The sequence below is a fragment of the Shimwellia pseudoproteus genome (assembly GCF_016415625.1).
Taxonomy (GTDB): domain Bacteria; phylum Pseudomonadota; class Gammaproteobacteria; order Enterobacterales; family Enterobacteriaceae; genus Shimwellia; species Shimwellia pseudoproteus.
Genome location: NZ_WBXP01000031.1, coordinates 1 through 45,999 on the forward strand (window position 1 = coordinate 1; position 45,999 = coordinate 45,999).

Here is a 45,999-nt window from a genome sequence, read left to right on the forward strand (position 1 = left end):
GACGAAAGCAGGTATGCCTGAAAGTGTGCGTATTGCCTGAAAACACAACCCGCTACGGGGGAGACTTACCCGAAATCTGATTTATTCAACAAAGCCCCGCAGATCGTCAGCAGCGCCAACGCAGACAGTATTGTGGGCTCTGTCTACGGGGATTCGCTGGTTTACCATCTGCTGGCGGATAACGATGATGGGGGTAATGGTCACGATACCTGGAATAACTTCTCTGCCGCCCAGGGTGATCATATCGATGTCTCGGCGCTGTTGGTTGGCTGGAATGGATCCAGTGATTCCCTGGGGAGCTTTATTTCGCTCTCCTACGTTAACGGTAATACGGTAGTGAGTATTGATCGCGACGGTACCGGTAGTACCCAGCATCAGTCGACACCGCTGATTACCATTAATGGGGTCCACACCCTGGATGAACTGTTAGACAGCCATCTTTCTTCATAAATAAATATGATCTGTGTGGCACATATGGATTTGTGCCACCCAGTTAAATGACGGATGCCATTGTTCAGGCTATAAAAATAAAGGGAGCAAATTAAATGAATAAACCCAAAGGGTAATACCTGGCGCGGTATGCCTGAGTCTTATTATTGTTTTTAACAGGGGTAGGCATTAATGGGGCTTTTAAATAAAATTACGCCTGCATTTTTATGTGGGTATTCTGGCTTGTTATTTTTTTATGGAATAAGTAATAGCGTTTGTGCTGAAGAGCTTTCGGCGATGCCCGGGAATATCAGCGCAAATGATATTTATAACAATCAAGGTCAGGCGGTGACTTATGATGACAAAAACTTATTGAATAAAAATGCCCATATTACGGGTGAGTTAACTATCCAGACTGCGGTGAAAACCGCGGTGGACTGGCATCCGACAGTGGCACAGGCTGTCGGGAAATTAATGGAACAGGCCCAAAAGGTGGATGTTGCCAAAGCAAAATATTACCCACAAGTCAGTGCGGGTATGAATAATGGTTATAGCAACACCTATCAGGGGGCAGGGTATTCACCGTCTCTGGTGGTGTCTGTTTCCCAAATGCTTTATGACTTTGGCAAAGTCTCAAGCGCTGTCCGGCAGGCGGACGCCGGTGTTGCACAATATCAGGCGAACGTGATGCTCACCATCGATCAGGTTGCCCACGATACCGCTTCCGCGGTGGTGCAAGTTCAGGGCTACCAAAAATTAGTGGCGATTGCCCGCCAGCAAATGACATCACTGAAAGGTATTGGTGATTTGATTCGCCAGCGCAATGATGCCGGGGCGACATCGTTATCGGATGTGTTGCAAACCGATACGCGTATCGAAGGCGCGCAGGCAACGCTAACTCAGTATGAAGCCGCGCTACAGCGCTGGCGGGCGACCCTCGCCACCTATATTGGTACCGCGGAGATAGGCACCGTCGCCGATAGCGCCCCGCAGGGGATGACCCAGGCCTGTGGTGTCTCCGATATTAATTACCATGCGGTACCTGCGGTACTGGCGGCCATTGCCCAGGTGAATCAGGCCCAGGCGCAGGTGGATAACGCCACGGCGCAAATGCTGCCGACCATCTCTCTGGAGCCCGAGGTCACCCACTACCTGAATGATAACTATGCCAACAGCGCGGCATTGAACAAAACACAGTATTCGGCCTGGGTAAAAGTTGAAATGCCGATTTATCAGGGCGGGGCATTAACCGCCAGCCGCGAAGCCTCACTGCAAAGCCTGGCCGCGGCCAATGCATCGGTCAGGGCTGAACAACTGAATGCCCGGCAAAAGCTCACCGCATCCCAGGATGAGGCGGTCAATCTTATTCAGTCAATACGCATTCAGCAGCGCCAGCAAGTGCTGGGTGAGCAGACCCGCGCGCTGTATCAGGATCAGTATTTACAGCTGGGATCGCGGCCCTTACTTGATTTACTGAACGTAGACCAGGAGATTTTTCAGGCCCAATTCAGCCAGGTACAGACTGAGGCTCAGTTGCGTTCACTGCAGCTGGACTGCCTGTTCAGTACCGGAAAAACGCGCAATGTATTCGCCCTGGATAATCATAATATTCAGGGCGTGGAGATCCGCCCATGAGTACATCCGCTAACCATAGCGATATCTATAACTTACCGGACTGGGCCACGGCAATTTCTTTTATTGCTAACCACTACCGCCAGAGTTTTTCTCCCGGGACATTACAGGCGGCGGCAGAGTGAGGCAGCAGCCAAAAAACCTTAGCTGAGGCACTGCAATACCTCTCGCGCCATGCCGGGCTGCATTGTCTGGTCTATCAACGCAGCGGCTACACGCTGTCGGCCTGGCGCCTGCCGGTGGTGGTGGAGTTAAAAGACGGGCAAATAGGGATAATTGAAAGCTTCAGTGAGGACAATATCGTGGCCATCCGCCTGGTGGCCGAAATGTCCCTCGTCAGCCACTATCCACTCCAGGCTATTCTGGACAACATTGAACACCTGGTGGCATTCCGGCCATCGGCACCGGCCCGGGATGTCCGGACTGAACGGTTCCTGAGCCGTTATCAGCCTGACTGGCTGCGCAGTATTATTTTTCAGGATTATCGCCCCTATGCCCATATTATGCTGGCCTCTCTGGCCACCAATACCCTGGCACTGACGGGGATTTTATTTTCCATGCAGGTTTATGACCGGGTGATCCCGGCCCAGTCTTATCCCACGCTGTATGTCCTGTTCAGCGGGGTGTTACTGGCATCGGTGTTCGGTTTTATCCTCAAGATAACCCGTGGTCATGTGATGGATCTGCTGGGTAAGCGCGCCGATATTCGCGTGTCGGATCGGGTATTTGGCCATGCGCTGCACCTGAAAAACTCCGCCGTTCCCCGCTCGACGGGAACGTTTATTTCACAAATACGGGAGCTGGAGCAGGTTCGCGATATGGTCACCTCCACCACGGTGACGATTATTGCCGATTTGCCGTTCTTTCTGTTGTTCCAGCTGGTGCTGTTTATTGTCTCCCCGTGGTTGAGCTGGATTGCGCCGCTGGCTATCGTGCTGATGGTGGTCCCGGGGCTGTTATTACAGAAGAAGCTGGCGGCGCTGGCCAACCAGAATATTCATGAAGTCACACTGCGCAACGCCATTATGGTGGAGAGTATCCAGGGACTACAGGATATTAAAATGATGCAGGCGGAGAGCCGCTTTTTGCAGCAGTGGAATAACTATATCAGCATTACGGCGGAGTCCGGGGTGAAGACCCGGCGCTTAACCCACGGGCTGATTAGCTGGGGGATGACGGTCCAGACCATGCTGTATGCGGTGGTGGTATTTGTCGGTGCGCCGCTGGTTATCGATGGTGATATCACCACCGGGGCAATGGTCGCCGCATCACTGCTTTCCACCCGGATGGTGGCGCCGATGACGGCGCTTTGTGGGGTACTGGCCCGCTGGCAGCAGGTGAAGGCTGCGAAAGCCAGCCTCGATAATTTAATGTCATTGCCGGTGGAAAACGGCGGTGACGAACAGCGGGTTCATCGCTCGGTGTTACATGGCCATTATGAGTTTACCCAGGCGATATTTCGTTATGCGCAGGAAGAGGGCACCTACCCACTTAAAATTGAGCGGCTCTCCATTCAGGCCGGGGAAAAGATAGCCATTCTTGGGCGTATTGGTGCCGGTAAATCCACCTTATTGCAGTCCATAATGGGCAATATGGAGCTGGTGTCTGGTGAGTTGCGGCTGGATGATCTGAGTGTCCCGCAGTTGGATATGGCCGATATCAGGCGCAACGCGGTATTGCTCACCCAGGAGGCGCGGTTATTCCACGGTACCCTGCGGGAGAATCTAACCCTCGGGCGGCCCACCGCCAGTGATGATGATATTTTCGCGGTGCTGGATATTTGCGGGGCGGTGGAGTTTGTGCGCCGCCTGCCTCAGGGGCTGGAGTATCCGGTGATGGAGGGCGGGGGCGGGCTGTCCGGTGGCCAGCGCCAGTCATTATTGCTGGCCCGTACCTTGCTGCGTGACCCAAATATCATTTTGCTGGATGAACCTACCGCCTTTTTTGATGAGCCAACGGAAAAAGCGTTTATTGAGAAGCTGGCCCTGTGGGCCGGGAAGCGCACCCTGATTATTGCCACCCACCGGGCGGCGGTACTAAAAATTGTCGAGCGGGTGCTGGTTATCAAAGACGGGCAACTGGTGATGGATAAGCCGCGGGAAGCACTGTTCGAGCAGGAAAAAGCCCGCGGGCAGGTGGTGAATATATGACAAAGTCCACCACCACAATGATGGGGATTGTGCCGCAGGATGATCCGGTGGCGGCTATCCCGGGCAAAGAGGAAGATGAAGCCCATCTGGTGGGATCCCAGCGGCTGGTACAGATCCTCGTGGCGTTATTAATTGCCGCTTTTGTCTGGGCATGGTTTGCGGTGCTGGACGAAGTCTCGACCGGTACCGGGAAAGTGATTCCCAGTGCCCGTGAGCAAATCCTGCAAACTCTGGACGGCGGTATTCTGACTGAGCTGGACGTGCAGGAGGGAAGTAAAGTGAAGGCGGGCCAGATAGTGGCGCGGCTGGATCCGACCCGCAGCGAGTCAAGCGTGGGGGAGAGCCAGGCGAAATATCGGGCGTCCCTGGCGGCCAGTATCCGGCTGACCGCAGAGGTCAGCAACCAGCCGCTGGTCTTTCCCGATGCCCTGAAAGCCTGGCCCGCGCTAATTGCCGAAGAGACCCGCCTCTACCATAGCCGGCGCGACCAGTACACCCGCTCAATGCAGCAGCTTAACCAGTCCCTGGCGCTGGTGAATAAAGAGTTGGCTATCACTGAGCGGCTGGCGAAAACCGGGGCGGCCAGTAATGTTGAAGTGCTGCGCCTTGGCCAGCAGCAGTCGGATATTGCGCTTAAAATTACCGATGTTAATACCCGCTATTATGTGGACGCCCGGGAGCAGCTTTCGAAAGCTAATGCCGATGTCGCCAGCCTGGAGGAGGTAATTAAAGGCCGGGCGGATTCAGTTGCGCGTCTGACGGTGCGTTCACCGGTGCAGGGGATTGTTAAAAATATCAAAGTTACCACTATTGGTGGGGTTATTCCGCCTAACGGGGAGCTGATGGAAATCGTCCCTGTGGATGGCCATTTATTGATAGAAGCCCGGATTTCCCCCCGGGATATTGCCTTTATCCATCCTGATCAACCGGCACTGGTGAAAATAACCGCTTACGACTATGCCATCTACGGTGCGCTTGATGGCGTGGTGGAGACGATTTCGCCGGATACTATTCAGGATGAGGTTAAACCGGAAGTGTATTACTACCGGGTGTTTATTCGTACCCAGACGGATTATTTGACGAATAAACAAGGCAAACATTTTTCTATTAGCCCCGGGATGATTGCCACGGTAGATATCAAGACGGGTGAAAAAACCGTGATGGATTATTTAATTAAACCATTTAACCGTGCAAAGGAAGCACTCAGAGAACGTTAACCAATAAGCAAATGTTATTTAATCCGCATATTTCATTACCTGATGGGACCACGGAGACATAAAAATGGCACTGAGCGATTTACTACAGCCGGCTTGTTTCAGGGCAAAGCATCTTAAAACAACGCCGCTGCCTGGCGGCTATCCGGGGTGGGTTATTTTTTTTAGTGTCAGCAGTGGGAAAACCCGGGCCCATGTACATATCGCGACCGGTGCTTCTTTTGAACAGGCATGGCTGGCGGGGGCCAGAGCATTACAGCAGTGGCGCAAAACCCAGCAGCGGGAAACGCAGTGGCTGCGGGTGGACATTGTCGACACCCTGGAAGCCATTGAGTGGGGTAAGCTCAAGGCGAAATTTGCTATGACCAAGCGTAATTATTTCCGCTTTGGGCTGGCGTTTGATCCGCAATTCTCGGTGGCAATGCTGGAGCAGGAGATAGCCGGGAATGCGCTGCTCTATGACGGTAAAAATGGGGTGGTGTCACCCAATGATACCAACCTCCATAATTACGGGGTGCGCCGTTTTGGCGAGCCGCTGGCCTGGCCAGAAAACGATGAGCATATTATCTGGCGCTTTAAAACCCGGGCGGTCTATTGTGACCGTTTTGGTACTTACCCCATTGAAAGCGACGGTAAAGACGCCGGGTTCAGAACCTTGCCGGATAACTGGCAGGAGGCCTGGCTGGGGGACGTTATCAATAAAGGAACGGCGTATTTATCAGGCCAGGTTAAAGCGGATGGGCTGTACAACTACGGCTGGTTTCCCTGTTTTGACCGGCTGGTGGGTTCTTATAATGCCCTGCGTCACGCCAGTTCAACCTACGCGCTGATCGAGGGCTGGGAGGCGACCCGCCAGGAGCCCGCCCGCCGGGCTATTGAACGGGCGCTGGAGCGCCTGACCGGGGAGCTTATCCACACGGCGCGGTTACCGGATAATCGCGAGGCGGCGTTCCTGCATGATACCGGTGATGAAATCAAGCTCGGCGGTAATGCGGTTTCTATTCTGGCGCTGGCAAAATACACGGAAGTCACCGGGGATAAGCAATATATTCCGCTGATGGAAAAACTCGCCGCCGGGATTGGTTATATGCAGGATCCGGCCAGTGGCAAGTTTGTTCATGTGCTGAACAGCCACGATCTGTCGGTAAAAGAGGCGTTTCGGATCATCTATTACGACGGGGAGGCGGCCTTTGCGCTGATGCGTTTGTATCGTATCAACCGCGACCCGGCATTGATTGCCATGGTGGAGAACGCCTTTAGCTATTTTATTGCCAATAAGCACTGGCAACATCATGACCACTGGCTGAGTTACTGTGTTAATGAGCTGACCTATTTCCGCCCGGAGGAGAAATATTTCCAGTTTGGCCTTGATAACGTCAGTGGCCATCTGGATTTTGTGCTCCAGCGGGTGACGACCTACCCGACCTTGCTGGAATTAATGATGGCGGCCGCGGATATGGTGGCCCGGCTGGTGCGCTCCCCGGACCATGTTCATTTGCTGGCCGCCTTTGATACCGACAAGTTTTACCAGGCCCTGGAGTACCGGGCGCGTTATTTACTGAATGGCTTCTTCTGGCCGGAACTGGCGATGTTCTTTAAAAACCCGGCCCGTATTGCTAACAGTTTCTTTATTCGCCACCACAGTTACCGGGTCAGAATCGATGATGTTGAGCATTATCTTTCCGGCTATATCGCGTATCAAAAATATTATCAACGTCAGAAAAATAACGCGCTGGCGCAGGGGATTGTGACCGGTGACGCTGACAGTACCACGGTTTTTTTGCTGGAGAATTTGCGTGACGTGGGCAATGGCATCGAAACCGCCGCCACCCGGCGCGCCGCGCTATTTTGCCAGCACCTCGCCACCCCGCCGGTGATAATTACCTCCGCCTGGAGCCCGGAGCTGGCCGATAATATCGCCGGCCTGAAAAAGCGCGGCGCCCTGCCGGAGCAGGTACAGGTGCATAACCTGTATTACGGTTTAGTGCAGTGCCGCCAGCAACAAAAAATTGTTCCGCTGGCGTCCCTGGCGGGAGATCTGGCCGCCCGTAAAGTGGTGGCGGCTTCGGCCCGGGTGCCGGTGGGGATGCATAACTATCAGTCCGCCGGGGGGGCGATTTTTGAAGAATACTGTGATGAGAGCGGCGCCGTATTGCTGCGGCGTACGTTTGATCACACCAAAGCCAATTTGCAGCTTAGCCATATAGAACTGGGGCTGCCGGGCGGGGAGATTAAACGGTTTCAGCGTGAGGATGAGCTGGTCGCCTGGTTGCTCTACAACCAGCTGGATAATCGCCACCAGTGGCATTTTATCGTCGATAAAAACCGGGCTTACCGGGCGTTTGTCTGCTCACATCCGCAGGAAAGGCTCAACTGCACGCTGAGCGCCATTATTCACGCTCACCATCAGTTGCTCAATGGCGGCATCAAGTACAGCTACCAGCATTTACTGCGCCTGCCGGAACTGGTGGATAAATTGATTATACTTACTGAGGAGCAGCGCCAGGACTTGATCGCCGCCGGGTATCCGGCGGAACGCATGCTGGTTATCCCGAATCATGTGGAGGAGCACAAGATCCCGGGTGGGGTGGAGAAGTCGCCATCGCAGACCATTCTTTACCTGGCGCGTTATGCAGAAGAGAAACAGCATGCGCTGTTGATCCGGGCATTCAGCAAGGTTATTCAGCGCTGCCCTCAGGCGCGGTTACATACGCATGGTGTTGGGCCGTTACGTCGCCAGTTGATCAAACAGGTCGAAGAGATGGGCCTCTCCTATGCGGTTATCATTGACGGTTTTACTGCCGATATCGCCGGGGCGCACCGCCAGGCCTGCTGTTCTGTGCTGTGTTCCCGCCAGGAGGGGCAGTCTATCTCGGCGGTGGAGTCGATGATCTACGGTACGCCGCTGGTGAGTTTTGCCATTAAGTATGGCCCCCGGGATATTCTGGGTGACAGCGGCGCCGGGATACTGGTGGCACCGGATGATGAACAGGCCTTTAGTGAGGCGTTAATTGCCGTGGTGAGCGATCCGGCCCGTCAGCAGCAGATGCAGCAGGCGGCAGTTGATAATGCCCGGCGTTATCACGGGGCGACGCTGGCGGTCCGCTGGGCCCAGTGGCTACAGGCCATGAACGACCAGGGGTCACCCGCCGTGGCGGCGGATAACGTCCATTCACTGAGGTCAGCCGTGCGTAAATCTGCCGGGGGCTAGCCCCGGTGATAACAGCGCAAAACAGGTGGGGCGGAGGGGTTATGCGGGCTGGGGTGGTCATCAGTGTGCTGGGGAGTGCGGCTATCTGGAGCCAGGGGGCCAGTGCGGCCAACGTGGTGCTGGCGGAGCCCTGTAAAAATGGGTCGTTACTGCAGCAGCATGTGCTGGATCAGCAATACAGGGCGGGGGATTTTCGGATCTTCTACGCTAACAGCGGGCCCGATGCGCTGCTGAATACTGACGACAGTAACCACAATAAGGTGCCCGATAGTATTGAAAACATCGCGATCCAGCTGGCTGCCGCGCGCTATTTTTATTCGACAATTCTGGGGCTGCGCTTCCCGCTGAAGCAGCCCATATTTCACAATGCCCGTCAGGTCAATGTCTATGTGATGGCCCTGGAGAAGGGCCACGGATCAGCCTTTGACAAGGTGGCCAATGACACCATGGGCGATGGCCAGCGCACGGGGTGCGGTATCAAAATCGTTATCAACCGTACCCTGGATCCACTGCAGAATGTGACACCTGCCCATGAGCTATTCCACCTTTACCAGTATGGTTACGCAGTATTTAAACAAAAATGGTACCTGGAAGGGATGGCGCGCTGGATGGAGAACCCGTTTAAACCGTCGGCGCAGAATACCCGTTACCTGGCAGACCCGGGCCCGTGCCAGAATAATTACCCGCTGAGTTATCAGGCCGCTGATTTTTGGGCCAGTTACAGCCAGAATTACTTCCCTGCGGCCAGGTTCGACAAGAAGGCTGAGCATTGGCAATACCTTAATGGTAATCCGGTATTTCATAATAATATTTTTCCGGGAGGGCGATTCCTGAAGCCGTTTTTTGAGCAACTGGCCATAGCCAGCCAGCAACAGTCGGCGCAAATTAATACGGCAAATATTTACTGGCGCGAGCAACAGCAGCGCGCCGCGCAGTATAACGATGTGATTTGTGCGGTGGTGCAGGCGGTGAAACCCCGCTAGCCGCGGTGTGGATCGGCGAGTAGATGATAATAGTTTATTAGAGCGCTATTTATTTCTCTGGGTTTGATACTGAGAGTTATTATTTTTTATTTCAACGACAGGCAGCGAAAGTAAGTCCGTCCCGTGATTTATTAGTATCAATTGAGCAACGGTTTATATATTGCCCGTATATTCGTCAGGATATTCTTAATTACAAAATAAAAATGACGCTGCGGCCGAATTAATGTCTGGTAGGGGTGTCAAATCAGCTGCCCCCTCACTGGGGCGTGCTTAGTACGTGCAATAAGTACGCAGCGCTAAGTACAAACAGGCACACCGCTTATTTTCACAGGATATCTTTTTTATGCTATCGACATTGCCTATGGCTTTCAGCTGGGCGTCATTGGGTTGGATGCTGGTATTCTTCTGGTATTTTTCCACGTCATTGCAGCTTTTTATTCTGGTTACCGGGCACAGCGGGACCAACGGGTTTCGTGACTCACTGTTGTTCAGCTCGTTGTGGTTGATCCCGTGCTTTTTATTCCCTGGTTATTCTATGGTCATCGCCACGGTTATTGGGGTGATATTATGGGCAACCTCGCTTTGCTCCCTGGCCTATTACGTTATTTACCGTCAGGAGTTCTCCCAGAGCGTATTGTTTACTATGTTTGAAAGTAACGCGACGGAAGCACGGGAATATTTCAGCCAGTATTTTTCCGCCAAATTGGCCATCGTACTGGTGCTGTATACCCTGGTCGGCGTGGCGCTATGGCACCAACTGCAACCAGTCTATATTCCCGTTCCGTGGCGTTATGGTGTGGCGCTGGTGATTTTCTATGTGTTGCTGGGCCATATGTTACTGCGCGATATTGTTATCCGGCGCCGTAAAGCGCCCCGAATTATTGCCCACGTGATGTCGCGTATTGAACCGGCCGCCCCCTGGCAGATGGTGAGTGCCTGGTACCAGTACCGTAGCCAGCTTGGCAGCCTGCAGAACCTGATGCAGGAAAATAACAGCCTGGCGCCGCTGGCAGATCTTAACGACCGTACCGGTGATGAGCCGCGGACTCTGGTGCTGGTGCTGGGGGAGTCCACCCAGAGCGGGCGGATGAGTCTGTATGGTTATGGCCGTGAGACCACGCCGCTGCTGGATGCGATGCGCCAGCAAGATCCGCAATTGACGGTGTTTAACGACGTGGTGTCTGCCCGTCCTTATACCATCGAAATCATGCAACAGATCCTGACTTTTGCCGATGAGCTTAATCCCGAGCTGTATCTGACCCAGCCATCCCTGATGAACATGATGAAGCAGGCTGGCTATAAAACTTTCTGGATCACCAATCAGCAGACCATGACCAAGCGTAATACCATGCTGACGGTGTTTTCCAGGCAGACCGACAAGCAGTATTACATGAACAACCAGCGCACCCAGAGCGCCCGGCAGTATGATGATGTGGTGTTTGCGCCATTCCAGGAGGCCCTGGATGACAGTGCGCCGAAGAAGCTGATTATCGTGCATCTGCTGGGGACGCATATTAACTACAAATACCGCTTCCCTGAGCAGTATGCCAAATTCAGCGGCAGCGATGATGTCGTACCCAAAGGGCTCAATGCTCAGCAACTGGAGTCCTATAACGATTACGGCAATGCCAACTTGTATAACGACTATGTGGTGGCCACACTAATCAACCAGTATAAAGCGACCCAGCCCCATGGGTTTATGGTGTTCTTTTCGGACCACGGGGAAGAGGTCTACGATACGCCGCCCCATGATATCCAGGGCCGTAACGAAGGGGCGCCCACCCGGCCAATGTACACCGTGCCGTACTTTCACTGGGTATCGCCTTCCTGGCAGCAGCATTACCCCCAGGACTATAGCAACATGACCGATCGTCCCTACAGCCTGTCGCAGTTTATCCATACCTGGTCCGATATGGCCGGGTTGCAGTATCAGGGCTGGGACGCACAGAAAAGCCTGGTTAATGCGGCTTTCCAGCCTGAGACGCGCTGGATTGGCGACCCCTATAAGAAAAATGGCTTATGGGATTTTGATAAATTGCCGTCAGATGCTGCCGTAACCGCCAGATAATCAGGCAGCGCGACAGGATGTGACGTAAATCGGTGGCCGAAGGTGATGGGCCGCCGATTTTTTTGCGTATTTATCCGGGATACGCTGGATGGTGTGTTATGTGCGTGACGCACGTTACTGTGGCTGCTTTTCTGCCACACTGTTCAGCTAATGGTATGGAAATCAATGCTGAGGACGTGCGCATGACAAAATATTCCCTTGCTCTGGTTATCTCGCTGGCGGCCGGTTTTTCTGCCCAGTCGCTGGCGGATGACATTCCCGATGGCTACCAGCTCCAGCAGGTGCTGATAATGAGCCGCCATAATTTGCGGGCGCCGCTCGCCAATAACGGCAGTGTGCTTGAGCAATCGACGCGCCACGCCTGGCCCCAGTGGGATGTGCCCGGTGGCCATCTGACCACCAAAGGCGGGGTGCTGGAAGTCTATATGGGGCACTATATGCGCGAGTGGCTGGAGCAGCAAAAGCTGCTGACCCCGGGAGAGTGCCCGGCGGCATCCCGGGTGTATGCCTATGCCAATAGCCTGCAGCGTACCGTGGCGACGGCGCAGTTTTTTGTTACCGGCGCCTTCCCGGGCTGTGATGTGCCGGTACACCATCAGCCGCAGATGGGCACCATGGACCCAACCTTTAACCCGGTTATCACCAATGATGATCCGCAGTTCAGCGCCCGGGCGGTTAGCGCCATGGCGCAACAGCGCCAGCGCGATCAACTGGATGACAGTTACCAGTTGCTGGCGCAGATTGTCGATTATAAAAATTCACCGGCCTGCACTGTGCATCAGCAGTGCGACCTGGCCCACGGCAAAGACACCTTTAGTGCGCGCCTGAATGAGGAGCCCGGGGTCAGCGGCCCGCTGAAAGTGGGTAACTCCCTGGTGGATGCGTTTACCTTGCAGTATTACGAAGGGTTCCCCATTGCGGATGTGGCCTGGGGGAATATTCGCAGTGAGCAGCAGTGGCGCGTGCTGTCGGCGCTGAAGAACAGTTACCAGGATTCGTTATTCACCTCACCGGCGGTGGCGCGTAATGTGGCGGCGCCGCTGATACGCTACCTTAATCAGGCCCTGGTGAAAGAGGCCGGGAAGGGGCCTGCGGTGACATTACTGGTGGGGCATGATTCTAATATCGCCTCGCTGCTGAGTGCGCTGGAGGTTGAAAACTACCAGTTACCCGGGCAGTTTGAGCGCACCCCCATCGGCGGCAAGATCCTGTTTGAGCGCTGGCATAATGCCAAAAACAATCAGGACAACATTAAGCTGGAGTATGTCTACCAGAGTACTCAGCAATTGCGCGATGGCGCGCCGCTTAATCTGGCGCACCCGGCCCAGCGTGTGACCCTGTCACTGAAAGGCTGCCCGGTCGATAGCCACGGATTTTGCCCGGCGGAACAGTTTGCCCGGTTGCTGGGCCGCGACCAGAACTGAGAGGGACAGTTATCCCGGCGATTAAACCATAAAAAAACCCCGCAGCAGCGGGGTTTTTGGGTGGCAATACCGCCTCACACGTCTTTGCGTTCGATGGTTTGTTCATCCCAGAACAGCGTGTCTTTATCCGTTTTGCTGAAGGCAAGGGGCAGGACCTCATCATTACCGTCTTCCCACACTTGCTCAGCTTTTTTCTCGTCGTAATTACAAAGTTCGAAGATGGCCTCAGCAATTTCCAGTGAGGTATTACGTAAGCGCGCCCATTCTGCAACGTGGTGGGCCTTGTTCTGCTGATCTGCCATGGACTTCTCCTCAGATAATTAAGCGGTTAATTTCACTGCTAAACCAGCCACATATTCCCCCTGATAGCGGGCGATGGCAAGTTCTTCCTCACTCGGCTGGCGTGAACCGTCGGCACCGGCAATGGTGGTGGCGCCATAGGGCGTGCCGCCGCGTACCTGGGAAATATCAAACAGCTCCTGGGCCGCATAACCAATCGGCACAATTACCATGCCGTGGTGCGCCAGGGTGGTCCAGGTGGAGGTAATGGTCTGCTCCTGGCCGCCGCCGGTACCGGTGGAGCTGAACACGCTGGCCAGTTTGCCATACAGGCTACCCGCCGCCCACAGCCCGCCGGTCTGATCGAGGAAGGTGCGCATTTGCCCGGACATATTGCCGAAGCGGGTTGGGGTACCAAAAATGATGGCATCATAGTCGACCAGTTCTTGCGGTGTGGCCACCGGCGCGTTCTGGGTTTTCCCCCCGGCTTTGGCGAACGCTTCCGCATTCATGGTTTCCGGTACCCGTTTGATGACGACATCCACACCATCAACTTTGTTGGCGCCTTCCGCCACGGCCCGGGCCATGGTTTCGATATGTCCATACATGGAGTAGTACAGTACCAGTACTTTTGCAGCCATTGTTATTCTCCTTAATTAACCTATTAGCAAGCCTGAAATACACCCTGGTAAGGGTAGTACAGATCAGCGGTGATGTACTAAATGACCACCGGCTGGCGGAATAAAACGTTGCGCTGATTGATATATCGCACGTTTAATCCCCGCAGGGCGGGTTGTAGCATCAATTCACACTTTTCTGGTGCTGTGCTTCGCTAATGATAAGAAGGCGTTAATGGGCCACCCGCGGGCCTGCCGGGCCATTGCCGTAGGGGGATATGTCAAATTGTAACCATCTGCCCGGCGGGGCTGCGCCTTACGCTACCCTTAACCTAAGCGGTATGTATTGGCAGGCGCCGTGCTGCCGCCCGAACAGCCTGGAGACGCAAGGCAGGCTTATTGATTTACCGGCCCGGAGGTACAGACAGTATGGCAAACCATCGTGGAGGTTCAGGAAACTTTGCGGAAGACCGTGAGCGCGCATCAGAAGCCGGTCGCAAAGGCGGGAAAATGAGTGGCGGAAACTTTAAAAACGATCCTCAGCGCGCCTCTGAAGCGGGGCGTAAAGGTGGCAGAAACAGCCACGGATCTGCCCGCAATAAATAATCCTCATTTTCACTCCCCGTAACATCAGGATACGGGTGCACCGCCGGACACTTCCGGCGGTTTTTATTGATAACCATCACTTGAATATCCGGCCCGCCCCCCGCACACTGTGGTGATTATCTTCTTCGTCTGCGGTTGTCATGTCAGTTACTCACGCGCGTTTTTCTTTATCGCCTCAGGAAGCCATCCTGATGCTGATCACCCTGTTTTGGGGGGCCACCTTTCTGGCGGTCCAGTATGCGGTCACCATGAGTGGCCCGTTATTTTTTGTCGGCCTGCGTTTTGCCACTGCGGCGGTAGCGGTGGCGGTTGTCTCCTGGCGCTGCCTGCGGGGGATGACCTGGCTGGAGGTCAAAGCCGGGGTGGTTATCGGTATTGCCATCGCCTGCGGCTATAGCCTGCAAACCTGGGGGCTGACCAGTATCTCCAGCAGTAAATCGGCCTTTATCACCGCCATGTATGTGCCTTTGGTGCCGTTATTGCAGTGGTTATGTTTGCGGCGGATGCCCAGTCTGATGTCGTGGATAGGTATTGCGCTGGCATTTGCGGGGCTGGTGTTACTGGCGGGCCCGGAAGGCAGTAGCCTCCATTTGGGGCACGGTGAAATTATTACCCTCGTCGGGGCGGTCGCGATTGCGGCGGAGATTATTCTTATCAGTACCTGGGCGGGCAAGGTGGATATCCGCCGGGTCACGGTGGTGCAGCTGGCGACCGCGTCGGTGCTGGCATTTGCGGCGACGGTGCCCACCGGGGAGGCTATTCCGGCCACTCTCCCGCCGGGGCTGGTGGGGGTGGCTGTTGGCCTGGGTATTTTTAGCGCGATTATTCAGGTGACCATGAACTGGGCCCAGCGCAGCGTCTCGCCGACCCGGGCGACGGTTATCTACACCGGTGAACCTGTCTGGGCGGGGATTTTTGGGCGTATGGCCGGTGAGCGTTTACCGCTGCTGGCGGTTGCCGGGGCGGCACTGATTGTTTGTGGGGTGATCGTCAGCGAGATTAAGCTAAAAAAACGCCGGTCGCTGGATATTGCCACGGAAGAACACTGATCTGCCTCGAATTTGCCCGGTGCTGTTTGCTATGCTTGAGCCACATTAGTCAAGGAGTGGATTATGCAGCAAGAGTCATCAGCACCGGGTGGCCGCCGTTCGCGGGCAGTAGCCGCCAAAAAAAAGGCGATTTTATCTGCAGGGTTGACGCTATTTTCCCGCTATGGGCTGCATGGCGCGACCCTGGAACAGGTGGCCGAGCATGCACAGGTGTCGAAAACCAATCTGCTCTACTATTTCCCTTCTAAAGAAGCGCTCTATGTCGAGGTATTAAAAAACATCCTCGCCATCTGGCTGGCGCCCCTTAAAGCGTTCCGCACTGATTTGCAGCCGCTGACGGCGATTGCTGAGTATATCCGGCTGAAAATGGAAGTCTCCCGTGATAATCCCCAGGCGTCCCGCCTGTTCTGCCTGGAGATGCTCCAGGGGGCGCCATTACTGATGGCGGAGCTGTCCGGGGATTTGAAAACGCTGGTGGATGAGAAATCGGCGATCATTTCTGGCTGGGTGCGCGAGGGGAAACTGGCGGCAGTCGATCCCCATCACTTGATCTTTATGATCTGGGCCACCACCCAGCACTATGCGGATTTTGCTACCCAGGTTGAGGCGGTCACCGGCACTGATCTGAGCGATGCGGCGTTTTTCCAGCGCACGGTAAGCCATGTTCAGCAGATGATTATTGAGGGTATTCGCCCGCGGCAGACGGCTTAATGCCCCCGGAGCGGGCAGCTTAAGTCCCCTTCATCACACTGGGTCAGCGAGGCGAGAAACGCCTCCCGATCGCGGGTTTTATCGGTCATACACTGGTTACGGATCATCGGCTGGACACTGCCGCCTTCGGTGCCGGAGGCCAGCAGAGCGCAGTCGGCATTCCGCAGTGCTATCCACGCATTCTGTGCTTTTTTGAGTAATGCTTTCTGGTTGTCGTCGGCCAGGGCGCTGACGTTTTGCCAGGTGGCGTTGAGCTGACGATCGGCCTGCTGATACTGTTCTGCGCTACAGGTGTTCATTTCGGTCTGGGTGGCGGCCTGGTCGCAATTTGCCGCCAGGGCGGCGCCGGGCAACAGCAGGCTAAGGGCGAATAACGTAACCGGTTTCATAAGCTATCCCTTGTTGCGGTACATTGCTGCGATACCTTGTCTTAAAAAAAAGGCCCCGGCATCCCGGGGCCTGCCTCAGGGTAGCGAACCCTTAGCCAATTGTCATCAGGCTGGCGTTACCCCCGCGGCGGCGGTGTTGACGCTGAGCGAGCGCTCCACATACAAACGCTCCAGCAGCAGATTGGTTTCCCCCCGGGCGAAACCCTGTACCGAGATAATCGCCCCCTCTCTGGCGGCAACCTGCTGGCAGATTTCCAGTAATTGATCGGAGTCGCCGTGGAAGATGACCGCATCAAATGGCTGAGCAAACAGCCCTGCTGGTTCCCCGTAGCTGATGTGGTTAATGACCGCCGCCGGGAGCTGTTTTGCCAGCGCCCGGTACTCTGGCTGTGCCGGCCACAATACCTGGCTACCTGCCGCCAACGCGGTGGCCAGTTGCACCAGGCGATCGTCGTCGTTATCGGCCATACACAGCACCCGCGCTCTGGGGAGTAGCAGGTAGGTGTTCCGTTCACCGGTGGGGCCGGTAAGCAAACGCTGCCTGCCGCTTTCGCTCAGGGTTAACAAGGTCTGGCACAGGGCCTGTAATGCGGGGCGATCCGCAGACCAGGCCAGTAACGCCTGGATACCCTGTTGCATACCGCTGTGGAGCGAGCTGTCCACCACCTGGTGTTTATCCAGCCGGGCAAAGGTGCGTTGCAGGGCATCCTGGGGACGGCTGGAGAGCAGGCGGTAGAGATAGAGCGGGCCACCGGCTTTCGGGCCAGTCCCCGAGAGGCCTTCCCCGCCAAAGGGCTGAACTCCGACCACCGCCCCGACCATATTGCGGTTGACGTACATATTACCGACATGGGCATGACTGGTGACCTGAGCGATGGTTTCATCAATCCTGGTGTGAATGCCGAGGGTCAGGCCATAACCACTGGCATTGATTTGCGCCACCAGCGCTTCCAGTTGATGGCGCGGGTAGCGCACCACGTGCAGCACCGGGCCAAACACTTCGCGCTTCAGCTCATCCACGCTGTTCAGTTCTATCAGGGTTGGCGGAATAAAGGTGCCGCTTTGCCATTCGCGGGTGTCTTCGCTATTTTCCTGGGCGGCCTGGAAAATACGGTGCCCCTGGCTGCGCATCTCCTGAATATGGCGTTCGATATTGGCTTTGGCGTCGCTATCAATCACCGGCCCGATATCGGTACTCAGGCGTTCCGGGTTGCCCATCCGGCACTCGGCCATGGCGCCGCGCAGCATTTTCAGGGTGTGCTCGGCCACATCGTCCTGAATACACAGAATACGCAGGGCAGAGCAGCGCTGGCCAGCGCTGTCAAAGGCAGAGGCCACCACATCCACCACGACCTGTTCGGTCAGGGCGGAGGAGTCAACGATCATCGCGTTCATACCGCCGGTTTCCGCGATAAGCGGGATCGGGCGCCCGTGCGGATCGAGGCGGCTGGCCAGCTGGCGCTGGAGAATAGCGGCCACCTCGGTGGATCCGGTAAACATCACCCCGCGAATACGGTTATCCGCCATCAACCGGGCACCGACCACGTCGCCACGGCCGGGTAACAGTTGTAGTACCCCCGCCGGGATACCGGCTTCCAGCAGCAGGGCGATGCCCCGGGCGGCAATCAGCGGTGTCTGTTCCGCCGGTTTGGCCAGCACGCTATTGCCTGCGGCGAGGGCGGCGGCTATCTGGCCGGTAAAAATCGCCAGCGGGAAGTTCCACGGGCTGATGCAGACCACCGGGCCTAACGGACGGTGGCTGTCGTTATCCAGATCATTGCGTGCCTGCGCGGCGTAATAGCGCAGAAAATCAACGGCTTCGCGCACTTCAGCAATGGCGTTGCTGAAGGTCTTGCCCGCTTCCCGCACCAGGATACCAATCAACCCCTGGATATCGCTCTCCATTAACTGGGCGGCGCGTTCCAGGATGGTCGCGCGCTCTGCGGGTGGGGTGGCAAACCAGATGGGGGCCTCGCTGACGGCATTGTCCAGCGCGGCGGACACTTCGGCGTCGGTCGCTTCGCGGGTGTACCCGACAATATCGCCAGGATCTGCCGGGTTGATAACCGGGAACATGTCACCGTCCGCCACCGGGCCGCTAAGCACTGGCCGGGCGAGGATCTTGTGGGTGGCGCTGGCCAGCAGGGCAGACGACAGTGACGCCAGCCGGTGTTCGTTAGCCAGGTCCAGCCCCGCGGAGTTAGTGCGGCTGTCGCCGTACAGCTCACGCGGCAGGGGGATCTTCGGGTGCGGTATGCCGACAGCACCTTCTCTGACGGCCAGCTGTTCTACGGCCTCGACCGGATCGGCAACCAGCTCATCCAGGGAGAGGCTGGTATCCGCAATGCGGTTAACAAATGAGGTATTGGCGCCGTTTTCCAGCAGGCGGCGCACCAGGTATGCCAGCAGGGTTTCGTGGGTCCCCACCGGGGCGTAAATCCGGCACGGACGGTTCAGTTTACCGTCTGCGACTTTACCAACCACTTGATCATACAGCGGCTCCCCCATGCCGTGCAGGCACTGGAATTCATACTGGCCCGGGTAGTAGTTTTGCCCGGCAAGCTGATAAATCGCCGCCAGGGTATGGGCGTTATGGGTGGCGAACTGCGGGTAGATCAGGCTGGGGACGGACAGCAGCTTACGGGCACAGGCCAGGTAGGAAACGTCGGTGTAGACCTTGCGGGTGTAGACCGGGTAACCTTCCAGACCATCCACCTGGGCGCGTTTAATTTCGCTGTCCCAGTACGCCCCTTTAACCAGGCGAATCATTAACCGGCGGTGGCTGCGGCTGGCGAGGTCAATCAGGTAATCAATTACGAACGGGCAGCGTTTCTGGTAGGCCTGGATAACAAAGCCGATACCGTTCCAGTCACCCAGCTCGGGTTCGAAACACAGCGTCTCGATAAGATCCAGCGACAGCTCCAGGCGGTCGGCCTCTTCGGCATCAATATTAATCCCGATATCATACTGGCGGGCCAGCAATACCAGGGATTTTAAGCGTGGGTATAGCTCGTCCATTACCCGCTGGTACTGGGCGCGGCTATAGCGCGGGTGCAGGGCGGAAAGCTTAATCGAGATCCCCGGCCCTTCATAAATGCCGCGGCCATTAGAGGCTTTTCCTATGGCGTAAATAGCCTGCTGATAAGAAACCATATAGGCATCCGCATCGGCGGCGGTCAGGGCGGCTTCCCCCAGCATGTCGTAAGAGTAGCGGAACCCTTTCTCTTCCAATTTACGGGCGTTGGCCAGGGCTTCGGCAATGGTCTCGCCGGTGACAAACTGCTCGCCCATCAGGCGCATTGCCATGTCTACCCCTTTGCGCACCAGGGGCTCGCCGCTTTTACTGATTATCCGGTTGAGGGCGTGTGACAGGTTGGCCTCGTTGTGGGTGGCCACCAGTCTGCCGGTAAACAGCAGCCCCCAGGTGGCGGCATTGACAAACAGTGACGGGCTGCGGCCGATATGGGACTGCCAGTTGCCGCCGCTTATCTTATCGCGGATCAGTGCATCCCGGGTGGCTTTGTCCGGGATACGTAATAGCGCCTCCGCCAGGCACATCAGCGCGACACCTTCCTGAGGGGAGAGGGAGAACTCCTGCAACAGGTTTTGCACCATCCCCGCACGGCCACCGGCACTCTTCTGATTACGCAGTTTGTCCGCCAGTTGCCAGGCGAGCTTATGGGCCTGGGCGGCCATGTTTTTGGGGAGCCGGGCGCGTTCAAGAAGCATCGGCACCGCGTCGGTTTCCGGGCGACGCCAGGCGGCGGTGATCGCGGCCCGGGTCACGGATTGAGGGAGGATCTGCTCGGCAAAATTCAGGAACGGGGTGCGGGGCTCTTCCGGGAGCGCCGGGGACTCTTCCGGCTCATTGGCCGCCCCGGACAGCAATGCCGGTAATTCTGGCAGTGAGTCACTGGTTTCCAGGCGCTCGAGATAGGTGAAGATTGCCTGCTTAATTAGCCAGTGAGGTGTCCGGTCAATTTTTGCTGCTGCGTGCTTAATGCGATCGCGGGTGGCTTCATCCAGCTTAACCCCCATGGTGGTGGTCCCCATGTTTCCGCTCCTGATGTGTTATTGGAATTGTTTAAATGCTGATGGCTACTATTATGCATGTTGCAACTTTGTGCAACTTTGTGCAACTTTGTTAAATGTGATGTGGTTAACAAGGTTGATAATAGGCGAGGGAAAATAAGGAAAAAGAATTACCGCAGGATAATAAAATGGTGTACCTCCTTTTATATGCGCCACTTAACGTTTTTTTATGGTACAACCTAAAAAACTGTGAGCGAGTGCAACCTCCGCAAAGTTTGCGTTTGTCCCGGTAATAGCTCATGTAAATATTATGTTAACTTATTTGTAAATAACGTCCGGGCACGGCAGGATAGCCGCTTAGCAATTACGACAGGGTGTCGCGTCGTTTTTTGCGTGTTTTTGGCGCTTAAAAGCAACAGCACAACATTATTCGGAGAATCTGCATGACCGTAAGTACACCGCTACTGGTGACTTTTTTTGTCTATATCTTTGGCATGATCCTGATTGGGTTTATTGCCTGGCGTTCGACAAAAAACTTCGACGATTATATTCTGGGCGGCCGTAGCCTCGGCCCGGTTGTTACCGCATTATCTGCCGGCGCCTCTGATATGAGCGGCTGGTTATTAATGGGGTTGCCCGGGGCGATTTATTTATCCGGTATTTCAGAAAGCTGGATTGCCATCGGTCTGGTGCTGGGGGCGTGGGTTAACTGGAAGCTGGTGGCCGGGCGGTTACGCGTCCATACCGAGGCCAACAATAATGCCCTGACGCTGCCGGATTATTTCACCCATCGCTTTGAAGACCGCACCCGTATTTTGCGGATTATTTCGGCGCTGGTGATTTTACTGTTCTTCACTATCTATTGCTCCTCCGGCATTGTGGCCGGGGCGCGGTTGTTTGAAAGCACCTTTGGGATTGATTACGGAACAGCCCTGTGGTTAGGGGCGGCGGCCACCATTATTTATACCTTTATTGGCGGTTTCCTGGCAGTAAGCTGGACGGATACCGTTCAGGCCAGCCTGATGATTTTCGCCCTGATTTTGACCCCGGTGATTGTTATCTTCGCGGTTGGCGGGGTTAGTGACTCGCTGGTCATTATTCAGCAAAAAAGCATTGAGAATGTCGATATGCTCAAGGGGCTGAATGTGGTGGCGATTATCTCATTGATGGGCTGGGGGCTGGGTTACTTTGGCCAGCCGCACATTCTGGCGCGCTTTATGGCGGCGGATTCTCACCACACCATCGTTCACGCCCGCCGTATCTCTATGACCTGGATGATCCTCTGCCTGGCCGGTGCCGTGGCGGTAGGGTTCTTTGGTATTGCCTATTTCAACAACCACCCGGATCAGGCCGGGGCGGTAAACCAGAACGGCGAGCGGGTGTTTATTGAACTGACCCAGTTGCTGTTTAACCCGTGGGTTGCCGGGGTGTTACTCTCCGCGATCCTCGCGGCGGTGATGTCCACCCTGAGCTGCCAATTGCTGGTTTGCTCCAGCGCCATCACCGAGGATTTGTACAAAGCCTTCCTGCGCAAAAATGCCGGCCAGCGTGAGCTGGTATGGGTCGGGCGCCTGATGGTGCTGGTGGTGGCCCTGGTAGCCATTGCCCTGGCGGCAAACCCGGAAAACCGCGTGCTGGGGCTGGTGAGCTATGCCTGGGCTGGCTTTGGGGCGGCCTTTGGCCCGGTGATTTTGTTCTCGGTACTGTGGCCGCGCATGAACCGCAATGGCGCACTGGCAGGGATGATTATTGGCGCAGTGACGGTGGTGGTCTGGAAACAGTACGCCTAGCTGAACCTGTATGAAATTATCCCCGGCTTCGTGTTTGCCAGCCTCGGAATTGTGCTGGTCAGCCTGTTGACCCGGGCTCCGTCGGCCAGTATCCAGCGCCGTTTTGCCCAGGCAGACGCCCACTATAACGGCACGGCGGCAACGGCCACGGTACAGCCGGAATAACGTTTTACGCTGCGGCGAAATCCTCTACGGGCGCACTGTCAATTGCGCCCGTTTTTTTTACATTTAAAGTTATTTATTTTTACATCCCCCTCTTGAATTCCCGCTGCGCATAATGATAATCGCTATCACTATCATTTACGCTTCTTTGCGTCCATTTAGCTTTCTTTTCATTAAAAGGTGTGCGGGATGTTTGTGCCGTTTCTGATTATGTTGCGCGAAGGGCTCGAAGCTGCGCTGATTGTCAGCCTGATCGCCAGTTATCTGAAGCGTACCCAGCGCGGGCGCTATCTGGGCGTAATGTGGGTTGGGGTATTGCTGGCGGCGGCGTTATGCCTTGGGCTGGGGATCTTTATTAATCAAACCACCGGTGAGTTCCCGCAAAAACAGCAGGAGCTGTTTGAAGGTATTGTCGCCGTGGTGGCGGTGATAATCCTCACCTGGATGGTGTTCTGGATGCGGAAAGTCTCGCGTAATGTGAAGGCGCAACTGGAGCAGGCGGTGGACAGCGCATTACAGCGTCACGGCGGCCATGCCTGGGCGCTGGTGCTGATGGTATTTTTTGCCGTTGCCCGGGAAGGGCTGGAGTCAGTCTTCTTCCTGCTGGCGGCCTTTCAACAAGATGTGGGCATCTGGCCACCGCTTGGGGCCATGCTGGGACTGGGGGCCGCCATTGCGCTGGGCTTTTTGATCTATATCGGCGGTGTGCGGCTGAATTTGGCGGCATTTTTCCGCTGGACCAGCCTGTTTATTCTGCTGGTGGCGGCAGGGCTGGCTGCCGGTGCGATCCGCGCCTTCCACGAAGCCGGGCTATGGAACTATTTTCAGGATGTGGCGTTTGATCTCAGTAATCACCTCTCCACCCACACCCTGTTCGGTACCTTGCTGGAAGGGATTTTTGGTTACCAGGAGTCCCCTTCGGTTAGCGAGGTGGTGGTGTGGCTGGCGTATTTACTGCCGGCGTTATGGTGCTTCTTCACACCGTCACGTCTGGCGGCGCAGGCCGCCGGGGGCGGGCGCTAATTTACTGCTGTACTATTTGATAAAGGGAAAGTCATGATAAAGATCTATCCGCCTAACGTAGTGTCGGTTGCGCTGGCTTCGCTGTTGGGGTACAGCAGTATGGCGCTCAGCGCCGAGGATATTCCTGAGGTAAAAGTCACTGTCACGGACAAACAGTGCCAGCCAATGTCCCTGACGGTAAATGCCGGTAAGACCCGTTTTGTGGTGCAGAACAATAGCCAGAAAGCGCTGGAATGGGAGATCCTGAAAGGCGTGATGGTGGTGGAGGAGCGGGAGAATATTGCCCCGGGATTCTCCCAGAAGCTGACGGCGAACCTCGCCCCCGGCGAATATGATATGACCTGCGGTTTACTGAGTAACCCGAAGGGGAAATTGATTGTTCAGGCCGCAGGCGGGAAGGCGAGCAGTGCCAGCGCCAATCTGCTGGCCCTCGCGGGCCCGATTACCCAGTATAAAGCGTATGTCACTGCCGAGGTGGCGGCACTGGTCAGCGGCACCAAAGCCTTTACCGATGCGGTAAAAGCCGGGGATATCGCCAAAGCCCGGGCACTGTATGCGCCCACCCGCCAGCATTACGAGCGTATCGAGCCGATTGCCGAGCTGTTTTCTGATCTCGACGGCAGCATCGACGCCCGCGAAGATGATTATGAACAAAAAGCGGCGGACCCTAAATTCACCGGTTTCCACCGCCTGGAGAAAGCGCTGTTTGGTGATAACAGCGTGAAAGGGATGGACAGCTATGCGGATCAGCTGAATCACGACGTGCTTGATTTGCAGCAGCGGGTTGCGGAGCTGGCGTTCCCGCCGGGCAAAGTGGTTGGCGGGGCGGCCGGGCTGATAGAAGAAGTGGCGGCCAGTAAGATAAGCGGTGAGGAAGATCGCTACAGCCATACCGATTTGTGGGATTTCCAGGCGAATGTGGACGGCGCGCAGAAAATTGTCGAGTTGCTGCGCCCGCTACTGGCGAAAGACAACGCGCCGCTGCTGGCCAAGGTGGATGGTAATTTTAAAACCGTCGACAGTATTCTGGCGAAATACCGCACCAAAACGGGTTTTGAAACCTATGACAAACTGACCGATGCCGATCGCAAATCCCTGAAAGGGCCGGTGACGGCACTGGCGGAAGATCTCTCATTATTGCGCGGTGTGCTGGGCCTGGATTAAGCCAGATGAAGGATAAAACCAAACCGGGCGTGCCGCAGCCGGCGCGCCGCCAGTTGTTAAAAGGGCTGGGGATTATGGGGACTGCGCTGGCGGCCGGTGGCGGCTGCCCGCTGGCCCATGGCAGTGCGCCTGTGGCGCCACCCACGGCTGAGCGTCGCGATCAGCGCCAGCCGTTTTATGGCCGCCATCAGTCCGGTATTGTGACCCCGCAGCAGGCCTCAATGCTGCTGGTGGCGTTTGACGTGCTGGCCAGTGACCGGGCCGGGGCAATCCGCCTGATGAAGCTATTAACCCAGCGGATTGCCTTCTTAACCCGGGGCGGGGCACCACCACCAACCCCGAACCCGCGGATGCCGCCGATGGATTCGGGTATCCTTGGGGGAGAGATCCACCCGGATAACCTGACCATGACGGTCTCAGCCGGTTATGACTTTTTTGATAGCCGCTTTGGCCTTGAGGCGCTGCGCCCGAAAAAGCTCGTCACCATGACCCGCTTTCCTAATGATGCGCTGGACGCCAGCCAGTGCCACGGGGACATATTACTCCAGATTTGTGCCAATACCCCGGATACGGTGCTGCATGCGCTGCGGGATATTATTAAGCACACCCCGGACTTACTCAGCGTGCGCTGGAAGCGGGATGGTTTTATCTCGAACCATGCGGCCCGGAGCGAAGGCCGGGAAACGCCGATTAATTTGCTGGGCTTTAAAGACGGGAGCGCGAACCCGGATAGCCACGATACGGCGCTGATGGACCGTACGCTGTGGGTAACGGCGGACCAGCAGGAGCCCAAATGGGCCACCGGCGGTAGCTATCAGGCGGTGCGGATTATTCAGTTCCACGTTGAATCATGGGACCGGACCCCATTGAAAGAGCAGCAAACGATTTTTGGCCGCGACAAGCTCAGCGGTGCGCCGCTGGGAATGGTCCATGAGCATGATGTGCCGGACTATAGCCGCGACCCGGACGGGGATATTATTGCCCTCGATGCCCATATGCGCCTGGCGAACCCGCGAACGCCGGAGGCCGCATCAAGCCTGATGTTACGCCGGGGATATAGCTACTCTGCCGGGGTGTCGGCCTCCGGGCAACTGGATATGGGGCTGCTTTTTGTCTGTTATCAGCATGATCTGGAAAAAGGCTTCCTGGCGGTGCAGCGGCGGCTAAATGGCGAGGCGCTGGAGGAGTACGTGCGCCCAGTGGGCGGCGGCTATTTCTTTGTCTTCCCCGGTGTCCCTGATGCCGATCACTACCTCGGCCAGGGGTTACTGGAGTCCTGACCCCTGGGACAGACCGGGTTGTGATATTCACGACGGCGATTAACCGGCTGATATTTTTCTGTAATATAACTGTGCCACAGTTCTGTCATCAGCCGGGCATCATGTTTGGTTAAAATAAAGTATAAATATTGTTGCATTTTAGTGTTATTTGGGTGTATTAAAACAACAGCGGTAGTTCCCGGTTGTGACATCGTTTCACTATGGAGATCGCGAATGCTTGTATGTTGTACCGCATATCGAAATAAAAACTCGTCAACCTGGCGCGCTATTAAACGCCCCGCCAACAACTATCCTGACTTTTCTCTGCGACATTTTACGGCAATCATCACGCTTACCGGTGTTATACCCGCGGTGCAGGCGGCGTATTGCATTATTTCGTCATCAGGCAGTATCTGGCTTACAAGGAAGCCAAACCTCATTCGTTAGTAAGCATAATCGCGCCATATGATGCGGTGCGGGGAATGAAACCAACAAGTAGGGTGCCATCTATGGGAAGACAAAAAGCAGTGATCAAAGCCCGTCGTGAAGCGAAACGTGTATTACGGCGGGATTCACGCAGCCATAAACAACGTGAACACGAATCGGTCACTTCGCTGGTAGAAATGAGTGGTGTTGAATCTATCGGTATGGCGCGGGATAGTCGCGATACCAGCCCGATTCATGCTCGTAATGACACACAACAATCTTACCTTGATGCCATTGAGACCAAACAACTGATATTTGCCACCGGCGAAGCCGGGTGCGGCAAAACATTTATTAGTGCCGCCAAAGCGGCGGAGGCATTAATACACAAAGATGTTGAGCGTATTATTGTTACCCGTCCGGTATTGCAGGCGGATGAGGATCTGGGTTTTTTGCCCGGTGATATCGCCGAGAAATTTGCCCCGTATTTTCGCCCGGTCTATGACATATTGCTGCGCCGCCTTGGCTCCTCGTTTATGCAATATTGTCTGCGGCCGGAAATAGGTAAGGTGGAAATCGCGCCGTTTGCCTATATGCGTGGGCGTACGTTTGAAAATGCGTTTGTGATTTTGGATGAGGCGCAAAATGTCACCGCAGCGCAAATGAAAATGTTTTTGACCCGCCTGGGGGAGAATGTCACGGTTATTGTGAACGGTGATATTTCCCAGTGTGATTTACCGGCGGGGGTGAAATCTGGATTAAGCGATGCGTTAGCGCGCTTTGATGATGACGAGATGATAGGCATTGTGCGGTTCACTAAAGATGACTGTGTACGCTCGGTGCTGTGCCAGAGAACGCTTCATGCCTATGACTGAGTGCGTTTCCCGGTATTGATTAACGCCAAAAGGCCCGTCAGGGCCTTTTGCTTTATGGGGGGAAATAAACCAGCTGGCCAGCCTTTTTCCTGATTCGCCAGCCGGTGAAAAATTCGCTATGATCCGCCGCTACTTCCTGTTCGGGCCGCCTGATGTCGACGATTATTGATACTTTTATTGCTCCACCGTGCCGCGAGGAGATAGTGGTCCTTTATCAGGATGCGCACCTGGTGCTGATCAATAAGCCTGCCGGGCTACTCAGCCTGTCGGGGAAAAATCCGCAAAACCGGGATTCGGTACACCACCGTTTATTAGCGATATTCCCCGGTTGCACGTTGGTACACCGCCTCGATTTTGGCACCTCCGGGCTGATGCTGGTTGCCCGTAATAAGGCTATCAATGTGGCGCTGTGCCAGCAGTTTAGCCAGCGCACCGTCAGTAAAGTATATAGCGCATTGCTGTGTGGCCATCTGGCTGACGATGACGGGGTGATCGACGCTGCTATCGCCAAAGATCCGGCGTTATTTCCGCGTATGTCGCTGTGCGCCATCAACGGTAAGCCCGCGCGTTCCCGCTATCGGGTGGTGGAGCGTGTTTATCGCAAGCAGGAGGATGGCACATTACTGCCGGTGACGCGGGTGCAGCTTACCCCGGAAACGGGCCGTACCCATCAGTTACGTATTCATTGCCAGCATCTGGGCCATCCGATTCTGGGCTGCGATCTGTATGGCGGGCTACTGCCACCCGGCACCGGACAGACACCGCGGCTGATGCTGCACGCCAGTGAATTGCGGTTTGTCCATCCCGTCAGTGGCGCGCCAGTCCATATTTGCAGCCGCAGCCCGTTTTAGCGGCGGCTAGTCGAGATGCAGCGTACTGGACGCCGCACCAGTTCGCCGCCGCAGTTTGGGCAATGGCCGTTAAGCACCTGGGTCACGCAAGCAATACAAAACGTGCATTCGAATGAGCAAATGTAAGCGTCAGGGGCGTCCGGCGGCAGATCTTTATCGCAGCATTCACAGTTCGGGCGAAGTTCGAGCATAGCCATCTCCTATTGTTAACGTTTGCCTCAGATCGGGCTGCGGTTTTTTTTTTGTTAATGTTGGGGATATCACCTTGATAGATTAGCTGAACTGTATGAGTTCGACCTTTTTGTTGCGGAGAACGCACAGCGGGCCAGGGGAAAGGCATTGGCAACATTACTGTGTAGTGTGGACCAATGGCATAAAGATAACCTGAAAGACGTTGATGATTGTCTACTGCTTGATAAGATCGGCGTGTCTTTCGTTCATCTAACCCCCTGTGATTGAGTGCATCGTGATTAGCCAGAATGGGCCGGGTTATCAGCTGATAGGCTACGGAGATTCAGTGGGGTGAATATACCCCTCTCTGAGGGTGAGTTGGTGGAAATAGCGCGGTGAGGAAGGGATGGATTCGCTGCGCTCACCCTGCGGGCGATGCCGGGGGCATAGTCCAGCCGCGGGGCGGCTGTCGAACCCGGTCAAGGGTTCTCACCTTTCCTCGCGGAGAATAGGCAAAAAAAAGCTTATCCGACAGGATAATCTCTTCTTTTCTATACCTTAACCGCGCGGTGAGGAAGGGATGGATTCGCTGCGCTCACCCTGCGGGCGATGCCGGGGGCATCGTCCAGCCGCGGGGCGGCTGTCGAACCCGGTCAAGGGTTCTCACCCTTCCTCGCGGAGAATATGCGAAAAAAAAGCCCGTCCGTCAGGACGAGCTCTTCTTTAAATATGGCGGTGAGGAAGGGATTCGAACCCTTGATACGTTGCCGTATACACACTTTCCAGGCGTGCTCCTTCAGCCTCTCGGACACCTCACCATATTGTCATCCCCGCAGCGCCGCTGCTGGAACGGGCGCTAATTTAGGGAAAACCACCCCCGGCGTCAACGCCTTTTTTCAGCTTAATGCACCGATTAGCCAAACTTCAAACAGATTGCCGGTTTTAACATCTATAATTGTCACTTTTTGGCCGTGGCCGGGATGTGGCACAATAGTCGCGAGACAAAAATACGTAAAAATCAGGAGCCTGTATGGATATTATTTTTTATCACCCAACATTTGATTCATCCTGGTGGGTGGAAAACCTGCAACACGCTATTCCCGGTGCCCGGGTTCGGGTCTGGCAACCCGGCGATGACCAGCACGCCGATTATGCCCTTGTGTGGCATCCCCCCCTCGAGATGCTGCGCGGCCGCAGCACCTTAAAAGCGGTATTTGCCCTTGGCGCCGGGGTCGACAGTATCCTCAGCCAGATGAAAGCCCACCCAGACATGTTGCCCGCCGGTGTCCCGCTATACCGCCTGGAAGATACCGGGATGGGGCTCCAGATGCAGGAGTATGCCGTGAGCCAGGTATTACACTGGTTCCGCCGTTTTGACGATTACCAGCGCCAGCAGGCCGCAGGACAGTGGCAGCCGCTGGCAGAGTATGATCGCGCCGGGTTTACCATCGGGATCCTCGGGGCCGGGGTTCTGGGGGCAAAAGTTGCCGAAAGCATGGTGCAGTGGGGCTTCCCGGTGCGCTGCTGGAGCCGCAGCCACAAAGACTATCCCGGTGTCACCAGTTTTGCCGGCCAGCAACAATTACCGGCTTTTCTTGATGGCACCCGGGTACTGATTAACCTGCTGCCTAACACCCCGCAAACTGTCGGGATCATTAACGCCGCGCTGCTGCGCCAGTTATCCCCCGGCGCGTTCGTGCTGAATCTGGCGCGCGGGGTCCACATGGTGGAGGATGATCTGCTGTCCGCCCTCGATGCCGGACATATCAAGGGCGCAATGCTTGATGTCTTCAGCAAGGAGCCGCTGCCGGTATCCAGCGCGCTGTGGCAGCATCCGCGCGTGGTCATGACACCGCATATTGCCGCAGTCACCCGGCCATTAGAGGCGATTGCGTTTATTGGCAAAACTATCGCCAGCATTGAGTCAGGGCGCTACCCGCAGGGTGAAGTGGATCTGGTCCGTGGATATTGATTGGGCCACAGGCTAAAAAAGGCGAGTAATAACTGTTATTCTGGCGGCGTGACAATAAGGAGAACGCCACATGTACCCTGTAGATTTGCATATGCATACCGTCGCCAGCACTCACGCCTACAGCACACTCCATGACTATATTGCCATTGCCCGTCAAAAGGGCATTGCGCTGTTCGCGATTACCGATCATGGCCCTGAAATGGCGGATGCCCCGCACCCGTGGCATTTCATTAACATGCGTATCTGGCCCCGGATGGTGGATGGTATTGGGATCCTGCGCGGTATCGAAGCCAATATCAGAAACACCGCCGGTGAGATAGACTGCGATGAACGGATGCGCGGCAGCCTTGATCTGATTATTGCCGGTTTTCATGAGCCGGTATTCCCCCCGAGCGATGCAGCAACCCATACCGCGGCGATGATAGCCACCCTTGCCAGTGGGCAGGTACATATTATTAGCCACCCGGGCAACCCGAAGTACCCCATTGATATCCGGGCGGTTGCCCAGGCCGCGGCAAAACACCATGTGGCGCTGGAAATTAACAACTCGTCGTTCACCCACTCCCGCAAGGGCAGCGAGCAGAACTGCCGCGCAGTGGCGGAGGCGGTGCGCGATGCCGGTGGCTGGATAGCACTGGGATCGGATTCCCATACGGCATTTACTCTGGGGGATTTTGGCGAATGCCGTAAAATCCTCGACGCGGTGGGCTTCCCCGAAGAACGTATTCTGAACGTGACGCCCCGGCGCTTACTGGACTTCCTCGAATTCAGAGGAATGGCCCCAATTACTGAATTTGCTTCACTTTGACGTGTTAACTGGAAATCTCCCATGAATGAATTTTCTTTGCTGTGCCGGGTATTGGGTTCTTTGTTCTATCGCCAGCCTCAGGATCCGGTGCTGGCCCCGGTGTATGACTTGATCCGCGGGAATAAGCTGGCGGCAAACTGGCCGCTGGAACAGGACGAATTACTGGCGCGGCTGGCGCAAAACGCCGATGCAGAGGCACTCTCCGCCGACTATAACGCCCTGTTTACTGGCGAGGACGCCAGCGTGTCGCCTTATCGCTCTGCCTGGGTGGCGGCGGATGATGCGCTGGATGTGCGCCAGTATCTTACTGCCCGCGGTATGCCGCTGCCGGAAGGGGCCGTTGATCACTTCGGCATGCTGTTGCTGGCGGCCTCCTGGCTGGAAGATCAGCGCCTGGAGGACGAAACGGAAGCGCTGACGGTGTTCTTCGCCGATTATCTGCTGCCCTGGTGTGGGACCTTCCTCGGCAAAGTTGAAGCCCACGCTACTACCGCGTTCTGGCGTACCATGGCGATGTTAACCCGGGATGCCATCCAGGCCATGTGGGATGACCTGCAGGAAGAAGACGAAGAGTGATTTAGATCACTAAATATCTGCAATCTTGCATTTCTGTTTCTTTAAGTTGCGGTTTAACTCCCAATTTAATGCGGGGGCTTTGTTATGATAAGCCCCATGAACATGAATAAACTTCTCGCACTGGCACTGACCACCGGGGTGCTCTCTGCATTATGGGGCTGGGTGGCGGTTGCCCTCGGCCTGCTGAACTGGGCCGGTTTTCTGGGGTGTACTGCCTATTTCGCCTGCCCGCAGGAGCGGCTAAAAGGGTTGGCCATTTCGGCCTGCACGCTGATGAGCGGGGTGCTCTGGGCCAGAGTGATTATCGCGGGCAGTGCAGTCGCGCCGCACAGTGATATCCTTGGCTATGGGGTGACCGGCGTGGTGGCTTTCCTGATGTGTCTGCAATCGCGGCAGTTGCTGCTCTCCTTTGTGCCGGGGACCTTTATCGGCGCCTGCGCCATCTTTGCGGCAGGCGGCGAATGGCGTGCGGTGGTGCCAGCGCTGCTACTGGGGCTCCTGTTCGGCTTCGCGATGAAAAACAGCGGGCTGTGGCTGGCTGCCCGGGGCAGTAAAACCGTGGTGAGTGAATAATTATGCTTGCCCGGTGCGGCCTGGCCGGGCGGTGACTGGCTTCCCCTCCCGCTTTTTCTAGCGCATATTTTTATCCGCCCAGAATACGGCCTGGGTGCGGTTTTTTACCGCCAGCTTTTTGAATAAATTATACAGATGTGTTTTTACCGTATTTTCACTAATAAACAGTAATTGGGCTATCTCCAGATTGGAGGCCCCCTGGCGCAGTTTATTCAAAATTTCTTTTTCGCGGTATGTCAGCGCGACGGTACTATTCCATTTCGGCTGGGATAAATTAAGTTGCTGGATGATATAATTGCTCATCGCCTTCGGGAAGCATTGTTCACCGCGCTGGACATTATGGATCCCGTCAATTAATTGCTGTTCATTAATGGCGGTATCAAAAGCCGCGCTCAGGTTTGGCCAGCGGCTTATATCCCGGTATTGTGATGTCTGCGTGGTATTAAATATTATGGTTCTAAATTTTTTATCACTCCGGGAAAGAATACGGCACCAGTGCTGGGCCGCATCATCATCGACAGCGGCGATATCAAAAAGCAGAATATCATTATCAGCAAAGGGGGTGGTATCAATAATGTGGCTTTCAATTAGCTGGCTATTATTATAAAACTGTTTCTTCAGCGCGGTTAACAACAGCCCGGATTGCAGGGACGGCTTAGTGATCAGAAACAGAACGCCTTTATCATGATGATTATTATCAATTGTCATAAGGCTCTCCAGAACTGTGTGTAATTTGGAATGAGCAATTAAATAAAAAAAGCGTAGAGGAATAGCGGCGATTGTACAAACTTTCACCAGCATAAAGCGTAGCCAGAGAAATAGACGCTGGCAAAAGGAGTATATGTAACCTATTGTAACAATTGTTTTGCTGGCTAATAATTAAATCCCTCAAAATAGGATTCGTCACCTGTACAGCCTGTCGAAAAGCCCGCATAAAGAGAGCAATGGCCGTCTGGGATCAGACGGTGTATGGCGTATTAATAGTCTCAGTCCCGGTGCTCTGTCCGGCAATCAAGGTGCTTATCAGGTATTATTGCCTGCCGGCCGGGAGCTATCTGGCCGGTATGGTTGATAAGCGGTAATTCTGGAGTTAAAAATGGCGAATAATGAGGCGAATATGCTGCAACGCATGTGCGCGTGTCTCGGCGATATTACTCAGATCCCGGTGGACGTTATCGTGAATGCGGCAAATCCGTCCCTGATGGGGGGCGGCGGTGTTGATGGGGCTATCCATCAGGCCGCGGGGCCGACATTGCTGGCCGAGTGTAAGCTGGTGCGTCAGCAACAGGGGGAGTGCCCGCCAGGCCATGCGGTGATAACCGGGGCAGGGAATTTACCGGCAAAGGCGGTTATCCATACTGTGGGGCCAGTCTGGCACGGCGGGGAGCAGCACGAAGCGGACCTGCTGGCGGAGGCCTATCACCACAGCCTGGAGCTGGCCACGGCCAACGATTATCACAGCATCTCGTTCCCGGCAATCAGCACCGGTGTTTATGGTTACCCCAGCGCGGAAGCCGCCAGAATAGCGGTCGCCACGGTTAACCGTTATGTCACCCGGCGCGGGCACCCTGAGCGGGTGCTATTTGTCTGTTTCGATGCGTCAACCTTGGCACTGTACCAGCAGTGTCTGGCAGATCTGGCGGCCCATAAAAGCTTATAATGGCGTTTCGCGCGATAACGCGTGAGATACACCATGCCACCGGCAGCGCCCTCTGCCGGTAACAACGGCGATCACACGGATACCGCTTTATTTTGTGGTTTACCGGAGAACAGAAAACGCAGTAAGGGAATGCGCAGATGGATTTCATACAGGATCAGCGCAATACCGACCACAAATACCAGCCCCGCCGCGAAGCCCAGCAAGTTGGAGTGGATATAAGGGGTTATCCATGCGCCATACACCAGCGTTAACGGGTGGTGTACCAGATAAATAAACAGCGATGCATTGACCAGATAAGTAACCCGACGGGAATGGCTGTTCAGAAAACGATGCCCGAAGGCAAAAACCACATTCACCATCCACAGCCCCATCACCATGGTAATCACGCTTTCCGCCTCATACAGCCATTTATCACCACTGCCATAGCGCTGATTAACAATGTAGACAACCAACAGCAGCGTTGAGCCAATCAGACATCCGCGTGACGGCGTCGTAAATAGCGCTTTGAGCTTATCATACTTAAACATCAGCGCGCCGAGGAGAAAGAAGGGCAAATAAAACAGGGTTTGCATGACGGCAAAATTAAAAAGGCCGTCACTGAGTATTGATGGGGTGAAGACAAACAAGGCGTGGCGTAGGGCGGCATAGCACAAACCGAACACCAGAAATAGCACTGAAAGTTTTCCCATCGTTAGCGGTTGGCTATATGCTGACAACTGCGCTAACCGGTTATTTTTCTTCAGTCCCTGGAAAATAGCCATCCCGAGGGTGGTCAGGATAACCAGCACCAGGAGAAGCCAAAGATGCGATATCAGATCCCAGACTAATGTATTGTATTGCTGGTAACCGCTCAGATTATGCCAGTTATTCCACTGGCCCTTTACATGTTGCAACATAATAAATTGCGGCAGGGTCAATAAAGGAATTGCGGTTAGCATCGGAATACCGACCCGCTCTACCCGGACTTTCCACCACTTTTGACGCGGGTAGCGCAAAAATAGCATGTATGAAAAATAACCGGAAATAGCGAAGAAAACTTGCATCCTAAAGGCATGAATAAAATCGTTGAATAGCGTTAAATACCAGGAGGCATCGGTACTATTTACATGCCAGCGATGCGATGAATAGATTAAGGATATGTGGAACGGGATACCCAGCAGCATGAGCCAGGCGCGAATAGAATCAAGGAAAAATTCACGTTGTGGGGTGGTCTTACTCATATCACTCCGGAGAATCTCAGACAATTCGCCTTATGCTTACTCTCAGTGGCGTTAGAATCAGTCAACACTACACGAAAGTTGGTGAGCTGTCTTTGAGTAGCGTTCTGAAAGGTCGTCACACTCTCTTTTATTTGCTTAAAGCATGAGCCAGTGAGCGCCGCGAGGGCGGTATCTGGTTGTGGGATTGCAGCACTGCCATTAAAATGGATCGGATTGATTTAAGCACACAAAGGGGGATGTGCTGGTTAATATGAAACACAAACAACCAAAAATGATGAAAATGGGTTGGCTGAGTGCAGCTGTCGTGCTGTCTCTTTATACTACTTCAGTGTGGGCCTTCTCTATTGATGATGTCGCAAAACAAGCGAAATCACTGGCAGGCAAAGCCTATGAAGCGCCTAAGAGCAACTTGCCGTCCCTTTTCCGCGATATGAAATATGCGGATTATCAACAGATCCAGTTCAACCATGATAAAGCCTACTGGAACAACGTTAAGACCCCGTTCAAGCTCGAATTCTACCACCAGGGGATGTACTTCGATACGCCTGTGGTTATCAATGAAGTGACCGCCAATACCGTGCGGAGAATCAAATACAGCCCGGATTACTTTACCTTCGGTGACGTTAAACACGATAAAGACAGCGTCAAAGACCTGGGTTTTGCCGGGTTTAAAGTGCTGTACCCGGTAAACAGCAAAGATAAACAAGATGAAGTGGCCAGCTTCCTTGGCGCCAGCTATTTCCGCATGATCGGCGGCGGGCAAACCTATGGTCTGTCTGCCCGTGGCCTGGCCATTGATACGGCATTGCCTTCTGGCGAAGAATTTCCGCGTTTTCGCGAATTCTGGATTGAGCGCCCGAAAGCCAATGAAAAACGCCTGACCATTTTCGCCTTGCTGGACTCCCCCCGCGCGACGGGTGCGTATCGCTTTGTGGTAATGCCGGGCCGCGATACTGTGGTGAATGTCCAGTCGAAAGTTTACCTGCGTGACAAAGTGGGCAAACTGGGCGTTGCGCCGCTGACCAGTATGTTCTTGTTCGGGCCTAACCAGCCGTCGCCAACCACCAACTTCCGTCCGGAACTGCATGACTCTAATGGTCTGTCGATCCAGGCCGGCAATGGGGAGTGGATCTGGCGTCCGCTGAACAACCCGAAACGTCTGGCTGTCAGCAGCTATGCGACCGAAAACCCGAAAGGCTTTGGCTTGTTGCAGCGCGGCCGCCAATTCTCCCGCTTCGAAGATCTTGACGATCGCTATGACAAACGTCCAAGTGCCTGGGTAACGCCGGTAGGTGATTGGGGTAAAGGCCGGGTTGAACTGGTCGAAATCCCGACTAACGACGAAACCAACGATAATATCGTGGCTTACTGGACCCCGGATCAATTACCGGCCGCCGGTAAGGAAATGAACTTTAAATACAACATCACCTTTAGTCGCGATGAAGACAAACTGCATGCGGCAGATAATGCCTGGGTTGTGCAGACCCGTCGCTCTACGGGGGATGTTAAACAGTCAAATCTGATTCGTCAGCCTGATGGCACCATCGCGTTTGTGGTGGATTTCGCCGGGCAGGCGCTGAAGAAACTGCCGGAAAACGCGCCGATCACCGCCCAGGCCAGCATTGGCGATAATGGCGAAATCGTTGAGAGCAGCGTGCGTTATAACCCGGTTATCAAAGGCTGGCGTTTAACGCTGCGCGTGAAGCTGAAAGACGATAAGAAAACCACGGATATGCGCGCAGCGCTGGTCAATGGTGATCAGACGTTGAGCGAAACCTGGAGCTACCAGCTACCTGCCAATGAATAAGTCGACTGAAACGATGCCCGATTATATTGAGTCTCTCCCGCTTTCTGCTGAGCAGAAAGCGGCACTGCCGAAATCGGATTTACAGGCTGTCCATCAGGCGCTGGATAGCGAACACCGGCACTTTCCCCGGGAGGATGATGCGCCTCTGGGGTCAGTGGCTGCGCGGTTAAACGCCAGCTGGCCGGATTCACTGGGTGGCCAGCAGTTGATCAAAGATGCCGAAGGCCGCGATCAGCTTCAGGCGATGCCGAAAATCCATCGTTCCGCGATGATCCCTGATCCCTGGCGGACTAACCCCGTCGGGCGTTTTTGGGATAGGCTGCGGGGTAAAGATAACTCCGCAAACTATCTCAGCCGCCTGAGTGATGAGGAAAAAGCCCATGAAACCGGGTGGCGCACCGCGGGGACCATTCGCCGCTATGTGCTGTTGATCCTCACCCTGGTGCAGACCGTGATTGCCACCTGGTATATGAAGACCATCCTGCCCTATCAGGGATGGTCGCTGATAAGCCCGGCGGACATGGTGGGCCAGGATCTGTGGATTTCGTTTATGCAGCTGCTGCCTTATGTGCTGCAAAGCGGGATACTGATCTTGTTTGCTATCCTGTTTTGCTGGGTTTCCTCCGGTTTCTGGACTGCCCTGATGGGCTTTCTGCAATTGCTGATCGGTAAAGATCGTTACAGTATCTCGGCCTCCACCGTGGGGGATGAGCCCATCGATCCGGCCCACCGCACCGCGCTGGTGATGCCTATCTGTAATGAGGACGTCAACCGGGTGTTCGCGGGGTTGCGGGCGACCTGGGAGTCGGTGAAAGCGACCGGACAGCAACAGCATTTTGATGTTTACATCCTGAGTGACAGCTACAACCCGGATATCTGCGTTGCTGAGCAGAAAGCCTGGATGGAGCTGATTGCTGAAGTCGGTGGGGAAGGGCAGATTTTCTATCGCCGTCGCCGTCGCCGGGTGAAACGCAAAAGCGGCAACATTGATGACTTCTGCCGTCGCTGGGGCTCCCAGTACAGCTATATGGTGGTGCTGGATGCTGACTCCGTGATGAGCGGTGACTGTCTGACTGGCTTGGTGCGGCTGATGGAAGCCAACCCGAATGCCGGTATTATTCAGTCCGCGCCGCGTGCCTCCGGGATGGATACGCTCTATGCCCGCTGCCAGCAGTTTGCTACCCGGGTTTACGGGCCGCTATTTACTGCCGGCCTGCACTTCTGGCAATTGGGCGAGTCCCACTACTGGGGCCACAATGCGATTATCCGGGTGAAACCGTTTATTGAGCATTGTGCGCTGGCGCCGCTGCCGGGCGAGGGGAACTTCGCCGGGTCTATCCTTTCCCATGACTTCGTTGAGGCTGCGCTGATGCGCCGTGCGGGGTGGGGGGTGTGGATAGCCTACGATCTGCCGGGCTCTTATGAAGAGCTGCCGCCTAACTTGCTGGACGAGCTGAAACGCGACCGCCGCTGGTGCCAGGGGAACCTGATGAACTTCCGGTTGTTCCTGGTCAAAGGGATGCACCCGGTACACCGCGCGGTGTTCCTGACCGGGGTTATGTCATACCTGTCAGCCCCGCTGTGGTTTACGTTCCTGGCGTTATCCACGGCGTTACAGGTGGTGCATGCGCTAACTGAGCCGCAATACTTCCTGCAACCGCGGCAGCTGTTCCCGGTGTGGCCACAGTGGCGGCCGGAGCTGGCCATAGCGCTGTTTGCCTCGACCATGGTGCTGTTGTTCCTGCCGAAACTGCTGAGCATTATTCTTATCTGGTGCAAAGGCACCAAAGAGTATGGCGGCTTTATTCGGGTCACGCTCTCCCTGCTGTTAGAAGTGCTGTTCTCTGTGCTGCTGGCACCGGTGCGTATGCTGTTTCACACCGTGTTTGTGGTCAGTGCCTTCCTCGGCTGGGAAGTGGTGTGGAACTCTCCACAGCGTGATGATGACTCCACCCCCTGGGGCGAGGCGTTTATGCGTCATGGCTCGCAGATGTTGCTGGGGCTGGTGTGGGCAGTGGGCATGGCGTGGCTGGATCTGCGTTTCCTGTTCTGGCTGGCGCCGATTGTGGTGTCGCTGATCCTCTCTCCGTTTGTCTCGGCGATTTCCAGCCGCGCTACGGTGGGCTTGCGTACCCGGCGCTGGAAGCTGTTCCTGATCCCTGAGGAATATCAGCAACCGGCGGTATTGCAGGCGATGGACAGCTATCTGGTGCTCAACCGCAGCCGGGAACTGGCCAATGGCTTTATGCACGCGGTATTTCACCCGTCGCTGAATGCCTTGTCCTGTGCCATGGCGACCGCCCGCCACCGGGCCAGTCATGTGCTGGATATTGCCCGGGACCGTCATGTTGAGCAGGCGCTCAACGAGAACCCGGATAAACTCAACCGTGACCGCCGTCTGGTGCTACTGAGCGACCCGGTGACCATGGCGAGAATGCACTACCGCGTCTGGTCTAACCCGGAAAAATACTCCTCCTGGGTTGAGCAGTACCGCCAGTGTCCGCTGGATCCGAATATCCTTCGCACCCGTGGCTAATTAGCGGCAGTGCCGCGCACAGTTGAGAAATGCCGTCCGGTGCCCCGGGCGGCATTTTTTTATCGGCCGCTTGCCCGTTATACTGGCAAAAACAGACCACAGGGGAACCCCGTGAAAGCAGTGATTATCGTGCTCATTAGCCTGATGCTCTCAGGATGCGGCAGTATTATCAGCCGGACAGTACCGGGCCAGGGGCACGGAAACCAGTATTACCCCGGGGTACAGTGGGATCTGCGGGATTCCCCCTGGCGATACGTGACGGTGATTGATCTGCCGTTTTCGCTGATCTTTGATACCCTGCTGCTGCCGGTTGATGCCAGCCACGGGCCGTATGACTGAGTATTAACGCTCGTCCCACTCATCGGCGGCGGCTTCACCTTCTTCGGTATCCAGCGGCGGTTCGAGCTGAAATTCGCCGTTGTCCCACTCGTGCAGGGTGTTTTCTTCTTGCCATTGCTGGCGGATTTCGCCTATCTCATAATCCCCGTCGAACACACTCTGCGCCGCCACACCGGAGAGTAACGGGATGCAGTCAGCGGGATCTTCATCGTCGTCGCCGAGGAATTCTGCCCGCCACATCTCGTCGCCATCCTGCATGATGTACTTCTGCACCGACAGCTGCTCTACGTTGGCGTCGCTCTCTTCCAGAGTATGGGCGGCAAGGAACGCCTCCCGTGCGGCATCGATGGCCTCATCAAGGGTATAGTAGAAAGTATCGTCATGGCTGGACATTGGTCACTCTCCTGATCTGATTGGCAAAGGGGGTAATTCAATCTATAGACGGGCGCAACCTGAGCGTCAATATAAGACAGCCTTTCAGGATTGATATGGCAAAAAAAATCCCTACCGGAGTAGGGAGCATAGGTGCGAAGGATGATAAAAGGATAAGACAATGAGTTCGTGAGGGGGATATTCGCATTAACCGGTAAAAATGAGAATATTGAAATTCTCATTATGTGATATCAAACGACATGTTGTGCGGATATTAACAATAAGTACGGAAGTTATTTGCCTGGTGCTTGTTAATCAATAACCTGAGTAAAATAAATTTCACATCATCTTTCAGTTATACGACAAAATACGCACGGTTAAGCGCTGCTTATGGGGCATTGACTGGCTTTTTATTGCGTAAGCTGACCCAGGAATAGAACGCATTAAATAATACTACTACAGCGGTGACACAAAACACGGTACGGAAACCATAATGGGCGGCCACCGCAGAACCGATCAGTGGCCCGGTGACGTTGCCAATATCCCGGAAGGACTGGTTGTAACTGAAAATTCGCCCGGAGATCTGGTTAGTGGCGTTATACACCAGCAGTGTCTGCACCGCCGGAAGTAACGCACCGTCTGCTGCACCCAGCAGAAAGCGCAAGATCCCCAGCTGCAGAGGGGTTTGTACCCAGGCCATTGGCAACAGCAGCAGAACTGAGACTATCAGCGCCACGATGAGGATTTTCTCCGGCCCGATACGGTCGCCGAGTTTCCCCAGCCGGGGGGCGCTTATCAGGGCGGCCACCCCGGGAACCGACGCTATCATGCCGCTGATAAACGCCAGGTTGGCGACATTTCCCGCCAGCTCCCGCACATACAGGGTGAGGATGGGCGCAATGGACCCTGTGGCGACCTGGATAATCATGGTGGTAACAAACAGGCTAAGGACCAGCCGCGGGCGCTTCAGGGAGCTAAAAACCTGGCGCGCGCTGAGCATTGCCTGGCGGGATACCGGTTCAAAGCGCTCCTCGATAAAGAACCAGGTGAGCAGAAAACAGCACAGCAGTACGCTGGCGGTAATAAAAAATACCGGGCGCAGGCCGTAGCTGTCTGCCAGCAGCCCGCCGGCTAGCGGACCAAGTAGCGCCCCGGCTACCCCGCCAGTAGATAGCGTGCCCAGCGCCCAGCCGCTTTTCTGGCGCGGCACCTGGGTGGCAATCAGCGCATTGGCGTTGGGAATATAGCCCCCCAGTAAGCCGAGCAGGGCGCGCAGTACCAGGAATTGCCAGATATTCTGCGCCATCCCCATCAGTAGCATCACAATGGCCATGCCGAGGGCGGAGCGTAACAGCATCAGCTTACGGCCTTTACGATCGGCCAGGCTGCCCCAGAACGGGGAGGCGATGGCGGAGAATAAAAAAGTGATGCTGAATACCAGGCCGGACCAGATATTGAGTGATTCATGGTTATGTACCCCCAGCGCCTCGACATACAGCGGCAGGAAGGGCATCACCAGGCTGAATGCTGCGCCGGTTAAAAAACAGCCAAACCAGGTAATGGTCAGGTTACGTTTCCAGTTCAGCGGATGGGCTGGGCTATGCATAAGGGTCGACGCGTTCGCTATGCCGGGAGGGGCAGGGTGGATAGTTAGAGGGCTAATTATGCGCCCAGAGGCTAATGGCGCGCAAATTATAAGGAAATAAACGACGGGGATTTATCATACCAGCCAGTGGCGTTGTGACTAAAAAGCCGCCCGTGGGCGGCTGTGCAGATCGGTTAATAGCAGGGCGGCACGCCCTCTGGCCGGGTTTTAAAGCGCCGGTGGAGCCACATATATTGCGCCGGCGCCATCATGATGCAGTGCTCGACAATTTTATTCATCCAGGCGGCGGTCTCTTCCGGGCTGCCCAGCGGCGGATCATTTTCCGGCGGCAGCATAATCAATTCATAGCCTTTACCGTCCGGTTTACGGCGCGGAACAAACGGTACAATACTGGCTTTGGACATTTTCGCCAGCATCCAGGTGCCGGAGGTGGTGGCGGCCTGCTCAACGGCAAACAGCGGCACAAATACGCTGTTACGGGGGCCATAATCGTGGTCCGGCGCGTACCAGATAACCTCACCGTTTTTCAGTGCCCGGATCATCCCTTTGAGATCTTTGCGATCGAGCATGGTCTTGTTGGAGCGGGTCCGCCCCCAGGTCTGTAGCCAGCCGATGACTGGGTTATCATTGGGACGGTAAACCCCAATGCCGGGGGCGTTGATACCGAAAATACGCGCCCCCAGTTCGAGGGTCAGAAAATGCAGGCCAATCAACAAAATACCGCGTTTCGCTGCCTGTAATTTGTGTACTTCGTCAAAGCCGATAACGTCAAACCAGCGTTTTACCCGCCAGTCTGGCCAGAACCAGGCCATGCCGGTTTCCATCACCCCCATACCCACGGAGCGAAAATTTTCGACCACGTGGCGCTTGCGCTCGGCGTCTGACATCGCCGGGAAGCACAGTTCAAGATTACGGTAGGCGATTTTTACCCGTCGTTTAAGAACCCGCATGGCAAGCCAGCCCATGGCGGAGCCAATGCGGTAAATAATCGGGTAGGGAAGAAGTACCACCAGATACAGCACACCGATCCCCAGCCAGGTAAGCCAATAGCGGGGATGTAAAAGGGAGCGGGTAAAACGCGGTAAATGGGTCATGAGATCCTGTAGTTATAAATAAGGTTCCTGTTTGTCCATTGTGACACCATTTTATGGCGGACCAAAATGTCTCTGTGGTGACCGGTTACTTCATCAACAATGGTTGCGGATAGATTGATATTCCGAATGAAATGTAGCGCAAATTAAATAGATGTAAAATATGGCGTGCTGCTATAAGATGCGGCCACTTTTTTTCATCAGGAGCGTACACCATGCCAGTGTTACACAACCGGATTAATAATAACGCCCTCAGGGCGCAGGTTCAGGCGGACAATGTCCCGCGGACAACAATCTCATTTTACAAATACCTCACCCTTGAGGATCCCCAACAAACCCGGGATGCGCTGTACACTGCATTTAGCGCCCTTGGGGTGCTGGGGCGTATTTATCTCGCCCGGGAAGGGATCAACGCGCAAATTAGCGTGCCCACGGCCAATGTCGACGCGCTGCGCGACACTCTCTATCAATACGATCCCCGGCTGGATGGGTTGCGGCTGAACATTGCCCTCGATGACGACGGAAAATCCTTTTGGGTGCTGCGCATGAAGGTCCGGGACCGGATTGTGGCCGACGGTATTGATGATCCGACATTTGACCCCGGCGCCGTAGGGGAATACCTGGATGCCGCGGCGGTGAACGCCATGGCGGACAGCCCGGACACGGTGTTTATTGATATGCGTAACCACTACGAATATGAAGTGGGCCACTTTGAGAATGCCCTTGAGATCCCGGCGGACACCTTCCGCGAGCAGTTACCCAAAGCCGTAGAGATGATGGCACAGCACCGGGATAAAAATATCGTGATGTATTGTACCGGGGGCATTCGCTGTGAGAAAGCCAGTGCCTGGATGCGCCATAACGGTTTTAACAAGGTGTATCACATCGAGGGGGGGATTATCGAATATGCCCGCAAGGCCCGGGAACAGGGGTTGCCGGTGCGGTTTATCGGTAAAAACTTTGTTTTCGACCAGCGGATGGGGGAGCGTATCTCACCGGAGGTAATTGCCCACTGCCACCAGTGCGGCGCCCCCTGCGATAGCCATACTAATTGTGTGAATGATGGCTGCCACCTGCTGTTTATCCAGTGCCCCCGTTGCGCTGAAATCTATCAGGGGTGCTGTAGCGAGCGCTGCCGTGATGAGCTCTCCCTGCCAGAAGAAGAGCAGCGCCGTCGCCGGGCCGGGCGTGAAACCGGCACCCGGATTTTTAATAAATCCCGCGGGGCGCTTAATACCATGCTGGGTATCCCGGACCCGGAAAAAGACGCCTGACACCCCGGAGCGCGCCGTGCGCTGGCCGGTTAGCCGTTATTGCGCTGCGGCAGAGGCAAACCTGTCCAGCCGGAAGCGGCGCAGATCAAACGCCACCGGCTGTGATTGGGCAAACTGGCTGGCTATCTCGCCCAGCACGCTGGCAAATTTAAAGCCGTGGCCGCTGAGCCCGGTAATCACCATCCCGTTGGGGATGCCGGGCAGGGTGTCGACAATAAAGTCCTCATCCGGGGTGTTATCGTAGGTGCAGGACTCCCCATACAGACAGCCGCCGATGCCGGGCAGGATCTGACGCAGGAAAGGGAAGGCTTCTGAACCGTCACCGGGGCACTGGGCAAAGGGCAGCCGCTGCTCTGGGTGGCTAATCGCCTGGCCGCCATTATGTTTGCCTATCTTCAGGGTGTCGTTCTCCGCCGGGAAACCGTAAAACTGATCGCCATTGGGCAGCTCGCCGGTAAACGCCGGGAAGCGGTTACTGGTGGCATAGCGCCCGTCTGCCTGGAACCAGGCAAACACTTTACGCACCGGGGTAACCGGCAGTGTCGGGGCCAGCGTTTTCACCCAGGTACCGGCACTGAGCAACAGTTTATGTCCGGTGAATTCCCCTTCCGGTGTCGTTACTACCGCGCCGTCGTCCAGTGCCTCAATGGCTGTCACCGGGCAGTTAAATAATTGGCTACACCCGGCTTCCCGGGCGAGGGTTATCCAGGTACTGATGGCCTTTTCGCTGTACAGCACCCCGGCATTGGGCTCAAACAACCCCAGATAGTTATCCGGTACGCTGATTTGCGGCCAGCGCTGGCGAAGCTGGCTGGCGGTTAACGGCTCCAGAGGGAGATCCCAGCGGCTGGCGCTGTTGCGGACACCCGCCAGAAAGGCTGAATCTTGTGGGCCAAGGTTCAGTACGCCGGTTTTATCAAAAATGGGCTCGTTGCAGTGGGCCTGTAATTCCCCCCACAATTGCTGGGCGCGCAGCACCAGCGGGACATAGTATTCGCCTTCGCCGTAGGCATGGCGAATGAGCCGGGTGTCGCCGTGGTGGCTTCCCTGCTTGTGGGGCGGGTGAGCGCTGTCGATCATCAGCACCCGTAAACCGGCCTGGGTGGCATAATAGCCAGCGGCGGCCCCAACGGAGCCACTGCCCACAATGATAAAATCATATTCCATAATGTGAGACTCATTATTCGGTAACGTAGTTAGCAGGGTAATTAACCAGCCGTTAACAGGCAATAGGCAACAATAAAAAAGGCACCCCTGAGGGTGCCTGGTGAAAATGGTGCCGGACTAATGCTTACGATAATCATTTTCGTGGTAGTCGCTGGACTCTATTTTTGCAATACCGGCTTCAAGAATAGAAATAAATTGTCTGGCGACGTCCGTGGTAAGCCACAATGTTTGTCCGACTTCGGTTTCTTTCTCGTCTGGCTTGTTCAGTGTCAGGTAGTGCAGGCGTAGCATCAGCGCATCATAGCTATCTACTGTGCTGATATCCCATCCGACGAGGGGATGTGTGTGGATGACTTCGTTATTTTTTTCCATCATAACCCCCTTAATACGGCTTTGTTGAATAAATCGAACTTTTAGCCGAAATTAGGATCAGATCACCACACTCCTGACCCTGTAGCGACATCCTGTGACAAAGCAAAAGTTCAA

36 protein-coding genes, 1 tRNA gene, 1 other RNA gene and 3 pseudogenes are annotated in these 45,999 nt (G+C 55.2%); 27 read left to right on the plus strand and 14 right to left on the minus strand.

The features are described from left to right. The first annotated feature begins 132 nt into the window (after positions 1-132). The 8 genes and pseudogenes from F9C28_RS20150 (at position 133) to agp (ending at position 13,111) form a co-directional block, all read left to right on the plus strand. Complete coding sequence (locus tag F9C28_RS20150) at positions 133-450, plus strand: type I secretion C-terminal target domain-containing protein (RefSeq protein ID WP_332909418.1); 318 nt, start codon at positions 133-135, stop codon at positions 448-450. 171 nt (positions 451-621) lie between these two features. After that, entirely contained in the window at positions 622-2,064 is a 1,443-nt protein-coding gene (locus F9C28_RS13575; RefSeq protein ID WP_408641527.1) for a TolC family outer membrane protein, read from the plus strand. Continuing rightward, positions 2,061-4,211: pseudogene (locus F9C28_RS13580) on the plus strand (type I secretion system permease/ATPase). Before F9C28_RS13575 ends, F9C28_RS13580 begins: the two are co-directional and overlap by 4 nt. Before the next feature lie 20 nt (positions 4,212-4,231). After that, positions 4,232-5,428 (plus strand): HlyD family type I secretion periplasmic adaptor subunit, encoded by a 1,197-nt coding sequence (locus F9C28_RS13585; RefSeq protein WP_408641528.1) that lies wholly within the window; start codon positions 4,232-4,234, stop codon positions 5,426-5,428. Positions 5,429-5,492: 64 nt separating this feature from the next. Next, positions 5,493-8,636: a glycosyltransferase gene (locus tag F9C28_RS13590; RefSeq protein ID WP_199015904.1), complete on the plus strand. Its 3,144-nt coding sequence runs from the start codon at positions 5,493-5,495 to the stop codon at positions 8,634-8,636. A gap of 41 nt (positions 8,637-8,677) precedes the next feature. After that, positions 8,678-9,619, plus strand: a complete 942-nt coding sequence (locus F9C28_RS13595) for a peptidase (RefSeq protein WP_233149076.1) — start codon at positions 8,678-8,680, stop codon at positions 9,617-9,619. Positions 9,620-9,962: 343 nt separating this feature from the next. Next, a complete protein-coding gene (cptA, locus tag F9C28_RS13600) occupies positions 9,963-11,687 on the plus strand; it encodes a phosphoethanolamine transferase CptA (RefSeq protein ID WP_199015905.1) in 1,725 nt (574 codons plus the stop codon). A 182-nt stretch (positions 11,688-11,869) separates the two neighbouring features. Continuing rightward, positions 11,870-13,111, plus strand: a complete 1,242-nt coding sequence (gene agp / locus F9C28_RS13605; protein ID WP_199015906.1) for a bifunctional glucose-1-phosphatase/inositol phosphatase — start codon at positions 11,870-11,872, stop codon at positions 13,109-13,111. 74 nt (positions 13,112-13,185) lie between these two features. On the opposite strand, the gene F9C28_RS13610 is transcribed toward agp, so the two are convergent. Together F9C28_RS13610 and wrbA are read right to left on the minus strand one after the other, a co-directional pair. Then, a complete protein-coding gene (locus F9C28_RS13610; protein WP_199015907.1) occupies positions 13,186-13,413 on the minus strand; it encodes a YccJ family protein in 228 nt (75 codons plus the stop codon). Positions 13,414-13,431: 18 nt separating this feature from the next. Further along, positions 13,432-14,031, minus strand: a complete 600-nt coding sequence (gene wrbA / locus F9C28_RS13615; RefSeq protein ID WP_199015908.1) for an NAD(P)H:quinone oxidoreductase — start codon at positions 14,029-14,031, stop codon at positions 13,432-13,434. 405 nt (positions 14,032-14,436) lie between these two features. Here wrbA and F9C28_RS13620 point away from each other — a divergent pair, with 405 nt between their 5' ends. From F9C28_RS13620 to rutR, 3 genes are all read left to right on the plus strand, one after another. Then, the gene (locus tag F9C28_RS13620) at positions 14,437-14,613 is read left to right on the plus strand and encodes a con-10 family general stress protein (RefSeq protein ID WP_199015909.1); all 177 of its coding nucleotides are present in this window, start codon (positions 14,437-14,439) and stop codon (positions 14,611-14,613) included. 140 nt (positions 14,614-14,753) lie between these two features. Beyond that, positions 14,754-15,662: a DMT family transporter gene (locus F9C28_RS13625; RefSeq protein WP_199015910.1), complete on the plus strand. Its 909-nt coding sequence runs from the start codon at positions 14,754-14,756 to the stop codon at positions 15,660-15,662. A gap of 63 nt (positions 15,663-15,725) precedes the next feature. After that, entirely contained in the window at positions 15,726-16,373 is a 648-nt protein-coding gene (rutR, locus tag F9C28_RS13630; RefSeq protein WP_199015911.1) for an HTH-type transcriptional regulator RutR, read from the plus strand. On the opposite strand, the gene F9C28_RS13635 is transcribed toward rutR, so the two are convergent. Together F9C28_RS13635 and putA are read right to left on the minus strand one after the other, a co-directional pair. Then, the gene (locus F9C28_RS13635; protein WP_199015912.1) at positions 16,370-16,762 is read right to left on the minus strand and encodes a lysozyme inhibitor LprI family protein; all 393 of its coding nucleotides are present in this window, start codon (positions 16,760-16,762) and stop codon (positions 16,370-16,372) included. The genes rutR and F9C28_RS13635 overlap by 4 nt on opposite strands. Positions 16,763-16,853: 91 nt before the next feature. After that, positions 16,854-20,815: pseudogene (putA, locus tag F9C28_RS13640) on the minus strand (trifunctional transcriptional regulator/proline dehydrogenase/L-glutamate gamma-semialdehyde dehydrogenase). Positions 20,816-21,237: 422 nt separating this feature from the next. Between putA and putP the strand changes: the two are divergent. From putP to F9C28_RS13670, 6 genes and pseudogenes are all read left to right on the plus strand, one after another. Further along, positions 21,238-22,749: pseudogene (gene putP / locus F9C28_RS13645) on the plus strand (sodium/proline symporter PutP). A gap of 186 nt (positions 22,750-22,935) precedes the next feature. Further along, the gene (gene efeU, locus F9C28_RS13650) at positions 22,936-23,769 is read left to right on the plus strand and encodes an iron uptake transporter permease EfeU (protein WP_199015913.1); all 834 of its coding nucleotides are present in this window, start codon (positions 22,936-22,938) and stop codon (positions 23,767-23,769) included. A 33-nt stretch (positions 23,770-23,802) separates the two neighbouring features. Beyond that, positions 23,803-24,933, plus strand: coding sequence for an iron uptake system protein EfeO (efeO, locus tag F9C28_RS13655; protein WP_199015914.1), 1,131 nt, complete (start codon positions 23,803-23,805; stop codon positions 24,931-24,933). Between the two features lie 5 nt (positions 24,934-24,938). Further along, positions 24,939-26,213 carry an iron uptake transporter deferrochelatase/peroxidase subunit gene (gene efeB, locus F9C28_RS13660; RefSeq protein WP_199015915.1) on the plus strand — a complete coding sequence of 425 codons (1,275 nt, stop codon included), beginning with the start codon at positions 24,939-24,941 and terminating at the stop codon, positions 26,211-26,213. Positions 26,214-26,701: 488 nt separating this feature from the next. Next, positions 26,702-27,490, plus strand: coding sequence for a phosphate starvation-inducible protein PhoH (gene phoH, locus F9C28_RS13665; protein ID WP_199015916.1), 789 nt, complete (start codon positions 26,702-26,704; stop codon positions 27,488-27,490). 152 nt (positions 27,491-27,642) lie between these two features. Continuing rightward, positions 27,643-28,341, plus strand: coding sequence for an RluA family pseudouridine synthase (locus F9C28_RS13670; RefSeq protein WP_199015917.1), 699 nt, complete (start codon positions 27,643-27,645; stop codon positions 28,339-28,341). Here the strand turns inward: F9C28_RS13670 and F9C28_RS13675 are convergent. Further along, complete coding sequence (locus F9C28_RS13675) at positions 28,338-28,532, minus strand: DUF1272 domain-containing protein (protein WP_199015918.1); 195 nt, start codon at positions 28,530-28,532, stop codon at positions 28,338-28,340. The two genes, F9C28_RS13670 and F9C28_RS13675, sit on opposite strands and share 4 nt — an antisense overlap. A 91-nt stretch (positions 28,533-28,623) precedes the next feature. Here F9C28_RS13675 and F9C28_RS13680 point away from each other — a divergent pair, with 91 nt between their 5' ends. Further along, positions 28,624-28,800, plus strand: a complete 177-nt coding sequence (locus tag F9C28_RS13680) for a DUF1543 domain-containing protein (RefSeq protein WP_199015934.1) — start codon at positions 28,624-28,626, stop codon at positions 28,798-28,800. Between the two features lie 276 nt (positions 28,801-29,076). Here F9C28_RS13680 and F9C28_RS13685 read toward each other — a convergent pair. Together F9C28_RS13685 and F9C28_RS13690 are read right to left on the minus strand one after the other, a co-directional pair. After that, a non-coding RNA gene (locus F9C28_RS13685) (RtT sRNA) lies at positions 29,077-29,199 on the minus strand. Positions 29,200-29,242: 43 nt separating this feature from the next. After that, positions 29,243-29,330, minus strand: a tRNA-Ser gene (locus F9C28_RS13690). 212 nt (positions 29,331-29,542) lie between these two features. On the opposite strand from F9C28_RS13690, the gene ghrA reads away from it, so the two are divergent. From ghrA to F9C28_RS13710, 4 genes are all read left to right on the plus strand, one after another. Beyond that, on the plus strand, positions 29,543-30,484 hold the full coding sequence (gene ghrA, locus F9C28_RS13695; RefSeq protein WP_199015919.1) for a glyoxylate/hydroxypyruvate reductase GhrA: 942 nt from the start codon (positions 29,543-29,545) through the stop codon (positions 30,482-30,484). Between the two features lie 70 nt (positions 30,485-30,554). After that, on the plus strand, positions 30,555-31,292 hold the full coding sequence (locus F9C28_RS13700) for a phosphatase (RefSeq protein ID WP_199015920.1): 738 nt from the start codon (positions 30,555-30,557) through the stop codon (positions 31,290-31,292). A gap of 21 nt (positions 31,293-31,313) precedes the next feature. Then, positions 31,314-31,868: a TorD/DmsD family molecular chaperone gene (locus F9C28_RS13705; RefSeq protein WP_199015921.1), complete on the plus strand. Its 555-nt coding sequence runs from the start codon at positions 31,314-31,316 to the stop codon at positions 31,866-31,868. Positions 31,869-31,970: 102 nt separating this feature from the next. Next, the gene (locus F9C28_RS13710) at positions 31,971-32,441 is read left to right on the plus strand and encodes a DUF1097 domain-containing protein (protein ID WP_199015922.1); all 471 of its coding nucleotides are present in this window, start codon (positions 31,971-31,973) and stop codon (positions 32,439-32,441) included. A 57-nt stretch (positions 32,442-32,498) separates the two neighbouring features. Here F9C28_RS13710 and csgD read toward each other — a convergent pair whose 3' ends face one another. Then, entirely contained in the window at positions 32,499-33,149 is a 651-nt protein-coding gene (csgD, locus tag F9C28_RS13715) for a biofilm master transcriptional regulator CsgD (RefSeq protein ID WP_199015923.1), read from the minus strand. 409 nt (positions 33,150-33,558) lie between these two features. Here csgD and ymdB point away from each other — a divergent pair, with 409 nt between their 5' ends. After that, positions 33,559-34,101, plus strand: a complete 543-nt coding sequence (ymdB, locus tag F9C28_RS13720; protein WP_199015935.1) for an O-acetyl-ADP-ribose deacetylase — start codon at positions 33,559-33,561, stop codon at positions 34,099-34,101. A gap of 71 nt (positions 34,102-34,172) precedes the next feature. Here ymdB and mdoC read toward each other — a convergent pair whose 3' ends face one another. Further along, positions 34,173-35,321 (minus strand): glucans biosynthesis protein MdoC, encoded by a 1,149-nt coding sequence (mdoC, locus tag F9C28_RS13725; RefSeq protein WP_199015924.1) that lies wholly within the window; start codon positions 35,319-35,321, stop codon positions 34,173-34,175. A gap of 271 nt (positions 35,322-35,592) precedes the next feature. Here mdoC and mdoG point away from each other — a divergent pair, with 271 nt between their 5' ends. The 3 genes from mdoG (at position 35,593) to F9C28_RS13740 (ending at position 40,003) form a co-directional block, all read left to right on the plus strand. Continuing rightward, positions 35,593-37,128, plus strand: coding sequence for a glucans biosynthesis protein MdoG (gene mdoG, locus F9C28_RS13730; protein ID WP_199015936.1), 1,536 nt, complete (start codon positions 35,593-35,595; stop codon positions 37,126-37,128). Continuing rightward, positions 37,121-39,664, plus strand: coding sequence for a glucans biosynthesis glucosyltransferase MdoH (gene mdoH / locus F9C28_RS13735; protein ID WP_199015925.1), 2,544 nt, complete (start codon positions 37,121-37,123; stop codon positions 39,662-39,664). The genes mdoG and mdoH overlap by 8 nt, the downstream gene beginning before the upstream one ends. A 111-nt stretch (positions 39,665-39,775) precedes the next feature. Continuing rightward, entirely contained in the window at positions 39,776-40,003 is a 228-nt protein-coding gene (locus tag F9C28_RS13740) for a YceK/YidQ family lipoprotein (protein WP_199015926.1), read from the plus strand. Positions 40,004-40,006: 3 nt separating this feature from the next. Here F9C28_RS13740 and F9C28_RS13745 read toward each other — a convergent pair whose 3' ends face one another. The 3 genes from F9C28_RS13745 to F9C28_RS13755 all read right to left on the minus strand — a co-directional run bounded on the left by F9C28_RS13745 (position 40,007) and on the right by F9C28_RS13755 (position 43,075). Beyond that, positions 40,007-40,396, minus strand: coding sequence for a MysB family protein (locus F9C28_RS13745; RefSeq protein ID WP_199015927.1), 390 nt, complete (start codon positions 40,394-40,396; stop codon positions 40,007-40,009). A gap of 367 nt (positions 40,397-40,763) precedes the next feature. Beyond that, positions 40,764-41,981 carry a multidrug efflux MFS transporter MdtG gene (gene mdtG, locus F9C28_RS13750; RefSeq protein WP_199015928.1) on the minus strand — a complete coding sequence of 406 codons (1,218 nt, stop codon included), beginning with the start codon at positions 41,979-41,981 and terminating at the stop codon, positions 40,764-40,766. A 173-nt stretch (positions 41,982-42,154) separates the two neighbouring features. Continuing rightward, positions 42,155-43,075, minus strand: a complete 921-nt coding sequence (locus tag F9C28_RS13755; protein WP_199015929.1) for a Kdo(2)-lipid IV(A) acyltransferase — start codon at positions 43,073-43,075, stop codon at positions 42,155-42,157. Between the two features lie 212 nt (positions 43,076-43,287). Here F9C28_RS13755 and trhO point away from each other — a divergent pair, with 212 nt between their 5' ends. Next, on the plus strand, positions 43,288-44,346 hold the full coding sequence (gene trhO / locus F9C28_RS13760; protein ID WP_199015930.1) for an oxygen-dependent tRNA uridine(34) hydroxylase TrhO: 1,059 nt from the start codon (positions 43,288-43,290) through the stop codon (positions 44,344-44,346). Positions 44,347-44,382: 36 nt separating this feature from the next. Here trhO and solA read toward each other — a convergent pair whose 3' ends face one another. After that, positions 44,383-45,513 carry an N-methyl-L-tryptophan oxidase gene (gene solA / locus F9C28_RS13765; protein WP_199015931.1) on the minus strand — a complete coding sequence of 377 codons (1,131 nt, stop codon included), beginning with the start codon at positions 45,511-45,513 and terminating at the stop codon, positions 44,383-44,385. A 117-nt stretch (positions 45,514-45,630) separates the two neighbouring features. Continuing rightward, complete coding sequence (gene bssS / locus F9C28_RS13770) at positions 45,631-45,885, minus strand: biofilm formation regulator BssS (protein ID WP_199015937.1); 255 nt, start codon at positions 45,883-45,885, stop codon at positions 45,631-45,633. Positions 45,886-45,999: the final 114 nt, after the last annotated feature.

Bases quoted from the DNA above. Each gene is read 5' to 3' on its own strand.
- efeO (WP_199015914.1), top strand. From the start codon at position 23,803: ATGATAAAGATCTATCCGCCTAACGTAGTGTCGGTTGCGCTGGCTTCG.
- ghrA (WP_199015919.1), top strand. From the start codon at position 29,543: ATGGATATTATTTTTTATCACCCAACATTTGATTCATCCTGGTGGGTG.
- rutR (WP_199015911.1), top strand. From the start codon at position 15,726: ATGCAGCAAGAGTCATCAGCACCGGGTGGCCGCCGTTCGCGGGCAGTA.
- F9C28_RS13625 (WP_199015910.1), top strand. From the start codon at position 14,754: ATGTCAGTTACTCACGCGCGTTTTTCTTTATCGCCTCAGGAAGCCATC.
- mdoG (WP_199015936.1), top strand. From the start codon at position 35,593: ATGATGAAAATGGGTTGGCTGAGTGCAGCTGTCGTGCTGTCTCTTTAT.
- mdtG (WP_199015928.1), bottom strand. From the start codon at position 41,981: ATGCATAGCCCAGCCCATCCGCTGAACTGGAAACGTAACCTGACCATT.
- F9C28_RS13675 (WP_199015918.1), bottom strand. From the start codon at position 28,532: ATGCTCGAACTTCGCCCGAACTGTGAATGCTGCGATAAAGATCTGCCG.
- efeB (WP_199015915.1), top strand. From the start codon at position 24,939: ATGAAGGATAAAACCAAACCGGGCGTGCCGCAGCCGGCGCGCCGCCAG.
- F9C28_RS13590 (WP_199015904.1), top strand. From the start codon at position 5,493: ATGGCACTGAGCGATTTACTACAGCCGGCTTGTTTCAGGGCAAAGCAT.
- cptA (WP_199015905.1), top strand. From the start codon at position 9,963: ATGCTATCGACATTGCCTATGGCTTTCAGCTGGGCGTCATTGGGTTGG.
- F9C28_RS13620 (WP_199015909.1), top strand. From the start codon at position 14,437: ATGGCAAACCATCGTGGAGGTTCAGGAAACTTTGCGGAAGACCGTGAG.
- mdoH (WP_199015925.1), top strand. From the start codon at position 37,121: ATGAATAAGTCGACTGAAACGATGCCCGATTATATTGAGTCTCTCCCG.
- ymdB (WP_199015935.1), top strand. From the start codon at position 33,559: ATGCTGCAACGCATGTGCGCGTGTCTCGGCGATATTACTCAGATCCCG.
- F9C28_RS13700 (WP_199015920.1), top strand. From the start codon at position 30,555: ATGTACCCTGTAGATTTGCATATGCATACCGTCGCCAGCACTCACGCC.
- trhO (WP_199015930.1), top strand. From the start codon at position 43,288: ATGCCAGTGTTACACAACCGGATTAATAATAACGCCCTCAGGGCGCAG.
- F9C28_RS13575 (WP_408641527.1), top strand. From the start codon at position 622: ATGGGGCTTTTAAATAAAATTACGCCTGCATTTTTATGTGGGTATTCT.
- solA (WP_199015931.1), bottom strand. From the start codon at position 45,513: ATGGAATATGATTTTATCATTGTGGGCAGTGGCTCCGTTGGGGCCGCC.
- F9C28_RS13710 (WP_199015922.1), top strand. From the start codon at position 31,971: ATGAATAAACTTCTCGCACTGGCACTGACCACCGGGGTGCTCTCTGCA.
- F9C28_RS13610 (WP_199015907.1), bottom strand. From the start codon at position 13,413: ATGGCAGATCAGCAGAACAAGGCCCACCACGTTGCAGAATGGGCGCGC.
- efeU (WP_199015913.1), top strand. From the start codon at position 22,936: ATGTTTGTGCCGTTTCTGATTATGTTGCGCGAAGGGCTCGAAGCTGCG.
- F9C28_RS13595 (WP_233149076.1), top strand. From the start codon at position 8,678: ATGCGGGCTGGGGTGGTCATCAGTGTGCTGGGGAGTGCGGCTATCTGG.
- F9C28_RS13635 (WP_199015912.1), bottom strand. From the start codon at position 16,762: ATGAAACCGGTTACGTTATTCGCCCTTAGCCTGCTGTTGCCCGGCGCC.
- F9C28_RS13705 (WP_199015921.1), top strand. From the start codon at position 31,314: ATGAATGAATTTTCTTTGCTGTGCCGGGTATTGGGTTCTTTGTTCTAT.
- csgD (WP_199015923.1), bottom strand. From the start codon at position 33,149: ATGACAATTGATAATAATCATCATGATAAAGGCGTTCTGTTTCTGATC.
- F9C28_RS13670 (WP_199015917.1), top strand. From the start codon at position 27,643: ATGTCGACGATTATTGATACTTTTATTGCTCCACCGTGCCGCGAGGAG.
- agp (WP_199015906.1), top strand. From the start codon at position 11,870: ATGACAAAATATTCCCTTGCTCTGGTTATCTCGCTGGCGGCCGGTTTT.
- wrbA (WP_199015908.1), bottom strand. From the start codon at position 14,031: ATGGCTGCAAAAGTACTGGTACTGTACTACTCCATGTATGGACATATC.
- F9C28_RS13585 (WP_408641528.1), top strand. From the start codon at position 4,232: ATGGGGATTGTGCCGCAGGATGATCCGGTGGCGGCTATCCCGGGCAAA.
- F9C28_RS13755 (WP_199015929.1), bottom strand. From the start codon at position 43,075: ATGACCCATTTACCGCGTTTTACCCGCTCCCTTTTACATCCCCGCTAT.
- mdoC (WP_199015924.1), bottom strand. From the start codon at position 35,321: ATGAGTAAGACCACCCCACAACGTGAATTTTTCCTTGATTCTATTCGC.
- F9C28_RS13745 (WP_199015927.1), bottom strand. From the start codon at position 40,396: ATGTCCAGCCATGACGATACTTTCTACTATACCCTTGATGAGGCCATC.
- phoH (WP_199015916.1), top strand. From the start codon at position 26,702: ATGGGAAGACAAAAAGCAGTGATCAAAGCCCGTCGTGAAGCGAAACGT.
- bssS (WP_199015937.1), bottom strand. From the start codon at position 45,885: ATGGAAAAAAATAACGAAGTCATCCACACACATCCCCTCGTCGGATGG.